The sequence below is a fragment of the Alcanivorax sp. DG881 genome (genome assembly GCF_000155615.1).
Lineage (GTDB): Bacteria > Pseudomonadota > Gammaproteobacteria > Pseudomonadales > Alcanivoracaceae > Alcanivorax.
In genome coordinates this window covers 3,613,796-3,656,906 of sequence record NZ_DS989915.1, presented here as the reverse complement: position 1 = coordinate 3,656,906, position 43,111 = coordinate 3,613,796, and the positions used below count along the sequence as shown (strand labels likewise).

The following is a 43,111-nucleotide window of genomic DNA, read 5'->3' as shown; positions in this document are numbered from 1 at the left end:
ATGCGGGCACCAAGCAGGCGGTCATGCCGGTCCAGCATCAAGGTGGCGTAAGGGGTGTTCGTGAGCCGATCCGGCAGCGGCCAGAACTGCAGTGCGGCGACGATCGGCACGGCGGTGATTAGCGGGATCAGGAAGACGTAGCGCAGGTTCATTGTCGGTGAGAGCCCGGAACAAGTCCCATTGTCGGGTTACGGCTGCGCCTAACACGACCTACGACCGAGCTCCTGCATGTAGGTCGAATTAGCCTAAAGGCGTAATCCGACACAAGGGTTAGATGTGGCCGTACCCTGGGCTGTCGGATTACGGCCTTCGGCCTAATTCGACCTACACGGAGGGCTGCACGGTGGGCATAACGCCGACAATGGGTTGCGCGAATGTCCTCTCGTTTTCTCGCGTATTGGGTCGTAATCTGATATTCCAAAACAAACAATGAGGCCCCATGCACTACCGGCGCAATTATCTCTCCGGCGGCTGCTATTTTTTCACCTTGGTCACACATCAACGCAAACCGATTCTGACCAATGAACCGACGATTAACGCACTTCGCCACGCTTTCAAAACCGTACAAAAACGTCACCCTTTGCGCATCGACGCCATCGTCATCCTTCCGGACCATCTCCACTGCATTTGGACCTTGCCGGAAGAAGATCATGATTTCTCAACCCGTTGGCGTTTACTCAAAGGAATGGTCACAAAAAATCGCCAAATAGACACCCCGATCTGGCAAAACCGCTTCTGGGAACACACCCTTCGAGATGAAAGCGATCTGTATAATCACACCGACTACATTTACTTCAACCCAGTAAAGCATGGTTACGTCCACCAACCCGCCGCTTGGCCCTACAGCAGCTTCCACCGCGACGTGGCCCGTGGCCTGTATCCGGCTGATTGGGGCGGCAATCCGCTGCTTCCGGACGACATTGGTAACGAATAACCCCTGCGTCGGCTTAGCCTGCAAGACGTAATCCGACATTGGGCATGTGCTGCAAGCAACGAGGCAGGGTGTCGGGTTACGGCTACGCCTAACACGACCTACACGCCGAGCACCAAAATATCGCGTGGGCACTCCCCGTAGGTCGGCTTAGCCTGAAGGCGTAAGCCGACATTGAGCATTTGGGTCTAATCGCGTTTCACCTCAATCCATTGCCCTTTACTGCGGGCCTGGCGGGTGCCGTCGTACATGGCTTCCACGTTCCAGGCGGGCAGGTAGAAACGCCCGGCAAAGGACGCGTTGAGGGCCACGCGCACGGTGAGACTGTGCTTGCTGCCGGGCTTCAGGTCGAAGTAATGCATGACACGATCGTCGCGCAGATCCTGGTACGTGACGCGCTCCTGATCGTCGGCGCTACCATCCAGCCGGCTGCTGGTAATTTGCCAGCCAGACGGCAGGATCTGGGTGAGCGCCAGGTTCTCCAGGCTGCTGTTCCCGGTGTTGGTCACGGTGACTTCGACAACAAAATCCTGCCCCTGGGGCAAGCTGGCCGGGTTCACCGGTTTGCCCTCTGCCAGGAAGCGGGTGGTCAGGCTGAGCCCGTCACTGCTGGCCTGTTCGTTCCCCGGCAACGGCGTGCCGGTGTTGCTCAGGGTGACAAACAGTTTGCGTTCGCTGTCGTTGCGGACACTAAAGGCCCGGGCGGTTTCGCTATCGGTCAGTGCCTGGCGGTAAACCGGTGAGGTGGCCGCGATGTCCTGCCAGCCCTGCTTGCCTTCACGCATCGCAAATTGATAGCCCTGCTCATCGCTCTGGCTACCCGCATAACGGGCCATGGCCATCAGCGACCAGGCCGTGGTCTGGGTGCTGTACCAGTGATCGGCAGAAAGCTGGCTGGCGATGTCCTGCGCCAGAGGCCAGGCCTCGGCGGTATCGCCACGGGCATCGGCCACGGTGAGGCGGATAGCCTGATCGCGCAGCAAGGAACCATAGGTGTAACTGGCGCCATCGTATTCCAGATCGGCAGCAGCGTTGGCGGTGAGTTCCGCCGCCACATCGCTAAGGCCCATTTGCAGGTAGGCCGCTGCCAGCAACCAGCGGCCACTGTGATAACTTGCACTGCGTGAGTAATCCGGCTTGGCCATTTGCAGCCGCTCGCGCAGCCGGTTCATGGCGCCGACCTGCGGTTTGCCCGCCAGGGCCAGGGTGTACTGGCGATAGGCTTCCGCGCTCCACTGCCAGGGGCGATCGCCCTGGCTCTGGCTGCGGCGAACCTGATAGGCCGTCCAGTTATCCAGCATGGTGGCCGGCACCGCGTAGCCAAGCCGTTTGGCTTCCAGCAGGAAGTGGCCGGCATAGCTGGTGCCCCAGTCGCTGGCATTGGCCAGGCCGGGCCAGTAGCTGAAACCGCCATCGGCCAGCTGGAAGCGCTTGAGGCGCTCGATGCCCGCGGTAACGTTGTCCTGAACCTCCTGCTTTTGCTGCTCGTCCAGTTGCAGTAGCTGATTCAGGTATAGCTGCGGCAACACCGATGAGGTGGTCTGCTCGATGCAGCCATGCGGGTAGCGCAGCAGGTAGTCCAACCGGCGCTCCAGACCCATGGCGGGCAAAGCACTGACCACCACGGTGCTGCTATTGGTCCCGGCCATGCCATGGGGCTGCGATTCCAGCGCCCAGATTTCACCGGGCGCCAGCACCTTGCGGGTATCGCGGGTGGTGGGCGGGTTAGCCGCGCGCACCGGCAGGTGCACGGTTTCCGAGGCACGGTGTTTGCCGCCTTTTGCGGTGACGGTGATGTCGCCAGTGCCCACCTGCTGTTTGGCGGTGATTTTCAGCATGGCAATCTGATCGGACGGGCCGGTGAAGGTCAGTGTGGCTTTGCCCTGCTCCACCTCGAACAGGTCTTCATCGGCGTCCACGGTCAGGGTGACTGTTTTCAGGCTGTCGTCGGTGACAAACACGGTAACCGGCAGCGACACGCTTTCGCCCGGCCCCAGCACCCGTGGCAAGGTGCTCAGCACCGTCAGCGGCTGGGTGACGGTAATGTCCTGTTCGGCCTTGCCGTAGGCGCCGTTGTCACCGGCCACCACCATGGCCCGCACCTGGCCCATGTACGGCGGCAAGGTAATCTCGTGATTGGCGGTTTCATTGGCATCCAGCGTGAACGGGCCCAGGAACTTCACCACCGGCGGGAAGCGGCGACGCTGCTTTTCCCGGCCATCGTCAGCCCCGTCGGAGCCGCCCAGTGCCAGCAGCTGATCCAGCTCTGCCCCGTAGGCCCCCACCACCATGTCGAACAGATCCCAGGTCAGCACGCCAAGGGCTTCGCGACGGTAGAAACTGTCGTGAGGGTTCGGGGTCTGGTAGTTGGTCAGGCCAAGCAGGCCCTCATCCACCAGCGCCAGGGTGTAGGTCATCGGCTTGCCCTGCTTTTCACTGACCTTCACGGTAAAGGTGTCTTCCGGTTTCACCTTGTCGGGGGCGCTCACTTGCGGGGCAAGACGGGTATTCGGGTCATCCACCAATAGCGGCACCAACCCATAAAGTCGGATGGGCCGGTCGTTGTTGCGGCCGCTGTGCGGCTGCAGCAGCGCCACGTGAACGTACACGTTGGGCGCCATGTTGGCGGTGATGGGGATATCCAGGGTTTGCGCTTCACCGTTGGCGGGCAGCCAGTAGTGATCCAGTACCCGTGAACCGGTTTCCAGACTCACCAGCAGGCGGCCCTTGGCCACAGCGGGCAATTGAATATGGGCCGTGTCGCCAACGGCGTAACGGTCCTGATCCGCTGACAGGGACAGCCGTGTGGCTGCATCCTGGCTGCCACTGGCTTGCTCCCAGCTCCAGCCCAGGTACACGGTTTGTGCGGTGCAGTGATCGCTTTGCCGGTCACAAATGCGGATCAGATGGCGACCCCAATCGTAGTCTTCGCCGTTCAGGTTCCACTGGGCGCGGCCTTCTGCGTCGGTGGTGATCTGTGCATCGGCTACGCGTTTGGTGTTGGGGTCACTAATGTAGTTACTCAGGTCGTCACCGGCCCGGTCCCACCACCATCGCCAATCAATCTGATAGACGCTGATATCCAAAGGCCGGCTGGCGTCGGGCTTGCCGTCGCTGTCCAGGCTAATCAGGTCGATGGCGTGCAGGCCCTCACGGGACAGTGCCCCGCCCCAGCCACTGCCTTCGGGAACACGCATGCCGACCCAATGCTTGAACGGGTACACCGGCACGCTGCGAATCTGGGTGCTGTAATCGCCACTGTTTTCAAACACGCGCGTGGTCAGGGTGGCGCGCAACATGCCCGGGGTCTGCTCCACATTCACGGTGAGCGGCACGGTGGCGTTGCCCTTCGCATCCACATTGCCATCGAAGGCAGTGAAGGGTTCGCTGCTGAGCTTTCGGGTGGGGTCGTCGAAGTGATAAGCGTCGTAACCACTGAAACGGGTGGTGCGCGCACTCACCCGCACTTTCATGTCGGCGTTCAAATTGGCGGCGGTGGCGCCGTTAAGCCATTGGGTGAATAGCCCGATGTCGGTGGCTTCGTTAGTGTAGAGCGTCTCCGGCAGATCCAGCTCGATTTTCAGCCGATTGGGTTTGATCGCTTCCACCCGGATCGGGGTATCGAAATAGCGTTGCCCCAACCGAGCCACCGCGCGCCAGTTCCCGGTGGGCGCGTCCTCATCTGTCTGTAGTGTAAAGGCATAAAAATCGCCCACCGGCTTGTCCAGCGTATAGCTTTTCACCTTGTTACCACGGGGATCAAACCAGTCCAGCGTCAGTGGGTGGCCAGCGGGAATCGTGTTGTCCTGGTCTTCCAGAATAAAGGTCAGGTGAATGTCATCACCGGGGCGCCACACATCCCGCTCGCCGTAGAAGAACCCTTTCAGACCATCGCGTACTTGCTGGCCACCGGTGTTGAACTGGTTGGTGGGCAGGGCCCGGTTGCGAGCCAGTTTCAGGTAACCGTTGTCCCGGTCCTTGACCGCTTCCAGATAATAGGCGGAACCATCCAGTGTCAGGCTGGCCATGCCCTCGGCATCGGTGAGCCCCATGCCCACTTGTTGCAATTGGTAGTTGTAGGCCTTGAGCACCACGTCTTCGGCGGGGGTGTTACTGTCCAGCTCGGTGGCCACCACCAGCAGGGTATCGTTCTGGCCGCGTTTGGCGATCAGGCCCAGATTGGAGGCCAGAAAGGCGCGGGTGCTGCTGGCCAGATCGTTGTATTGGTAGTAGCTGTCGGAACAGGGATTATCCTTCTCGTACCAGCTCAGGTAGCCCGCGTCGGCATAGTAGTTCTCGTAGAGGTCAGAGCGGTCCTCATCCTGCCCGGGGCCTTCATAGCTGTCCGGCAAAGTGGTTTTTTTCTTGAGGGCACCATCCGGGCAGCTGTAGCTGATGTCGTCACCATCAATCGCCAGCGTCAGGTGCACCAGGCCGTTGGGGTGTTTGGCCATGAGCTCGGTGAGATCCAGCTGATAACGTTGCCAGCCATCGCCATTGCCCGGCAGGGTCAACGTTTTCTGCCACAGGTAGCGACCGCTGCGAGAGTCCATGTCGGCTTCATTCAGCTCGCTGCCCTGCAGATAGCGGCCGATGTTGTCATCGAAAACCCGGAACGCCTGGACTTTCACCGAGCGCACCCCCACCGCTTCAAACGGCACGCTGAGCTGTTTGCCGTCGGGCAGGATGGTACCATCACCCACAAAGCGCACACCGGGCTTATTGGTCATCAGGGTGACGGTTTTTTCCAGTTTGTCCGTCAGACGACCCTGGCTGGCGGAGCGCAGACTGCCGTCGATCACCAGCTTCACATCGTCTTCCAGCTCATCCTGCGGATAAATACGCAGGGTACTGCCATCCACTTCCACGCGGGGCGCCTTGCCATTCAACGTGACCAGCCCTTTCAGGTTCTGGGTCGCTTTCAGGGCTTCGGAAAAATTCACCTGGACGTGGGGTTTGGGGTAACTGACCGCCCGCACATTGGTTACCGCGAAGTTTTTCAGTGCCGGCACCGTGTAATGACGGTTGCCCTCGTTGTTCACGCCAAGGGGCGCCGCATCCCAGCGCAGTGATACATCACTGGCCTGCTGTTCGCGCACAATCCCGGTCACCGAAAAATCATGGCGCAGGCCGGCGCTGTCATGCTGCCAGTTAATGGCCAGAGTCTTGTCGTTCTGGCGGGCATCCAGTACCGCCTCTACGTGAGCCTGGTCCGCCAGATCGCGAGTCTCCAGACTGCCGCGCAGTACCATTTCGCCGCCATCGTCCGTGGGCAACAGGGACTCCACCGTCAGGCTCAGCTGCTGACGCAGCACCTGCAGGGAGAACTCAGCGGGACTCAAGGCGTCATCCACATTGCCCAGCCCCTGGGCGTACAGCACCAGGGTCAACGACTCCCCGCCGGGTAACGGCTCGGCGGGGCGAATTTCCAGCCGGTCTTCGGCGGTAAACACCGCCGTGACAGCCCGCTCCGGCAATAGCCGCGCGACCCCGGATTGAGGTTTGTCGAGTTGATCAGGAGTCACCACCGGGTGATTAAAGCGCACAACCAGTGGCGCCCGGGCACTGATGGTACCGGCCGGCAGGGCTGCCAGATGGGTTTGCCAGCGGTCATCCAGAGGGGAGACGGCTGGGTCGGTCTCACCCTGCTCTGCAACAGCGCCGTTACTTTCCCCCTTTCCGGTGGTGTCACTCTTATCATCACAGGCCGCAATCAGCAGCACAGCCCACAACATCAAGAGACGAAAAACAGACAAACCCCGACTTGGCATAACACCCTTCCCTGGCAAAATGGTTAACGTGGGAAACATACCACAGACATGGGACTTCCGTTCGACGATAGTCGCAACTATCACATCAAGAAATCGCGCAGAAACAAGGCCGCACATTCGGAAACAAAATACGGTACAAGTGGCTAAGCAGGCGGCGCACAGCAGTAAGTAACGGCATCCAGGGGATGGATTTGGCAGCAAGGATAAAAACGGGTTTCCTGATCATTGCGGCGGTTTTTCTGGTGGCATTCACCTTGTGGTGGCTAATGCCCGGCAACGGCAGCGAGGCCCGCTGGGAGGATTATCTCTCACGCCTGGCGCGGCTTTCACAACAGGCCGTTCCCGAACGGGCACCCCTGCCGATAGTGCCCTACCCCGGCAACCGGGAACTGCACCAACCGATCCCCGAGCACCGGGTCGACATGCTCGATTATCTGGAACTGCGCCACTGCAACTTGATGTCGCTGATCAGCGAACGCAATAGCGTGCTCGGCAAGCTGCAGGCCGACTCCTTGCGATTCAAACATGAAGTGACCTTTATTCGCCGTGCCCGCCAGTGCCTGGCCAGTGACAAACTGGACAATCAGGCACTGATCACCCTGCTTGAACAGGTGGTCACCGAGAAGCAGGCGGCGCTACCCGCCCTGTACTGGAATGCGCTGGTGGCCAGCGCGGAATTTCGTCAGTTTTTCAGCCAGTCGCCCTCTGCCATGGCCGGCGACAGCCAGGCAGCGCTGTTAAGCCTGGAGCAACTGGCCCAGTCTCCATTTCAGGGCGAGACCCTGCCAAGCCCGGAGCAATTGTTCGGGCTGGAAGCCCGCTTGCAGCAAATCGCGCACAGCCAGGCCGGCGGGCAACTGCTGCGGCGGCTGGCGCTGGCGCTGCGAGAGCTGGAACGAGGCAACACCCTGCTCGAAAACATTGACCCGGTAGCGCTCTGCCCCAAAGGGCGACCCACGCCTCGAGCCCGAAAACTGCGCAATGTGCTGGACAATATCTGGGGCAGCCAGGTGCAACAGGCCCTGGCAGACGCACAGCGCCAGCGCAAGCAACTGGCCAACGCGCTGGCGAAGATAGAAGCATTGCTGGCCCCCACACCCCCTGCTTTTGCACAGTGGCAGGACCATTATTTTTCCAATACAGGCCTGCAAAGCCAGTTAAACCGGGCGCTCAAGCACCATGTCTCGCTCTGGCAGGAGCGCCTGCGGCAATGCAATCTGATGCCTGATGGCGGGCAAAAACTGAACGACAGTGCAAATATTGACCTAGAAGGCTAAACAAAAAGTCTACAAAGCGAATGCTTGTGAGAACAGTTGTCCACATACTTCCGGGTGTCGGTGAGTCCCATTCACCGGCTCCGGAGTTTTACTCCGTGATAGCTCTCCCGAGCCAAACTATTCACGGCGCCTTTTGGCGCCGTTTTTTTTTGCCGCTCTGCGGCCGCAACACGCCTCACGCAGCATGCTTGACGCTTTCCATAAACCCGCTGCAGGCGTACATCTTGAGATTCGCCCCCAAAAACCGGGGCCTGGCAGGCTGTCAATTAAGCATAAAGGTGGAATATTCCAGTTCTGCCATTTTGCGACTCACCAGCCACAGGCCAAGCAGCACACACACGGCCAACGCCAGCAGGAAACCGAAGCCAAAGAACTGGGGCCCCAGGTACAGGCTTATGCCGGTAAAGATCACGTTGAGCACAAAGAATAACCCGGTCAGCAACACCAGCATGCGGCGCTGATCCAGATAACAGAACACGTTGATGATGGCCAGGAAGACCACCTGCAACGCGGTGGCGATTAGCTGCACCTTGAGCAGCGGCAAGTACAGCTCCGAAATGCCCAAAGCGTTAAAGATCTGCGCGCCGGCCACCATGATCACCAGCGCCGAGATCGCCTGAATCTTGAGAATCTGAAAGATGCCCTGGCGAATGACGAACACCATCTGGTTGCGCATGTCTTCGATATAGGACAACGATCCACCTTCACGGACCGCGTCATAAAAGTTGGAATAATACTCCACGAAGTCCGTTTCCATACGCACCAGAAACACGGCCATGCCCGGGATCAGTGACAGATAGGACAGGAATACCGGAATGTCATAGATCAACGAGGCCCGCAGCGGCCCGATCACATCGCTACCGGTGCCGTCGTAAAACCAGAACATGGCCTTGTCCGCCCACACCCCGGCATTATAGAAAAAGCCCACCAACATCAGGCTGGGGTACAGGTATTTTTTGCCGAACATGTCGAACGAGACGATGCTCTCCGCCGGGTAGCCTCGCACAATCAGTACCAGCATCCCCGCCAGCAGGGTCACCTGCCCCAGCAGAAACCCCAGCAGCAGGCCATCCAGGTCCAGAAACCGCAGCATCAGGGCACCCACCACCGTAATGGTGTAGCCCAGGGCATAGAGCAACAGAATGGCCTTGTACTGCTTCATACCTGACAGAAAGACCGTGGCAATCCAGATATTGCTCAGCACCACAAAACAGGCGATCAGCAACACCCGGAACAGCACGCTCTGCCCGGGAAACAGGAACATGGCCGCCGGCAACGCCAGCACGCCGGAGATAACCGTCACCAACACCGTAACGCCACCAAAATTGGGCAGAATCAGGTCTTCACGGTTTTCAAACGAGCGATCCGCGCAGAAGCGGGTAAAGGCCAGCTGCACAATGCCGGTCAGGATCAGACTGATGGCGATAAGGTAGGTCACCGTGACCTGAAACTGTGTCACCGAGGCATCCGGCACCACCATACCCAAACTGAAGATACCGATAATCAGAATACCGATGATCGACAACACCCAGGGGCCGGAGCTGATTACACCGGCATAGGCATAGGCCCGTATCAGGCCAAGCAGGGTGTCCTTGCGCAGCAATCGACGCAGTTCAAAACCAATGCCGGCCATTAGTGGCGTCCCTCCCGGCGACGATTGTTGCTTTCTTGCGGGCTGGCTGCGTCCGTGTCCTCCACCAGCGACTGGTACAGGTCACGGTAGGCGCCAAACATCATTTCCTGGGTGTAAAGGTTCTCCACCCGGCGAATGCCTGCCTGCTGCGCCTGGTGCCAGGCGTCCTTGTCTTTCAATAGCGCGGCCACCGCATTGCCCAGCGCTTCCGGATCGGCAATGCCCACCACTTCGCCCGCTTTTCCATAGGCACGGTCGGCTTCACCCAGGCCTTCAATCAGCTGACGGCAGGAACCCACATCCGTGGAAACCGCTGGCACCCCGGCGGCAAAGCCTTCCAGCAACACCAGCGGTAACGCCTCACTGATGGAGCTGAGCACGATCACGCCCACTTTCGGTAACAGCTCATCAATTTTCTGGAAACCCAGAAACTTCACATTCTTTTCCAGCCCCAGGCTGGTTACCAGACCGTGACACTCCTTGGCGTATTCCTTGTCCTCATCTTCCGGGCCGGCAATCCAGCCTTCGGCATCTGGCAATACATTGACCAGAGTACGCATGGCGCGCAGGAAGGTTTTCACATCCTTGATGGGCACCACACGACCAATCAGGCAAGCCACCGGGGGAATGTTGTCACCCCGGGCGGCACGCACTTTCTGCATGCGGGGCAGATCAATGCCATTGGGGATATTCAGGGTGCGCTCTGGCGGCGCGCCATCTTCCATTTGCCGCTCACGGTTGCGCTCATAAAGCGCCACAATGCGGTCCGATGCCTGGTAGCACTCGCGCCCCAGCTCGGTGAAAAAATTCACCCATTTTTCGCGAAAATAGGCCATCTCCGCATTGTTCTTTTCTACCAGGCCGCGGTTATCGCTGATCCATTCGCTCTGGAACAGGTCGATCTTGCGCTCCTTGGTATAAATACCATGCTCGGACAGCAGCAACGGCTTGCCGGTGCGGCGTTTGAGCATGGCACCAAGAAAGCCCGCATAACCGGTAGAAATGGTGTGGTACATCTTTGCCGGCAACAAGTTGTCGGCAATATCGTTAAGCACCCAGATGGGCGAATGCATGATGCGGATGGTCCAGAAATAATCCACAAAGGACGGGTCACGGCTGAACTCGCGGTACGATTCAGCAATGTAATCCCAGCTGGCCCGGCTGTGCAGGAAAGATTCCTCGGAATAATCCTCGCCTTCCCCCAGGTGCGTGACAATGCGACTGAACAGCTCGCTACGCTCCCGGGAATGAATGCCATCTTTCACCATTTCATGGAAACGCCGCAGATCGGCATAGGCCTTACGATTGCCCTTGAGGGAACGCTTTTGCGCCCCCCGCTGAAAATTGTGCAGGTAGTGCACTTCCAAATGCACCACGTTATCCGGCAGCTCATATTTCATGTCGCCGTAGTCTTCCGGGCGACTGCCCACAAAACAGCAGGCAAAGGTATATTCGGGAAAACCACGAATAATCTGATTTACCCAACTGGACACGCCGCCACTCACATAGGGGAAAGTGCCTTCCAGTAATAAACAGATATCGGCGCTATCCGCCCGTGGCAGGCTCATGGGCCCTCCAGAATTCAACGGATTTATTGAGTTGGGTGAATTGGCTGTCATCGGTAATTTCACGCATCAGCAGCCGCACCAGCGGTATTTGCCGACGTTGCAGCGCGATCTCGGCCAGCCAGGGGTTCACTTTCGCTGCGGACAATCCCAGGCGACGGGCGAAGGTCATGGACTGGTGTGCTTCACCGATTTCCCCCTGGCTTAACTGAATACGCCCGCGCAGCAACCACAAGCCGGCGTCTTCCGGCGCTTCCATCAAGCCCATGTCGGCATAGAATGCTGCCCGTTCCAACGTCAGGGTACGGATATCCCCGCGCACCAGGTCCTGATAATTCAGCTCCCAATACAGCTCGGACAGGCGACGGGCCAAACGGTAGCGGCGTGACTCCTTGGCCCGCTCCAACAGGTGCAGGGCGCGCTCGATATCCCGGGTAATTTCCTTTTCTTTCTGATCAAGAATCCCGTAGGCCAGTAGCCGCAAATCTTCAAAGGAATCCCCCAGGGTATGGCGTAACAAATTGCCGGTTACCTTGGCGGGCATGTCCTTGAGCACCAACATGCCCTGCACCCGCAGGGCATTGGGCGCCCTTGATGTGGTCAGCAGGCTTTTCAGATCGATTTGCCGAAAACCGGCCGCGCTGTTGACCTGTACCGGGGAAAAATAAGGCTGCGCCACCAATCCGAAGGGTTTGTCCCGAAACAGCGCCGGCAGCCAGATACCCAATGCCACCCCACCCAGGATGGTGACCAGCCCCACCGCCGGAATAAAAAACGCAAAGGAAAAAATCAGCACCCAGGAAAGAATCTTTGGCGTTCTGAAACGTGCCGGCAACAGTCCCCAGGCCACAACTGACAGCAATGCCGATGCCAAACCGTGAGAGAAAAGGTACAGCACGAACAGGGACAGGTCTGCCTGTCTGCTCAACAGCAACAGCAGGGAAGCGATCTCCGCACTGATCGCATAGATAAGCAGCTTGAGACTAGACACCCGCCGCCTCCAGTAGCTCGGCCACCTGCTCCATTGCCTCACGCTGATCCAGGTGACGGTAATAGAACTGCACCCCGGCCTGACGCAGGCTCATAAAGGCATACTCATCGGCCAGCCATTTCTCGGTACGTAACACAAAGCCTTCCAGACTGGATTCCCCGGTCATCGGCATCATGATCATCAAGACGCTGTCATTTACCCACCAGGCAAGATCCAGGCTGCGCAGGCCGCGGGCCAGGTCATCAAGAATCAATCCAGCCTGCTCGCTCTCGTCAGCGACAAACAAGGTGAGGGAGGTATCCACCCGGCCACCCTCGCGCAGGCGCACCAGCGCGGCCAACTCACTGGCAATCCGGAACGGCATGGTGGGCCAGCGATCCAGCATGTCATCGACTTCATCGCCGGCATGCACGATATCGGCATAGAAGTTAAGCAGCACAGACAACAGCTGCAGGTTTTCATAATTGATGGACAGGAACGGCAAACGCTCAATCACCATCACCCCGATCAAGGCACCACCGCTGTTGATAATAGGGGCCACAACCAGATACTGGCCATGATAATTACTGTCGTGGTCATGCTGCTGCACATGGGCAAGCAGCTGGTTTTCCAGTGCATGCTGGAGCAAGGCGTTGTTGCGCTCCAGTGGACGCATTTCACCCAGTTGGGAAGCGGGCTCATCATCGATTTCGCCATCCACCACCCGGTAAAGCGCGGCACGTTGCAGCTGGCAATATTCTGCCAACATGTGGATCAGGTCATCCGCCGCCGGAAGGCGCACCTTGTCACTTTCATCCAGGGTCAGATCACGTAACCGCACCAGCGCATCGCGCACGGTATACGGCTTAATCAGCAGGTTTTCTTCCAACCGGTCGTGGGAGAGGCGCAACAGCACATACCGCTGGGTCAGGTTCTGCAAGCGCTCCAGTGCATAGCTGGCGGCACTGTCTGCGCGCATCAGCTTGACGCGCCACATATCCGCAAACTCACCGCAGATAAGGGTAATCACGAAACCACCAAGCATGGTGGATTCCGGAAACTCCATCCCTGGATAGAAGCCCAGGGCAGTCAGCACAAACCAGCTGGCCACCAGGCACAGCATGCCGAATACCCCAAGCAAACTGCCATAACGCAGCGCCAGCAATATCGGTACCAGCAACACCCAACGGAAGGTCCCGATAAGTGTCAGCGGATCCTCCTCACGCAGCCACAACCCCATGGCAACCGCCAGCGCCATCAGAATCACTGCTTCGCACAGCGACCACAGCACTCTTGGCTCGGGCATGAACAGCCCCGCCAGTTTGCCGTTGCTGATGCGCTCAAGCATTACTGCACCACCGGGGCGAGCAATTTATCGATGACCTTCTGCCCGGTTTCACTGAGCGACTGGCGTGCCCAGCCGGCCCGTGAGCCGGTACCGCTGTAGACGATACGGCCTGCCGGCAACTCACGAATTTCGATCATCACCCCCACCGCAGGTTCACCATCAACGCCGGTTTTATAGCGCCATTCGTGCACTACCCCGCTCACCACATACTGGGCCGATTGCGAGGCAACCCACTGATTCATTTTCTTGCGGTTGGCCGCCGAGGTGCCTTCAAACAACACCCCTTCATTATCGCTTTCCGGGTAGCGGGTTACGTTATTCACGCCATGGCGGTACAGCACGGATTCGACAATGGACGCCGCCCGTAAGCCCGCCTGGGGCGTCGCGGTACGGTTAACCATCGGCAGAACCAGCCAGTTGCCCTCGCCGGACAGTTCCACATCCTGGCTGCTGCGAACATGGGTACACCCGGCCAGCACGGTGGCTAACAGCAAGGTTCCCAGTAGCGGAATGCTCAGTCTCATTGGATTCACTCCTAGTAATAAACTCTATATTGCAGCCCGAAGCGGTAGCTGTCTTCACCACTGCCCCCACTATTGAGCTGTTGTTCTGCATACAGCTTCCATTCATCCCGGCCGATCAGCGGCCCTTCCACACCGAAGCGGCCGGTAAAACCCGCTCCCGAAAGACTGTTATGGCTGTAACCTATTTCTGCCCAGCCCTGCAAACGGTGCGGACGAATATGCACATCCGGCTGGCCCAGCAGGAGCACCACTTCCGACTCGTGATAGTCCTGCGGCAGCGGTAACGTCTGGGCACCCGGCGGCAGCAAGGCACGCACTTCTGCCATGCTGTCTTCACCGGCGGTAAAGTCAGCCCGGGTATGCCTCACCCGTACCCCGGGAGAGAAGCGCGACAACCAGGGGCGCCAGGTACTCTGGGCATTGATAATGCTGCCACTGCCCAGATCACTATCATTGAGATCCTGATAGTCATAGTTGGCCCAATCCACACTGCTTTGCCAGGTAGAGGATGGCGTCCAGTTCAGCAACCACTGGCTACCCGTGCGCGACGCACCGAGAATCAGCAGGGACGACTCATCTGCGGGCATGCGCCATTGGTAATTCAGGCTACCGGACCAGTACCGGGTCCAGTTGGCGCCCAGCTCCAGGTCCGCCATGGTTTCGCTGTTGCCCAACAGGTTGCGCTGGCCCAGCTCCAGGCGGCTGCGGAACCGTTCGCGCTGGTAAGCCAGCGCCATCGACAGCCGCTGCTCGTCATCACTGATTTGCAGCAGTTCATCATCATTGCTGCTGAAATTGCGCTGGCGGGCTTCCACAGACAGCTGGGTGAAATCACTGAGCGGCTGGTACTGCACAAACTGCAGATCCTGAATATCCAGCGCCCCCAAACGGCGCTGTTCAATATGAAACTGTGACGAGCGGGCCGTGGGCAATAGCAGGCTTTCCTGCAGGTTATTGCTGCCGGCCAGTTCCGGCGACCCGGCCTGAATGGCCATAAAGGTACTGGCAGCACGGCGCGGTTCATCCAGCCGCACCTGGGCTTCCAGCTGCTCGGACAGGGTAAGCTGGCCCTGATACTGCTCACGGATCTGCGCCACCGCGTCCAGATCATCCTGCACCAGTGCAAAAGCCAGTGCCGAGCCGGCTTTGAGCGCCCCTTGCGCCTGCTGTTTACGCAAATACCAACTCTGGGCCAGCAAGGGCTCTGACTGCCCGATCGCCCATTGCGCCAACCACTCGGCCCGGGCCACCGGATCACTGTCCATGCCTTGCGTTTGCGCCCGAGCCAGCTTCAGCGAGGTATCGCCATCGTCAAACAACAGACTCAGCGTCAATTGCATATCCCGGTAAATGGCCTGCTTTTGCGGCTCGACCGTCAAGGGCAATTGTTCCTTGAGGTGCCGCAGCACCGGCCAGGCCTGCCCGTTTCGACCGGTGGCAATCAACGCCTGGGCGTAATACCACTGGCGCTCCCAGTTCTGGCGTGCGGTTTTCAGTAATTCGGTTTCATAGCGCAGGGCCTGTTCCGCATTGCCCAATGCCATGTGTGACGCCGACAGCACCTCCCAGTAGCGCCGATCACTTCGGGCCGCGCCTTCCCAGGTGACCAGGGCCTGGCGAAGCTCCCGGTCCTGGCCGGTGGCAATCAGCAGCCACATCCAGCTGACCCGGGTTTCCCGGTCAGCCGGATTCAGGGCCAGTGCTTTCTGCAACCAGCGCTGCGCGGCTTGCGGGTCCCCGCGACGCAATTGCAGATTGGCATAGAAGCGCAGAAATTCCGGAGTCTGTATCAGTGTTTGCCACTGCTCTTCACTCAACCCTGACAGGAAAGCATCAATGGCCTCATCATCACGGCGATCGTTCAGCTGATAGAGCGCCCCCAGGGCAAATTGCGGATTGCGGTTCTTCTGCCAGGCCCGATCCATCAGTGATGCCACACGATCCGGGCGGTAATAACGGGCCAGCGTGATGTAATGGTACAAATCGGTAATCTGGTCGTCGTCGTTATCCACCAATTGCTGGTAACGATCCAGCGCCAGATCCCACTCGCCCAACTCTCCGGCCATCACCGCAATACGCCGGGACAGTGCCGGCGAATAGGCTAAATCACTGGCGTCACGGTCCAGGTCCTGCAGGGCTTTTTCGCGCTGACCATTAAGCCAGAACAAGTCTGCCGCCTGGGCAGCCATGGCCTCTTCCGGGCCAAAGCGGTCCATATATTCCCGTGAATAGCGCGCAGCCAAGACATCCTCACCCTGATTCAAGGCGAGCCGCTGCATTTCCCGTAATGCCGCTTTACTGGGGTAACGCCGACGCCAGTCTGCGAAGAAACGCAGGCCCTCATCCGGTTGCCCCAGCAGCTCATACTGCTGACTGATGGTGGCAATGATGTCGGCATCGTAGGGAGAGGCGCTTAACAGCGCCTTGTTGGCCCGCAGCGCGAGGCGGTTGCTGTAAGTCAGCGGTGCCAACACCAGCACCTGCTTCCAGGCCTCCGGATCATTACTGCGCAAGGCCACCTGCCGCCAGGCTTTCAGTGAGGTTTCCGGATCCCCCTGCCAACGGGATATCTCCGCCAGCCGGCGCCACCAGCGTTCATCATCCGGGCGCCAGTAAAGCGCATTCTCAGCCACCTGCCGGGCCCGAACCAGGTTCCCCGACCCCACGAACACCTGGTAGCTGCGGTCGTAGTAGCGCTCCACATAAGGCGCCGGCGTGTCCGCATGGGCAAGCGGTACGGTAGACAGCGCCAAGGGGAAAATGGCCGCATGGAGCCATCGTCGTATCAGCGGGCGGCGGGTCATCGGCTGCCCTCCTCGGACGGCAGACCCAGTAACAACACCGCATAGTGCTCGGCCAGGGGCATGTTGCCGCCGGCCTGGGCTAGGGTCATCAAGCGATACAACACCGCCTTGTCGTTATAAAAAGCACGCTCCCGCGCCTGAGCCAGGCGCAGCGCCTTGTCATGCAGGCTACCCGACTGCAGTGCGCTGAGTGCGGCGAGGAAATAGCGTTTACGCACCGTGTAATTGCCACGCGCATCCATGGCTGCAATGTAGGCATCCGCAGACTCGGAATAGCGCCCGTGGGCAAGCAGTACTTTCGCCGCCTTGACGTACCACTGGCTGGGGTTGGCCGCGCTGTCAGCCAACCGGCGGTAGGCCTGCACCGCCAGGTCCACGCTGCCCATGGCCAGGGCCATCTCGGCGAAACGAATGCGTTTTTCACTGTTCAGGGCCGCCCAGTCAATCGCGCGCAAACGGGTCAGGGTTTCATGCTCAAGCATGGTGCCACGACGGTTGTCGGCGTCTATGGCCATCAAACGGGTAAAATCCCGGCGCAGTTCCAGCCAGGCAATCTGGGTGTCATAGCGCCCATTACTGTCCGCGGTCACGACTTGCAGCTGCTCATCCGCCGCCACGAAATCACCTTGCAGAATCAATTCCCGGGCCATCAACAGGCGCAATTCGTGGTCATCCGGCTTGGCTTTCAGCCAGGCTTGCATATAGCTGAACGTCACCGCGTCCAGCCGCGCACTACGCAGGGACGAAGACAGGTCCCGCGGGAACACCATCCAGCACACCACCCCGATAAGAATCAGAAAGGCAAATAATTCCGGTAGACCAAGAACCCGCAGCCGTTCAGTGCGGACATTGTAGCCGTAGCTCATTGAGCTCACGCGCCGCACTCCTGTAGTGGTAGAGCCGGCCTTCCCTGCCGGCAGGTTTCAGTGTTTTTCCCTGATGAGACAACGTGCAGCCCCGGGCATTGCCCAGGGAAAACGCCAGCGACGTCATGGCTTCCAGAGAGAAGCGCAGGTTTCGCCCGTCGCGGGAAAAAGTCGTCAGCCGGCCATTCGCCTGCTGCAAATACGGCACCCGGCTGCCGTTCTCGCTGGATGCCTGGCCTCGCCAATGTGCCTGCTCACCGCTCAAATGCACATAACGTCCGGGCTTGTCCTCGCGGTAGCCGGCCACACCACTGCTTTGTGCCAAGGCGGGAAGCGCCAGCCCGTCCGGCAATCGTAACGTACGTAGCTGGCCGTTGCCCTGAATCCACCATTGATCGCCCCGGCGGCCGATCACCATGTCGTTGAAATCCAGCACTTTGCGGCTGTAGTCCGATGCGAACAGCGGAAAATACGGCTGATCGCTGGCCCATTGGTACACCCGCCGCAGGGACTCCAGTGACGCATTCTTGCTGGCAATATAGGTGTGGTAGTAAATATCCACCGGCTTGAAGCGATGAGGCGTTTCGGTCAGTTTGAAGGTTTCAATAACCCGCTCAAAGCCGTAGAAAGGCCCGGTCCAGTTATTGGTATAAATATTTTCGTTCTGGTTGGGCGCGTAGACCTGATACTCATCCCCTTTCGGGATACCAATGCCCTTCACCAGTGTCCAGGTGGGCGCGCTGTTGGTAATGGTCGTGTCGCTGCCGTTCATGTTCAACAGCCCACCTTCACGGGCCGCTTTCAGCGCTTCCGGTGTGGGAATGGTGTCACCGCTCCACAGCACCATGCGGGTCTTCTTGCCGGGAGGTAACAGCTCGCGCTCGATATAATTGGCCGAGCCCACCACTTCGCGCACCGGGTCCATGCGGTAGTCCGGCAGCGGTAGCCGCAGCTGCCCTTCCGGCCCGTACAGCTCCCCGGGGTTTGCCTGGGCGTCGTACCAGAAAAAGGGATGCGAGTAAGTGTGCGTTGCCGCTTCCACATGGGGCAGGGCAAACACGGCACGGGCAATACGCTGCAGTTCGGGGGCCATTTTGGGGTACAGCCCATCGCTGGACACTTCCCCTTCAATCACGGAGATGGTGGTGGGAATATCAAATTTCTCGAGAATTTCATCCAGCAGCACCAGGGCATCCGCCCGCCCGCGGTACCCTTCCACTTCTGCCAGGCTGGGGAAACCATCGCCGTCCATGTGCGCAAACAACAGTCGCCGCCCGTTTTCGGTGGTCACGTCCGGAATAGGCATGTCGGGCAATTGCAGGGCTTCGCGGGTAAAACTGAGCGGGTTCAACACCCAGCGATCCATGCCGTCGCCTTGCACGCCGGGCAAAATGGAACGAATCAGAAAGGGCTGGAAGGCGTAACCGCCCCAGGGGGTTGTCGCTGCGGGGGTAAACGTCTGGTTCTCGCTGCGTAATTTTAACCAGGGAGTGGCGTTGTCGTTGTCCACCGGCGCAGACAGCTCCAGCAGTTTCGGCAACGGAATCTCAAAGCCCATGTCCGGGTGCTGAGAGACAATCTGTGGCGGACTTGCCGGTGTGTTGCGCGACTCAAAACCGAAGTCCCGAGCATGGGGGCCCTGCGGGTCAATGGCAGGATACCCCAGCATAAGGATGGGCACACCGGCCTCTTTCTGTTGCGCCAGCCAGTCTTCAAAGCCATCACTGGCGACTTCCGAATCTTCCAGCCAGATAACAATGCCCGCGTAGCGGCCGGCCAGTGTGCCCGCCGGCATGGGCGCATCCACCGCACGAATATCCGGCACCAAGCCCTGAAACTGCAGGGGCATCAGCCCGTAGCGCACCGCATCGGTCAACTCCCAGGTGCGCTCCGAGCTGCCGCCGTACACCAGCAGCACCTGGCGGGGCAGGATTTCCAGCTCCCCCACGCCCATCATGTCCAGCGCCGGGTTAGTGACCCAGGGGATGACGTTGTGTTGGGCAATGTCGCTGGCGATCTTGCGCGCCTGGTCACGGGACGCAGGAGGCGCATAATCAATGGCGATAGTGCTGACGCCATAACGCTCACGGACCTGTTCAAACTGGCCCAGCAGCCAGGCCCTGTCTTCCTCCGGGACAGCAGTAAACTGATCCTTGTCCGGCAACCACCGCTGGTAGAGGGACTCGGCCGCCACCGCATCCACCCGGGCCTGCACCAGCGGCATCAGTTCGAAACCACGGTTAAAAATAAAACCCGCCTGGGGATGGCGCTCGGCGATGGCATTAATCAGCGCTGCCAGCCCCTGCCGCTGGCGTTCACGCTCGGCCTCGTCTTTGGCAACCAGCTGGTAACTGTCCAGGGTATCGAGGAAAAAGCCACGGTAGCCTTGGGCCCAGAGCGGCTCGATCACCGCATCGATAAAATAACGGCGTAGCGCCGGAGAAGATTGATCAAGAATGAACGAGCCCCAGTCCGGGTTCTCTCCCAGCAACCAGGCCTTGTCCAGCCCGGCAAAATAATGCCGTTGGGCCAGCACCTCACCCAGGCTCACGTAGGCATAGAAGTCATCGTCCCGATACGCCTGCGGCACGCTGTCGGCCTGGTCCGGCTCCACCACAGGAAAGTCATACGCGGCCAATGAAGGCCATGGAATATCCGGGCCGTAATAAAAAGCCGCCGTTTTGGAATCAGTCCCGCTCTCTACCGCGCTGGCGGCAACAGCAATCAAGCAGCAGAAAGAGAAAATAACGTGGCGAATGGATTATCCCCTGGGCAATAAAATGCGAACGCGATTTCAGTGTAACTGAATTGCCATCAAGACAAAGTGAAATATGGTAAGTGGAACAGTGGCGGGATAAATAAAAACGCAGCGGCCTCTGCATTTTTTACATTTTGTTTTATAACAACCGGCTTTCTTTACCAAACTGACTGCGCAGAAACTCCATTTGATCGCCGCGAATACGGTGGCTGTTAATCAATGCCAGGTATTCCGCCATATTCGGCACATAGGGCAATGCCAGTAATTCCATTTCGATTTCGTCAAGCCGATGACTGCCCTTGCGCTGGTTACAACGCCGACAGGCTGATACCACATTCAGCCAGCGGTCCCTGCCCCCCCGCGAAGTGGGCACGATATGATCACGGGTGAGCACGTTTTCAGGAAACGGTTTGCCACAATAAAGGCACAGATGCTGGTCGCGACGGAACAACGCCCGGTTGGTCAAAGGCGGTGCTGGGCGCTTGTGATTATGGGTCACGCCATCGCAGGCGATGATCGAATGCAGCGACAGGCAGGAGCGGGTACCCGTAAGGCGACTGGTGCCGCCGTGCAGCTGGAAGATCACATCCCCCAGCGTCCAGGTCACCAAGCCGCGCGCATACAGGGTGGCGGCCATTTGCCAGTCGAGCCACTCGACCGGTGTACCGGCTTTATCCAGACGCAGAATCCGTTCACTCATGGGCAACCTCAGCAATGTGATCAGGCACGGCTGTGTCAGATATAAACGTAAAGTAATGACGATTCTGCGACACAAGGGGCGGCAGCAAGGGACAGGGAGAGGCAGGGGCACCGTCCGGCACGGACCGGCGGAGGAAAGTGAATTGCCTGTGGCTGTGTATGAACACGATGGCAGCGCCTTTACCCGGTTATCTCTGATTAATCTGCCTCGACAGGCTAATCACAAACACCGGATTGAATAAATAATAAACAGCTCGCGGTGATGGCCGCAACTTTCTTTATCCTCCCTTATCCCTCGCTTATCCGTTTCTTCACTCTCGTTCATCCTGTGCAGCAGCACGAAACACCGGCAAACGGTAACAGCTCATTACCCGCGTGCCGGTATTATCGCCATCCGTCATGATCGCCACGGCATCCACCACATCCACCTCCATGCCATGAAAGCGCTTGAAATCAGCCTGCACATTGCGCGAGAACCGGTGCCAGGGGCCAGCACCACCCGGCCCCTGCACCACGACCATCTCTGCCTGGCTGGCAAACGGGTTGGGCCAATGGGCGCCAGGCTCAGCGTCACGGGACCAGACATAGTTGATGGCGCGCGTCTGCCAGGGCAACCAGCCTTTTTTCACCACGTACACGCGAGCCTGAAAGTCATCCCCCGCCTTGGTTTTCTCCAGCGTGTCAGGCCAGGGCGGGATGACTTCACCCTGCCACTGCCAGATCAGCCAGGGTGTCTGGTTGAGATCCACCTCCTGCTCCCTCACCAGGCCCGAGGCCGTTCCTTTCGCAAGAGCTTGCCAGCAACCGTTCACTTGCCGGTACTCCGTATGCCCCGCGAACTCCACTTCCCTCCAGCCCTGCGGCGCGCCCGAAACCGCCAGAACAGGCATTAGGGCCAAAGACAGCGCCACCCAGCGTGGTATACATTGGACTTGCCGGTCACAAACAAACCTCGTTTTCATGGGCCAAATTCCTAGAATGCTCTGTTTACTGTGCCATTAGCCGAAGGCAGACACCATGCAGTTTGATTACATCATTGTCGGCGCCGGTTCTGCCGGCTGCGTACTCGCCAACCGCCTTTCCGAAAATCCGAATAATCGCGTATGCCTGCTCGAAGCCGGCCCCGCCGATAACAGCCTGTTCATTCGCATACCGGCAGGCATCATTTTGATGATGCGCTCCAACGCGCGGAACTGGCGTTACTACACCGTACCGCAGAAGGCCCTCAACAACCGTCAGCTTTATATTCCCCGCGGGAAGACCCTGGGCGGCTCCTCCGCCGTTAATGCCATGTGCTACACCCGGGGCCACCAATCGGACTACGACCACTGGGCGGCCCTGGGTAACAAGGGCTGGGGCTTTGACGACGTGCTCCCTGTTTTCAAACGCTCTGAGCATTATGAAGGCGGTGAAGGCCCCTTCCATGGCACCGGCGGCAAGTTGAACATCGCCGACCTGCGTTTCACCCACCCGGTGAGCAGTGCCTTTATCAAGGCCGGCGTGGAAGCCGGCCACCCCGCCACCGACGACTTCAACAATGATGTCCAGGAAGGCGTGGGCATGTATAAGGTCAACCAGAAGGATGGGGAGCGCTGCGGCGTGTCCAAGGCCTACCTGCACCCGGTCATGGATCGCCCCAACCTGACCGTGCTCACCAGTGCACTGGTAAACCGCATCCTGTTCGAAGGCAAGCGCGCCATTGGTGTGGAAGTGGAACACAACGGGCAGATTCGTACCCTGAAAGCAGACAACGAAGTCATCCTGTCCGGCGGTGCGATCAACTCTCCCCAGGTACTGAAATTGTCCGGGGTGGGCCCGGCTGCCGAGCTGGCCGAGCACAACATCCCGCTGGTTCATGAGCTACCCGGTGTCGGCGAAAACCTGCAGGATCACCCGGATGCTCTGGTGGTGCACAAGAGTCTGCGCAAGGACACCCTGAGCCTGGCCCCCGGCGCGCTGCTCACCACTGGCCTGAAAGGCATCTTCAATTTCTTCTACCGCCGTAATGGGCAGCTTACCTCCAACGTGGCGGAAGCCGGCGGGTTCATTAAATCCCGCCCGGAAGAGACAATCCCGGACCTGCAGCTGCACCTGACCGCGGCCAAGCTGGACAATCACGGCCTCAACACCCTGTTCAGCATGGGCTACGGCTATTCCGGCCATGTCTGCATCCTGCGCCCGAAAAGCCGTGGCAACATCACCCTGCGTGATGCCAACCCGCGCTCACCAGCGCTGATCGATCCGCGCTTCCTGGAGCACCCGGACGACATGGAAGGCATGGTTCGCGGCGTTAAGGCCCTGCGCAAGATCATGGCCCAACAGGCGCTGAATGACTGGCGCGGCGAAGAGCTCTTCCCGGGCAAGGACACGCAGAGTGATGAAGAGATCCGCGAGTTCTTGCGCCAGAAGTGCGACAACATCTATCACCCCGTGGGCACCTGCAAAATGGGCAGTGATGACATGGCAGTGGTGGACGCGGAACTGCGCGTACACGGCCTGGAAGGCCTGCGCGTGGTAGATGCTTCCATCATGCCGACACTGATTGGCGGTAACACCAATGCCCCGACCGTGATGATTGCCGAAAAAGCGGCTGACGCCATTCTCGGCAAGTAACAAAGCAACAAGCAGCAACGCTGGTTGAGAGCGGGGGGACGGACGCCACACGGCAACCGCCCCGCCTGCGAAGAATGGGTAGGAGTTCCCTTCCAGGGGACGAACCGTGCGCAGCGAGGCAACAGAGGCACCGGGTTCCCCTTTTTGCTGACCTGTCGAACCCGGATGCCTGACCGGCCCTAGCTCGGATTCATCCCTCAAGAGGAACGCCTACAGCGGCTTCGTAGAAAACCCGAAAGCTGGAGCACGTTTCCAGCCTTTACTATCTATCATGCTGTAGCTCGCAACTCGTCGCTTGTTTCACCCTACTGTCATATTTATTTTACACACTGCCCCCCTTCTGGTGATTGCGTGATATCCGTTTGGGGGGATGTATGGTCGATGCAGTTTCATCACCGCGTGCACAATTGGTCGAGTTGCTGTGGCAGCTTAAACAGAATTTTGATCAGGAAAATGACAGCAGCTTGCGGTTTGTTCATTTCAACACGCTGCTGAACGACCCGGTCTACCGAGCGGAAATCATTACCCGCGCCATTCAAAGTGACAACCGAAAAATCCGGGCATTGGGGCTGAAGCTGCAGGAAGCCAATCGGGACGGCGTGTTGCTCCACAAACGCCCTTCCGCCAGCCTGCCGACCACACTGACCAACCCGGATATCGCGGAAACCCTGGGCCGCCGACAGACAACCACCGGCAAACCGTCAGGCATGTATGCCTGGCTGGCCCTTGCCCTCGTGGTGCTGTGTATAACGGGGTACTTCGCCTATAACCCGGTACGGCAAATGATCGCCGGACAGCAAACCATAAAAGGCTCCCTGTTCGGGCAGAACACCTGGCATGCCGGCACCACCTGGGTACTGGATGGCATTGTCTATGTGGAAGCGGGCGGCAGCCTGACCATCGAGCCGGGCACACGCATTGAAGGCAAACCCGGCTCCGCCCTGGTGATTACCCGGGACGCCACCCTGTTTTCCCGTGGTCAGGAAAACGCACCCATCGTATTCACCAGCACCCAACCGGAAGGCACCCGTACCGCCGGTGACTGGGGCGGTGTAGTCATGCTCGGCAGCGCGCCGGTGAACGTGGCCAACGCGCATATTGAAGGCATTCCCGACGGCGATACCCGGGGAGCCTTTGGCGGCAGCGATGCGGACAGTTCCTGCGGTGTGATGGAATACACTCGCGTGGAGTTCGCCGGCTTCGAGGTCTACGCCAACAATGAATTGAATGGCCTGACCCTGGGTGGCTGCGGCAGCAGCACCATTGTTCGCAATGTGCAGGTCCATCGCGCGCTGGACGATGGTATCGAAGTGTTCGGTGGCACAGTGGACCTCAAGCACATCATTATTACCGGCGCCGCGGATGATTCACTGGACTGGGATATGGGCTGGCGTGGCCGGGTGCAGTTTCTGGTGGCGCAGCAGCATGCCAATGTGGGCGACAATGCCTTTGAAGGCGATAACCTCAAGGCGAATCCGGATGCCACGCCCATTTCCGCCCCGGTCATGTATAACGTGACCCTGATCAGCCCGCGCAGCCATGAAAAATACCACCGTGCGATGACCCTCAAAGTGGGCACCGGCGGGCATTTCAATAACATGATTATTGACGGCTTCTCCGGGGAAACCATCGACCTGAAAGGCGGCGAGACCGTGCGCCGGATTCAGGAAGGCGAGCTCACGTTCAACAGCATGATGGTTCATAAGGTCGGCAACCGGGGCCTGACGTTCTTCGACGCAGAAAGCATGGACAATGATGACGACAACGGTTTTGACGAGCGCCGTTATTTCCAGAGCCGTACCGTGGGCGCCCAGTTTGGCACCGACCCGCTGCTGACCCGTGATGCGACCAGCACGTCCCACCCGGATTTTGCCCCCACCTCACGCTCTCCTGCACGCAATGGCGCCACGGCGATTCCGCAGGGAGAGTTCTGGGATGAAGCAGCGGATTATCTCGGTGCCATGCGCCCGGGCAGCGCGCAGACGTGGGCAGACAACTGGACAGCGTTCCCGTTGAATTAGGGAGCCTCTGAATGTCGGCTTACGGCTACGCCTAAGCCGACCTACGGGGCTGTCCGCGATACATCGAAAGTGCAAAGTGAAAAAGCTGAAAAGGAAACCGGGAGCCGACACCTGCGCTCCTTCGCTGGCGCTACTGTAGGAGCCCAACTTGAGGGGCGAACCGAGCGTAGCAAGGCGACAAAAATCCGAGCCTACCCGCAACGTTTCATGAAACCTGCCAAGCTCGAACACCCCGATCTTTCTGCGCTAGCGTCATCCCAGGGAAAGAAGTTTTCAGGTTTTCCTGTCTATGTTCCGTAGCGTGTAGCGGATTAAACTCTCACCTCGGTCTGCACTTTTTTCGCAGCGCGACCCATCATCTCGATGACTTTTTCACGGTCACGTTTTCTCATGATGTCGCTCTGCACGTGCAGACTGAAGCCTTCCGCTTCATAGTCCACGGCCACCGTTTTGTCCTGTTTCAGGTCCGTGGCGGAACGGGCCAGGGTGCGTAAAATCGTGTTCTTGTCGAAATTACGGATGCGCTCCAGATCGATGTGGATGCCAAACCCATCGGTTTGCGCAGACACATAACGGTTCTTTGCCCCCGCATCCCGTTTGGCACCCAACGCCTCGAACACCGGTATCGGCCGGTTAAACCCCTTCACCTGAATGTCGCCCATGCTGCGGCACTGAATCCGGTTATTCACCAGCGCCTGGGTCTCCTCCGAGATCAACACGCCACCTGGCCGGCAGGCCGATTCCAGGCGGCTGGCCAGGTTCACATCCGTGCCCAGAATGGTGTAATCCATGCGCGAATCGGTACCAAAGTTGCCCACCGTGGCGTAACCGGTATTGATGCCAATACGGATTTCCAGCTTGTGGTCGATGCCTTCGCGCTGCCAGCGCTGGCGCAGCAGCTTCATTTGTTCCTGCATCTCGATGGCCATCAATACACACCGATACGCATCTTCCTGGGCGCCTTCGCTTTTCGGATCGCCAAAAAAGATCATGACCGCGTCACCAATGAATTTATCGATGGTGCCACCGTGACGCAGGGCAATACGCGTCATCTCGCTCAGGTAGGTGTTGAGCATTTTGGTAAGCGTGGTCAGCGGCAGCTCTTCGGAGATGGCACTGAATCCCTTGATGTCGGAAAAGAACACGGTCAGGCGCTTGCGTCGGGTTTCCAGCTTGGCGTCACGTTTGCCGGAAAAAATCGATCCCCATACCTGGGGCGGCAGGTACTTGGCCAGCTTGCGGGACATATCCACCGCCTGCTTCTGCTGGCGTCCCACCAACTCCTGTGCCTGCTTCAGGTAACGGGCCTGCAGGTGGGCAAACGCGGAGGAGGCGCCCACATAGATACCCAGGCCAAGCATGGAAATAACCGACAACAACACCGGCGTCTGTTCCGGCGACAGCACCTGAAAGCCCAGCATCCAGCCCATCAGCAGGGCGCCGACCCCGGTCATCAACACATTCAGCAACCAGGGCTTGAGACCACCACTGCTGACGGAGTTGGCATGCACAATAATCAACAACACCATGGCCGGCACCAGCGCAAAGTGCAGCAAGGCACAGACCAGCCCAATCACCATGGCATCAGCCTGCATTAACAACTGGTGAACGGTTTTGGTGGGCCGGTCCTGCTTGTCGAACAGGAACAACAACCCCTGGGCGGACATGGGATAGATGAGCAGCCCGGCCACCCCCAGCATGTACAGCTCGGGGAACAGGTTCAGCTTCAGGCCCGCCATCAGAATCATGGCGGCCACCAGAAAAGCCAATAGCCGGATGTAGTTTGCCTGACGGCGCGCCCGCTCCATGGGGCCCAGCTGGGGGCGGCGAGCTTTCTTTTTCGTCATGGAGGTCATGTGAACGGTTTCACGCGATTTCTGCGAAGCTTAGCGGTTTCCCTTCTAAGAAAAAAGACTGGGATGACTAAAGGTCTGCTATTCCCTGCCACCGGAAAACCGGCACACCCTGCAACTGGGACTCATCTGCAATTCGGGCTACCATGGCGCCGTTGTAATAGGAGCCCTGAATGGACACCCTCACCGCCCTGACCACCCGTGTATCCGCCCCGCGCCTGGAAGCCCCCGGCCCCAGCGATGAGCAACTGGACATGTTGCTGCGTGCCGCCATCCGCGCCCCGGATCATGGCCTGCTGCGCCCCTGGCGCTTCATCGTTCTACAGGGCCGCCAGCGCGAGCGCCTGGGCGACATCATGGTCGCCCACCTGCTTGAGGAACAACCCGACGCCGATAACCGCGCCCGGGACATCGCCCGCAACAAGGCCCTGCGTGCCCCTACCATTATCGTCGCCGTGGCCGAAGTGACCGAAGGCCACAAGATTCCGGTCTGGGAACAGGTGCTGGCGGTGGGTGCGTCAGTGCAGAACATGATGCTCGCCGCCTACGAACAGGGTATTGGCGCCATGTGGCGCACCGGAGCCATGGCCAATTCCACCCTGGCCAAGGAAAAGCTCGGCTTCGCGGCCAAGGATCAGGTCGTCGCCTACCTGTACCTGGGCAAACCCGTGGGCAGCCTGAAATCCCTGCCCAACGACAGCCCCGCTGATTTCATCCGCGAACTGCCATGATGGATCTGGCGAAGTTGGCAGAACAGGTGCGCGATGCCATTCCGCTTACCCGGCATCTGGATTTTCAGCTTGAGACCTTCGATGGCCAGTCGCTGACCCTTACCGCGCCACTGGCACCCAACCACAACGACAAAGGCACCTTCTTCGCTGGCAGCCAGTCGGCCCTGCTGACCCTGGCGGGCTGGAGCCTGACGACCCTGTTAGCCCGGCAAGCGGGGGCAACAGCGGATGTGGTTGCCGTTGAAACCGGGCTGAAGTACCTGCTGCCGCTGGACAGCGACATGCATATCACTGCCTCAGCCAGCGCCGACGACATCCACCGCTTCGAGCAGCGGCTGCAACGCCGCGGGAAAGCCACACTGTCAATTTTGGCGCAGGGTACCAGTGCCAACGGTACACAGGTCTGCGAATATCAGGGTCTTTATCTTGCGAGGATCGGATTGCCATGACTGCTGACATCACCATTCTTACCACTCACCTTTATTTGCTTGCGTATGCGGGCTGGGCACTGTTTCTGCTTATCCTGCTGATCACCGCCCGCTCCCTGGCCGTGTTGAGCGGCAAGAGCAAAGCGGACGGGTTTCCGCCCTACCACTACAACCCGGCCTGCCCGCTCAACCGGCTGCATCGCGCTTACCAGAACACACTGGAATTGCTCGGCGTTCTCATCGTTGTCGTAGCCACCGCATTGTGGCTCGGCAACACTGCACTGAGTGACACCCTCCTGCCCTGGATCGTTGCCGCCCGTGTGGCCCAGAGCACGATCCATCTGGTTGGCGTCAATCACTGGCTGGTACAGATTCGCTTTGGCTTCTTCCTGGTGCAGGTCGCCCTGGTCAGCTGGCTGGCCGTGGATCAAGCCTGCTCTTTGTTGTCACTGCTCAAACCCTGAGCAACCGGCGGCGGGACGCTTGCCTCCCGCCGCGCCCTCCGGTACTCTACGCGCCCTCAAGAGTTGCCCAGTGCGCTGTTGACGACAATCTGGTGAGGTGTCCGAGTGGCCGAAGGAGCACGCCTGGAAAGTGTGTATACCGCAAGGTATCGAGGGTTCGAATCCCTCCCTCACCGCCAAACATGAAAAGCCCCGCAAACGCGGGGCTTTTTTTATGCTGCTTTCGCGGCCGCAACACGTCCGGCTCCGCCGGATGGTTTCGATCGCATCAGGTTATCCTGCCCCTCCTATTACCGTTACTTGCCCGGGATTCCCCCCAGTCGCTAAAGTAGAGAGTTCATTTTCAGGGGAAACCTTCATGACCCGCACCCATGGCTGGCTGGCTCGGCTGGAGCAACTGGGCAACCGACTGCCCCACCCCACCTTGCTGTTTGTCTGGCTGTGCCTGCTGCTGCTTCCCCTTACCGCATTGCTGGGCGCACTGGATATCACCGCCGTCCACCCCCTGACCGACGACACCATTACCGCCCGCTCGCTGCTCGACGGTGACGGCCTGCGCTACCTGTTCACCACCCTGGTGGGCAACTTCACCAGCTTTGCTCCATTGGGCGTGGTGCTCGTCGCCATGCTGGGCTTGGGGGTGGCAGAACAATCAGGCCTGCTTTCCGTGAGCCTGGCCAGCCTGGTAAGGCGCGCCTCCGGCAGCACCCTGGTGTTCACCGTTGCGTTTGCCGGCGTGCTCTCCAGCCTGACCGTGGACGCCGGCTATGTGGTACTCATTCCCCTGGCCGGGCTGGTATTCCAGCTGGCTGGACGCTCTCCCATCGCCGGTATCGCCACCGCCTTTGCCGCCGTTTCCGGCGGCTTCAGCGCCAACCTGCTAGTGGGGCCGGTGGACGCGACCCTGGCCGGGCTGTCCACAGAAGCGGCGCATATTATTGCCCCGGAACGCACCGTGGATGCCACCGGCAATTACTGGTTCATCATCGCCTCCACCTTTCTTGTGACCGGGCTGGTGACACTGGTCACAAGGAAGCTGACCGAACCCCGGCTGATGCATTCCGCTGCAGCGACGGCCGCCTCCCCGGAGGTGCCACATACTCATCCCCGCGCCATGCGGTGGACGGGTTTAACCCTGGTGGTGCTGCTCGCCGGGCTGGCGTTACTGGTACTGCCAAGTGACGCGCCACTGCGCCACCCGGAGACCGGCGGAGTGCTGGGCTCGCCATTCATTCATGGCCTGGTGGTCATCGTGGCATTGATTGCGGGGATCTGCGGAGCAGTGTACGGCCGGGTCAGTGGGCAATTTCGCAGCAGTGGTGACATTATTACCGCCATGGAAACCACCATGGCCTCCATGGCCGGGTATCTGGTGCTGATGTTCTTTGCAGCGCAGTTCGTGGCCTGGTTTAACTACAGCCAGCTGGGCCTGCTACTGGCAGTGAAAGGCGCCGCCTGGCTTGGCGCACTGACCATGCCCAAAGTGGTTCTGCTATTGCTGTTTGTCATGCTCACTGCGCTGACCAACCTGATGATCGGCAGCGCCTCAGCCAAATGGTCCATTCTCGCCCCGGTCTTCATTCCCATGCTGATGCTGCTGGGCATTTCCCCCGAAGCCAGCCAGGCGGCCTACCGGGTTGGCGATTCCAGTACCAATATCATCACCCCGCTAATGCCCTACTTCGTGCTGGTCCTGGGCTTCGCCAGGCGCTATCAACCGGACACCGGCATCGGCACCTTGATTGCCCTGATGCTGCCCTACAGCCTGACATTGCTGCTGGGGTGGTCGGTGCTGTTGGGCGTGTGGATCGGGTTTGGCTGGCCGCTGGGGCCGTAGCAACTCACCTCGGCGCAGGAGCGTCGCTCGCGGCGCGATCACCAAACTCAATTCCGAGAGACGAGAGACGAGAGACGAGAAGCGAGAAGCGAGAAGCGAAAACCTGACTTTCCCAACGTCCAGATTTGGATTTTCGGAACTCGCTTCTCGCAACTCGTCACTATTGATCTATCGCGCCGCAAGCGACGCTCCTACGATGAGGATGGAGGCTATTTGATCAACCGAATCGTCAGCGGATAACGGTAGTGCTCTCCACCATTGGCCTTTACGGCAGCCACGATGGTCATCACCAACCAGAAGATACCAATAATCGGCAGCAGGATGGCGCCAATAACCACGAAGGTGAGCAGGAAGGCGACAAAACCTGCGATGGAAATAGTGATATTGAAATTCAACGCTTCCTTGCCCTGATCGTCCACGAAGGCACTATCGTCTTTTTTAACCAGCCAGATCACCAGTGGCCCCAGAATATTGCCGAACGGAAATACCATACCGACAAAGGCCAACAGGTGGCATGCCAGACCGAGGCTCCGCTCTTCCTGCTTCGCCAGACCATTGCTGTTATTTTCTTCGCTCATTCAAAGGCTCCTTGTTGAAAAATAAAACCCGCCACCATCCTTGCTACTGACGAATGGTGCGACGGTTGGGGAGGGGTTGTTCGCTGTTGGAGCGGAACGGGTTGATATCAATGCCGCCCCGGCGAGTAAAGCGGCCGTACACGGTCAGGTGACGGGGCGAACACTGGGCCATCAGATCCACGAAGATCTGTTCGATAATCTGTTCGTGAAACCCCTGGTGATTACGCAGTGACACCACATAACGCAAGAAGCTGGCCGGGCTGATGGCACGGCCGGTATAGCGGATCACCACGGTAGCCCAGTCTGGCTGATCGGTGACCGGACAATGACTGCGCAGCAAGTGCGAATAGAGCTGGCCAGTCTGCTCGGAGCCCTGATCGCAGAGCAACAGATCAGGACGGTACTCATAATGCTCAAAGGACAGATCGATATTGTCCACACAGTCACCACGGTCTTCCCAGACGGGGAAACCGGCAGACTCTTGCAACGAATACAGCAGCACCTCGATATCGCCACCCACGGTGTGAGCCACATCTTTTTCGATGGCTGCACGCACTGCATCGCGGCTTTCAAAGCGGGTATTGGCAAACGAGTTCAGGTACAGCTTGAGCGACTTGGACTCGACAATATTGGGGGTGGTGCAGGGCACACGCAGCTCGCACATGGCCACCAGGGGCTTGCCCTTCTCGTTGAGCCAGGACAATTCGTACGCATTCCAGATATCGGTACCGTGGAACGGCAGTGTGGTGTCTTCCAGCTCCAGAGACTCGCGGGCATCCCAGCGCGGCACCGGACACAACAGCGAAGGCATGTACTCGTCAACATACTCGCTGGAGCGACCCAGCGGCGTTTCCTTCAGATAGCTCATGATAACCTCTTGGCACTCCCGTCCATGGGACTGACTTTAATCATAGCCGGATTTAACCGGTTTCGTTAGTGCCGAATACCGGTACCACGATGCAGCAACCACAGCGCGAATAAGTAGAAAGCGATCACAAACGCCAGAATGACGCCCAGCGAGGCATAAACATTCACGTCACTCACGCCCAGCACCCCGTACCGGAAGGCGTTCACCATATACACGATGGGGTTTGCCAGGCTCACGGTGCGCCAGAACTCCGGCAGCAGATCAATGGAATAAAACACCCCGCCCAGATACGTCAGCGGCGTCAGGATAAACGTGGGCACGATGGCGATATCATCAAATTTGGTGGCGAAGGTGGCATTGATGAAACCGCCCAATGCAAACAACGCTGCGGTGAGCACCACCACCGTGATGGTGATAAAGACATGCTGCATGGACAGGTGAGTAAAGAACAGGCTGAGCAGGCTGACAATCAGCCCCACCAGCATGCCACGCACCATGCCGCCAACCACATAGCCATTGAGAATCACATGGGACGGCATCGGCGAGACCAGCATTTCCTCAATGGAATGCTGGAACTTGGTGGAAAAGAATGAGCTCACCACGTTGCCGTAACTGTTCTGGATTACGCTCATCATGATCAGCCCGGGCACGATGTACTGCATGTAATCGAACCCGCCCATATCCCCGATACGACTGCCAATCAGGTTGCCGAAAATCACGAAATACAACGTCATGGTGATTGCCGGTGGCAGCAGGGTCTGCGGCCAGATACGGGTGAAACGGCGAATTTCCTTGGTCACCAGGGTCAGGAACGCCACCCATTGCTCGCGTGCACTCATGAGGCTTGCTCTCCTGGCAGATTTTGCTCGACCAACCGCACAAACAATTCTTCCAGCCGGTTTGCCTTGTTACGCATGCTCATGACCTCAAAATTGAGTCGGGCCAGCTCCACAAACAGGGTATTGAGGCTTTCGCTTTTCGGCACCGCCACTTCCAGGGTCTTGGCATCGCGCAGCCATACCTCAAAACCTTCCAGCTGCGGAGCCTCGGTCACCGGCCGGGCCAGGTCCAGAACAAAGGTCTCCACCTGCAGCTGTTCCAGCAGGGATTTCATGTCCGTATTTTCCGCGATCATGCCATGATCAATAATGGCGATATGCCGACACAGCGACTCGGCTTCTTCCAGGTAGTGCGTGGTCAAAATGATGGTTTTGCCTTGCTCATTCAGGCGGGTAAGAAAATCCCACATGGAGCGACGCAGCTCGATATCCACGCCAGCGGTAGGCTCATCCAGAATCAGCAGTTCCGGCTCATGAACCAGGGCACGGGCAATCATCAAGCGCCGCTTCATGCCCCCGGACAAGGTCCGCGACTGTTTGTCGCGTTTGTCCCACAGGCCCAGTTGGCGCAGGTATTTTTCTGCCCGCTCACGGGCCAGAGGCGCCGGAATGCCGTAAAACCCGGCCTGGGTCACCACAATATCGAACACTTTTTCGAACTGATTGAAATTGAATTCCTGGGGCACCACACCAATCTGCTTCTTGGCCAGGGACCGCTGGGTATCCAGAGAGTAACCGAAGATACTGACGTCCCCGCCGGTTTTGTTCACCAGCGAGCTAATCACACCAATGGTGGTGGATTTGCCAGCGCCGTTGGGGCCCAGCAAGGCAAAAAAGTCGCCCTTCTTCACCTCCAGATCAATGCCTTTAAGCGCTTGCACGCCATTGGCATAGGTTTTGGTCAAATTGCGAATTGTCAGCGCGGACAAGGCACACCTCGTCAGAAGTCGGTAAACGGAGAGATCGGTTTAGAAATGTGGTTACAACGCACGGTGGCCGTGATCACCACGCCATATCCAGTGAAGCTGGCCGCCACTGAACCACAGCCACAGCCCTTCCATCATCCAGGGCCAGTCATCCTCGGTAATACGCCGATGCCCGTGAAGCTCGGCCACCAGCACGGCAAGAATGGTGTCGTGGGTCACGTGCACATTCAGGTGCCCCGGGGCCGGTTCGCGCTCACTCAGGTAGCGCGCCAGCTTGGCGCGGCCTTCCGCCGGCGACAGCATGCCCTCAAAGGGTTGCTGCAAGTGCTGATTAAGGAATTTGAACGCCCCCATTTTCAGGAACGTGGGGCCAACCTGGTTCAGGTCTTCCACGTAACAGCCTGGCTCTACCAGGGTGGTGTCGGTCGTAATCTCGGGAATCGTCTCAAGCAGCCCTGCCTTGCGGGCCCCTTCAGCCATGGCCTTGGCGGTGTTCACACAACGCCCCACCGGGCTGGAAAAGAACGCATCCACCGGACGCGCCAACTGGCTACCCCACTCCCGGGCCATATCGATGCCTTCCGGCGTCAGGGGCAGGCGGTAATCCGCAAAACCGTTCTTGGCCAGTTCACGCACAGAGTGCCGCGTCAGCAAATGAACGGGTTTGTCCTGCGGTAACAGGTTAAGGGCTTCCAGCAATCGCGGGTGTAGGCGCGCCATAGTCTCTTCACTTTGGGTCAGGCCTTAGTGTACGGAGCGCCATAGCGAAAGCAAACCATGAGAGGGGGATTAGGTGTGGGTCACGTGTATGCGTGTTGCGTGAAGCGCGTTGCAGCCGCAGAGCGGCACAAAAAAAAGGGACCCGATTGGGTCCCTTTCTTGTTTGGAGCGGGAAACGAGATTCGAACTCGCGACCCCGACCTTGGCAAGGTCGTGCTCTACCAGCTGAGCTATTCCCGCTAAACTTGCTGCCAGCTAATCACTAGCGAATTAGTGGCGTCCCCTAGGGGAGTCGAACCCCTGTTACCGCCGTGAAAGGGCGGTGTCCTGGGCCACTAGACGAAGGGGACCCGGGCTTGACTTGGTACGTCAAAGCGGCGCGTAGAATAGGTATCTGCCGGGCAATCGTCAAGGAAAAATTTTGTCGCAGACCATCATTGACCCGAAAAAGTCATGCTGCTCTAGTAATGACGCGCTATAACCCTGCCGATTCCATCAAATTGGCGAAAAAACATTCACTTATCGGGAGAGAAACATGTCCATCAAGCTGTACGGGGCCGCCCTGTCACCTTTCGTCCGCAAGACCCGGGTTGCTCTGGCACTGAAAGGGATCGAATTCGAATCCGTCCACATTGACCCTAACAACACCCCGGAGGGCTATGAAAAGATCAGCCCCATGAAACGGATTCCTGCGCTGGAAGTGGATGGCCAGTTCCTGGCTGACTCCGCTGCCATTTGTGCCTGGATGGAAAAGACACACCCGCAACCGGCGCTCTACCCCAGCGACGCCATGGAAATGGGCCAGACCATCTGGTTTGAGCGTTTCATCGATTACGACCTTGCCATGCGCTGCACCTTTGCGGTGTTCCGTAACCGCGTGGTGATGCGGCTGCTCGGCAAGGAATGCGATGAAGAACAAGTCCAGCATGCCCTGACCACCACTATCCCGCCGCTATTCGCTTATCTGGAAAAGACCCTGGACGGCCGCGAGTTCCTGGTGGGCGACAACATGACCATCGCCGATATTGCCCTAGCCAGCCAGATGGTGAACTTCCGCCATGGCGGCGAAGTGATCGACCCGGCCAGCTACCCGAACCTGGCTGCACACATTGAGCGCATGCACGCCCTGGCGCCCTTCGCACAAACCATCGAGAAGGAATCCGGCTTTATCCAGAAAGTCATGGGGTGAAGCAATTAATAATTAATAGTGAATAATTAATAACGACGCGTGAAAGCGCGTATAAACCTGAAACGCAAGAGGCCGCGCCCAAGCCATGGAAGCGGCCTCTTGCGTTTCAAAAGCAGGAAACCTGGATCGCGCGTTATTAATTATTAATTGCCTTTGCCTCCACTGTCACCAGCGCGGCTTTGCCGTTAGGTGCCACACGTACCACCGCCACCGCGCTATCGCGCAGCTGTCTCTCCAGCGCCAGTGCTTTTTCCTTGGGGGCGAACAACGCCTCAATGCCATACTTCACGGTATTGCCTGCGCTCCAGGGCTGGCCGGCCACGCGACCCCGAAGGTACAACCCGGTTTCCGGCTCAGCAGCCTGGGGCTCACCGCCGCGCCACAGCGCTTCATTCGGCTGTTTTTCCAGAGGCAAATACACCACATCGCCCGGCCGCAAATCTGACGCTTCCACGGTGCTGAAGTCATAACCCAGGCGGGCATAATTGCCGCGGAACAGATCTCGCGGGTCCACCGGCCGGGTTTCCAGGCGGATTTCCTCACCGACCCACAATGGATAAACCCCACCGAGGAACACCCCGGCCATCACCACGACCTGTAACCCAAGGGCCACCATCAATCCCATCACATGACAGCGCTTCATGATTGCCCCTCCCCGGCGGCGACGGCCTTGCCTGCCGCCTCCTGACTGTGTTGTCGCCGCCAGAAGCGGGCAGCGCCGTATAGCACCGCGGCGGCCACCAGGAACATGGCCGCCGCCCCCAGATAGTCCCCGAACAGATCCAGATAACGCATCAACGCCAGCAGCAGTATCAACACAATGCCGCTATAGAAGTATTGGGTCAGCCCGCGCTTGAGACCTTCCTGAATCAACACAATGGCAGACAGCAGCGCCAGCAGATTCACCGCCACCACAAACAGCCATGCCGCATCCCCACGCGCCATTTCAGTACCCCCAAAGGCATGAATACCCAGCAACAAAAAGGGCAACAGCATCACCAGCAGGCGGGGGCCACTGGATCCCAAACGACGAACGACCACCCACACAGACGCCAACAGCGCCGCCAGCAACCCGGCCCACAACCCCGGATCGGCCAGCCCGACCAGCTCATGCAGATACCCTTCGGAAAACTCCCTGAATGAGAACATCAGCAGCAACAGTAAATAGCCACGCAGTGACCACAGCCCCACCAGGCTGCCTGAGCGTCGCAGATAATGAGCCTCGCTTTGCGCCGCCCAGTGGCTGAATGCATACAGTAACGCCAGCAAGCCCATATTCAGGGACAGGTGGCCGGCTTCAAAATCCGGCCCCCAGCCGTCACCGTACACCCAACCGAGTAGCAGGTTCAGCCAGCTCACCAATACCGCAATGACAACCAGCAACAGGCCTCCGGAATGCGCCCGCAGGGCAATGGCACCCGCCACGCCCAGAAACAGCACCATGGCCCAGGGCGGCGTGTATTGACCTTGCGCCCCCATCCACAGAAACGCCACGGCCAACATCAACAGCGCCAACAACCGGCTGCGTACCAGCCAGGCCATGGGCGCTACCCCCAACGCCCAGTAGAACAGGCCATCGGGAAAGTGTTCGCCCAGGTGATAAATCTGTGCGATCAACATGATGGAGGCGCCGTAGCTGATCCCGCCCAGAAACAACCAGCCGCTGCCCTCCCCCTGCTTCAGATAACCCCGGATGCCGATCAGGTTCAGCGTAATGGTGGTGGCGATCAGCCCCAGCATGCGCACCGCACGGGGAATCTCTTCCCAATTGGCGGACACCAACAACAGTATCGCCAGACCCACGAACAACATCGCCACGGTGACCAGCACCTTGTAGGCCAACGAGCTGTCAGCATCGTCGTCCAGCCGGGTGCCATAGCGGGCCAGGATCCGGTTACCCTGGTCTTCGCTGATATCCCCGTCGGCCACCCACTGGCGGCATTCGCTACGCAGCTCGCGCCGCAATAAACCAAGCAGTTGCATGCAGAATCCCTGTGCTTTTTTCCGATCAGACAGCAAGGAAGACGCAAAGGCAATCCATGTGGGTAACCGGGGATGTCACGGGGTGTTCAACAGGAAAGGGACGGCGAGTAACGAAAACCGGTAACCGAACGGGCTTTTCGCGACTCGTAGCCCGCTTCTCGTCACTCACCTTTATACCGGCAGGCCGATGCGCTTGGCCTCCAGACGTCGCAGGAATTCCAGCATCACCTGCCGATACAGGTCTTCACCCAGCCAGGCATCCTCCACCCCGGCATCGATATTGGGATTGTCGTTCACCTCGATGACGACCACATCATCGCCGGATTGCTTCAGGTCCACCCCATACAAGCCATTCCCCATTAACCGGGCGGCCTTTAAGGCGGCTTTGAGCACCCTGGGCGGCACTTCCTGCACCGGCAAGGTTCGGCTGTTGCCGGTCTCGGTTTTACCGCCACTCTGGTGATGGTAAATCTGCCAGTGCCCCTTGCTCATGAAATACTGACAGGCAAACAACGGGCGATGGTTCAGCACCCCGATGCGCCAGTCGTAATCGGTGTACATGAACGCCTGCGCCAGCACCACGGAGGACTGTTTCAGGTAACCACGCAACGCCTCTGCCAGCGCTTCACGGGTGGCCACCTTGCTGATCCCCCGGGAAAAACTGCCATCCGGAATTTTCAGCACCATGGGCAGTTTCAGTTCTTCAACCAGCTGGTCGATCTGGGCGTCATCGTCGCTGAACACAAACGCGGTTGGCGGCACAGGAACGTTATTGGCGTGCATCAACTCCGCCAGATATATCTTGTTGGTGCAGCGCAGAATGGAGCCCGGATCGTCGATCACCACCATGCCTTCCTGCTCCGCCTTGCGGGCAAACTGGTAGGTGTGGTGATCCAGCGCGGTGGTCTCACGGATAAACAGGCCATCGTATTCGCCAAGGCGCGTATAGGCATCGCGACCCACCAGGTCGACCTTGATACCCAATTGCCGGCCCGCACGAACAAACCGCTTCAGGGCCGTCTTGTTGCTGGGCGGCAACGTCTCTTCCTCATTGACCAGCATGGCCAGCTCGTAGCGGTCGCCACGACGCCGGCGCGGGTTGCGCCACACTCGGGCATTGAACTGCTCCAACGCCCGGGCAAACGCATCCTCCTCGGCCCCTTTCAGCTGTTTCAGGGTCAGCGGTTTTAGCGCCTCGATGCCCCACTGCTCTCGGCGGCGAAAATCCACCTTCAACAACGGGCACGGCAGCTGGTCGAAAATCTGTCGGCCCAGGTCAGCCAGGCCTTCCTGCTCGGTATGCCCGAAGAACAACAGCAGACTGAAATGATCCCCACTGCCGCCCTTGCGTTTCATGGCCTTGTCCAGGACCGCTTCAAACTGACCAAAATGCAGGCCATAAAGCGCCTTGCGACTCAGGTCATTCACCGTGCGTACAGACGGCAGCACCCGCTGCCCCCGAGCTTCCGCCAGCAACGAGCAGTAATAACCCGGGCTCAGGTATTTATAGCTGCGGCACAGGTTGATTACCTGCACTTTCTTGTCGGTGCAGACCGGCTGCTGCGCTTGCAGGTAGTCCTTGGCAGACAGGAGATGGCGGGCGGGATAGTAGGCGGCCCAGTCGGCGGGATCGTCTACCAGAATGATGACCTGACTCATGAAAAGCCCTGACAAAAAGGGGGGCACCGCGACGGGGTGCCGATAGTGGCGAATTTAGGGCTTGTGGGAGGGTGAGAGCAAGGAAAATTAATAGTTAATAATGAATAATTAATAACGACGCGAACCGGCTCCTCCGGCCTCTAAACACAGAAGCCGCGTCCATGGTTTGGACGCGGCTTCTGCGGGAGGGAAACACCGCGCTATCACGCGACGTTATTCATTATTAATTATATTCGCCTGCCTTCTTCGCACCAGGATGCCCTGCCTTCTCCAGAGCCTCCTGCACTTCCGGTGGCATGTAGGTTTCATCATGCTTGGCCAGCACTTCCTCGGCTTCAAAGCGAGTTCGGCTCACCAGCGTGCCATTGGCCACAATGCCCTGCCCTTCGCGGAACAGGTCCGGCAGGATGCCCTGATAATGCACGGTGAAGCGCCCCTTGCCATCGGTGAGCCCGAAGGTAACGTCCAGGGTATCCGGGTTGCGGATTACCGTGCCGGGCTCTACCAGGCCGCCCACGCGCATCTGTGCATCCAGCGGCGCTTCCCCTGAAGCAATCTGCTGCGGGGTGTAGAACAGGTTGATGTTCTGACGCAGCGCATAAAACATCAAGCCACAGGCAATGCCCAGCCCGATCAGAACGGCGAGTACCACCAAAAGACGCTGCTTACGTACCGGATTCATCATCTACCTCAGGTTTTTGCTCAGTGTGTTGCTGGCGGCGCTGCGTTTCTTGAGCCTGCTCCTTGGCCAGGGCCTCAAGTCGCCACTGCCGCGCCAGCGTTTGGCGCACCTGTCCCTGCCCGCGCATCGCCAGCACCATGCTGGCAATAATCAGGAACGCGCTGATTCCGTAGGCGCTCCAGACATAAAAACCGTGTTTCCCCATGGCCAGGAAATCGGCAAGGCTATCGAAATACATACTATTGCCCCCCGCCCTTCACCAGCTTGCGCACCCACTTGCTGCGCCGCTCGCGCCACACCACTTCGGTGCGGGCTCGCACCAGTACATTGACCGCATACAGCAGCCAGGTTCCCAACATGCTGATCAGCAGTGGGTATTTCATGGCCGGGTTGATGGTGGATTCACCCACCAGTTTCAGGGTGGAGCCCTGGTGCAGGGTCTGCACCCATTCCACCGAATATTTCACGATGATCACATTGATCACCCCCACCATGGCCAACAAACCGGCGGCACGGGCGGCCTGGCGCGGGTCACGGATCACGTTCTGCAGGGCAATCACACCCACGTACATGAACAACAGAATCAGCATGGAGGTCATGCGGGCATCCCACTGCCAGTAGGTGCCCCAGGTGGGCTTGCCCCACAGCGCGCCAGTGGCCAGGGAAATGGCCGCCAGTGCCGCGCCGAAAGGGGCAATGGCCTTCATCATCACTTCCGCCATTTTCATGCGCCAGACCACGGCCACCAGGCCCGCCACGCCCATGGCCATGTAGCCCATCAGCGCACCGCTGGACGCAGGCACATGGATGAAGATGATCCGGTAGCTGTTGCCCTGCTGATAATCACTGGGGGCAAACGCCAGCCCCCAAACGATGCCCACCGTGAACACCAGTAGCGCAATGGGCGTCAGCCACGGCAGTAACGCAGAACTGAACGTATAGAAGTAACGCGGCGAACCGAGCATGTGGTACCAGCGTTTTATCGTTTGCCAAACCATTCAGACACCTACCTTCACCTACGTACTTTCAATACCGCCCGCTTTCCCGTCGGATAGCCACGCGTTTAATTCCCGGAACTGATTTTCAGGCCAGCGGCCACCGCCAGCGGCCCCAGGCTCACCGTCAGCGCCAGCAAGGCGCCAAGAATGGCCAGGATGCCATTCACCGCACCGCCGTCGACTGCGGCACTCACCGCTCCAGCGCCAAAAATCAGCACCGGAATGTACAGCGGCAGCACCAGCACCGCCAACAGAATACCACCCCGGTTCAGGCCCACGGTGAGCGCCGCGCCGATGGCGCCGATGATGGTCAGCGCCGGGGTACCCAGCAACAAACTCAGCATCACCGTGCCCAGCACCGCATCGGGCAGCTGCAGCATATGCGCCAGCACCGGGGAGATCAGCACCAGCGGCAAACCGGTCAGCAGCCAGTGCGCCAGCAGCTTGGCGCTCACCGGCACCACCGCCATCACCGGCGCGGTGAGCAACAATTCCAGCACGCCACTTTCCTGGTCGCGCCGGAACAGGCCATCCAGCGACAGCATCACCGCCAGCAGCGCTGCCACCCAGAGTACGCCAGGGGCCACCAGCGCCAGCAGTTCCGGTTTCGGCGATATGGCCAACGGAAACAGGCTGATCACCATGACAAAGAAAAACAGCGGATTAATGATTTCTGCCGGGCTGCGCCACAGCACCAATAACTCCCGGGAGAGGGCCGCACGGAACACGCTCATGCCAGCCCCCCTGACGTCACTTCTGCCTGCCCGTGGGCCAGATGCAGCCGCCGCACGCCATCGCCCACCTGGTGATGGGAGGTGTAGATCACCAACGCGCCAGCCTGAGCCGCCTGCTGGATCCGCTGGTCCAGCGCCGCCACGCCATCCTGATCGATGGCGGTATAGGGCTCATCCAGCACCCACACAGCCTTGTGCTCCAACCACAGACGCGCCAGGGCAATACGGCGTTTTTGCCCGGCGGACAAGTGCGCCGCCGGCACGTCTTCAAAACCTTGCAGCCCCACCGCTGCCAGCGCCGCCATGGGGTCGCCCCCCTGCTCGCTCAGCGCGCAGGCGTAACGCAAATTTTCCAGTGGGTTGAGCTCTTCACGTACTCCTGGCTGGTGGCCCAGGTAGAGTAATTCCTGTTGCCATTGAGGCTGCCACCACTGGCATACGCCCTCGTAGAAGCCGTGCAGCCCTACCAGAATGCGTAACAACGTGGTTTTGCCAGCGCCGTTGGCACCGGTGATCTGCCAGATTTCACCGGCCGATGCGGTCAGGCTCAAACCACTGAACAACAGCCGATCATCGCGCTCACAGCTGAGCTGCTCCAGCACAAGCCGGGGGGCGGTTTCGGCATCGGAATGGGTGGATGGCTGGCTCAAATCGGGCTCCCTAAAACAGCGCCGAAGTATAGCACGACAGTTCAAAACGGGCTTGATCGCCAGCAAGAAGCCGATAGCCTGTAGCTAGGGAGCCTCTGAATAACTCCTTGCATGCTCAGTCTTTCAGGATGGATCGCAATCTAGGCGCGTTTTTGAAGGTGTATGTCCATCCATCGAAAAAACGCAACAACG

The 43,111-nt window shown here is 59.0% G+C and carries 34 protein-coding genes and 3 tRNA genes; 11 read left to right on the top strand and 26 right to left on the bottom strand.

All coding sequences use genetic code 11. From position 1 onward, the window contains the following. Positions 1-439 precede the first annotated feature (439 nt). On the top strand, positions 440-934 hold the full coding sequence (locus tag ADG881_RS16530) for a transposase (RefSeq protein ID WP_007150187.1): 495 nt from the start codon (positions 440-442) through the stop codon (positions 932-934). A gap of 185 nt (positions 935-1,119) precedes the next feature. Here ADG881_RS16530 and ADG881_RS16525 read toward each other — a convergent pair whose 3' ends face one another. Next, positions 1,120-6,702 (bottom strand): alpha-2-macroglobulin, encoded by a 5,583-nt coding sequence (locus ADG881_RS16525; protein ID WP_039927000.1) that lies wholly within the window; start codon positions 6,700-6,702, stop codon positions 1,120-1,122. Positions 6,703-6,893: 191 nt separating this feature from the next. Here ADG881_RS16525 and ADG881_RS17290 point away from each other — a divergent pair, with 191 nt between their 5' ends. Further along, a complete protein-coding gene (locus tag ADG881_RS17290; protein WP_198005021.1) occupies positions 6,894-7,979 on the top strand; it encodes a DUF3080 family protein in 1,086 nt (361 codons plus the stop codon). A gap of 262 nt (positions 7,980-8,241) precedes the next feature. On the opposite strand, the gene pelG is transcribed toward ADG881_RS17290, so the two are convergent. From pelG to ADG881_RS16490, 6 genes are read right to left on the bottom strand one after another with little or no spacing between them, the layout of a single operon-like run. Further along, complete coding sequence (pelG, locus tag ADG881_RS16515; protein WP_007150866.1) at positions 8,242-9,612, bottom strand: exopolysaccharide Pel transporter PelG; 1,371 nt, start codon at positions 9,610-9,612, stop codon at positions 8,242-8,244. Further along, positions 9,612-11,180 carry a GT4 family glycosyltransferase PelF gene (gene pelF, locus ADG881_RS16510; RefSeq protein WP_007151043.1) on the bottom strand — a complete coding sequence of 523 codons (1,569 nt, stop codon included), beginning with the start codon at positions 11,178-11,180 and terminating at the stop codon, positions 9,612-9,614. The genes pelG and pelF overlap by 1 nt, the downstream gene beginning before the upstream one ends. Beyond that, on the bottom strand, positions 11,158-12,168 hold the full coding sequence (locus ADG881_RS16505; RefSeq protein WP_007149159.1) for a hypothetical protein: 1,011 nt from the start codon (positions 12,166-12,168) through the stop codon (positions 11,158-11,160). The genes pelF and ADG881_RS16505 overlap by 23 nt, the downstream gene beginning before the upstream one ends. Then, positions 12,161-13,495 carry a PelD GGDEF domain-containing protein gene (locus tag ADG881_RS16500; protein WP_007148428.1) on the bottom strand — a complete coding sequence of 445 codons (1,335 nt, stop codon included), beginning with the start codon at positions 13,493-13,495 and terminating at the stop codon, positions 12,161-12,163. Before ADG881_RS16500 ends, ADG881_RS16505 begins: the two co-directional genes overlap by 8 nt. Further along, positions 13,495-14,019, bottom strand: a complete 525-nt coding sequence (locus ADG881_RS16495) for a hypothetical protein (RefSeq protein ID WP_007150665.1) — start codon at positions 14,017-14,019, stop codon at positions 13,495-13,497. The genes ADG881_RS16500 and ADG881_RS16495 overlap by 1 nt, the downstream gene beginning before the upstream one ends. An 11-nt stretch (positions 14,020-14,030) precedes the next feature. After that, the gene (locus ADG881_RS16490; protein ID WP_007150448.1) at positions 14,031-16,823 is read right to left on the bottom strand and encodes a tetratricopeptide repeat protein; all 2,793 of its coding nucleotides are present in this window, start codon (positions 16,821-16,823) and stop codon (positions 14,031-14,033) included. A 161-nt stretch (positions 16,824-16,984) separates the two neighbouring features. Between ADG881_RS16490 and ADG881_RS17900 the strand changes: the two genes are divergently transcribed. Then, on the top strand, positions 16,985-17,632 hold the full coding sequence (locus ADG881_RS17900; RefSeq protein ID WP_156790500.1) for a carboxyltransferase domain-containing protein: 648 nt from the start codon (positions 16,985-16,987) through the stop codon (positions 17,630-17,632). A gap of 28 nt (positions 17,633-17,660) precedes the next feature. On the opposite strand, the gene ADG881_RS16480 is transcribed toward ADG881_RS17900, so the two are convergent. The 3 genes from ADG881_RS16480 to ADG881_RS16470 all read right to left on the bottom strand — a co-directional run bounded on the left by ADG881_RS16480 (position 17,661) and on the right by ADG881_RS16470 (position 22,036). Beyond that, positions 17,661-20,327 (bottom strand): bifunctional glycoside hydrolase 114/ polysaccharide deacetylase family protein, encoded by a 2,667-nt coding sequence (locus ADG881_RS16480; protein WP_232211743.1) that lies wholly within the window; start codon positions 20,325-20,327, stop codon positions 17,661-17,663. 259 nt (positions 20,328-20,586) lie between these two features. Then, entirely contained in the window at positions 20,587-21,147 is a 561-nt protein-coding gene (locus tag ADG881_RS16475) for an HNH endonuclease (RefSeq protein WP_007150416.1), read from the bottom strand. Between the two features lie 310 nt (positions 21,148-21,457). Next, positions 21,458-22,036, bottom strand: a complete 579-nt coding sequence (locus ADG881_RS16470) for a DUF3047 domain-containing protein (protein WP_007150016.1) — start codon at positions 22,034-22,036, stop codon at positions 21,458-21,460. A 127-nt stretch (positions 22,037-22,163) separates the two neighbouring features. Here ADG881_RS16470 and ADG881_RS16465 point away from each other — a divergent pair, with 127 nt between their 5' ends. Together ADG881_RS16465 and ADG881_RS16460 are read left to right on the top strand one after the other, a co-directional pair. Then, complete coding sequence (locus tag ADG881_RS16465; protein ID WP_007151117.1) at positions 22,164-23,759, top strand: GMC family oxidoreductase; 1,596 nt, start codon at positions 22,164-22,166, stop codon at positions 23,757-23,759. Positions 23,760-24,133: 374 nt separating this feature from the next. After that, entirely contained in the window at positions 24,134-25,780 is a 1,647-nt protein-coding gene (locus tag ADG881_RS16460; RefSeq protein ID WP_007150423.1) for a hypothetical protein, read from the top strand. A gap of 311 nt (positions 25,781-26,091) precedes the next feature. Here ADG881_RS16460 and ADG881_RS16455 read toward each other — a convergent pair whose 3' ends face one another. Beyond that, positions 26,092-27,627: an adenylate/guanylate cyclase domain-containing protein gene (locus tag ADG881_RS16455; protein WP_232211742.1), complete on the bottom strand. Its 1,536-nt coding sequence runs from the start codon at positions 27,625-27,627 to the stop codon at positions 26,092-26,094. A gap of 179 nt (positions 27,628-27,806) precedes the next feature. Here ADG881_RS16455 and ADG881_RS16450 point away from each other — a divergent pair, with 179 nt between their 5' ends. From ADG881_RS16450 to ADG881_RS16430, 5 genes are all read left to right on the top strand, one after another. Continuing rightward, positions 27,807-28,364 (top strand): nitroreductase, encoded by a 558-nt coding sequence (locus ADG881_RS16450; protein ID WP_007149120.1) that lies wholly within the window; start codon positions 27,807-27,809, stop codon positions 28,362-28,364. After that, positions 28,361-28,813 carry a YiiD C-terminal domain-containing protein gene (locus ADG881_RS16445; RefSeq protein ID WP_039926997.1) on the top strand — a complete coding sequence of 151 codons (453 nt, stop codon included), beginning with the start codon at positions 28,361-28,363 and terminating at the stop codon, positions 28,811-28,813. The genes ADG881_RS16450 and ADG881_RS16445 overlap by 4 nt, the downstream gene beginning before the upstream one ends. After that, on the top strand, positions 28,810-29,256 hold the full coding sequence (locus ADG881_RS16440; protein ID WP_007149698.1) for an MAPEG family protein: 447 nt from the start codon (positions 28,810-28,812) through the stop codon (positions 29,254-29,256). The genes ADG881_RS16445 and ADG881_RS16440 overlap by 4 nt, the downstream gene beginning before the upstream one ends. Positions 29,257-29,347: 91 nt before the next feature. Further along, positions 29,348-29,435: transfer RNA gene (locus ADG881_RS16435), tRNA-Ser, on the top strand. 179 nt (positions 29,436-29,614) lie between these two features. After that, the gene (locus ADG881_RS16430) at positions 29,615-31,093 is read left to right on the top strand and encodes an AbgT family transporter (RefSeq protein WP_007149026.1); all 1,479 of its coding nucleotides are present in this window, start codon (positions 29,615-29,617) and stop codon (positions 31,091-31,093) included. Positions 31,094-31,302: 209 nt separating this feature from the next. Here the strand turns inward: ADG881_RS16430 and ADG881_RS16425 are convergent, their stop codons facing one another. From ADG881_RS16425 to ADG881_RS16395, 7 genes are all read right to left on the bottom strand, one after another. Next, on the bottom strand, positions 31,303-31,671 hold the full coding sequence (locus tag ADG881_RS16425) for a DUF4870 domain-containing protein (protein WP_007149348.1): 369 nt from the start codon (positions 31,669-31,671) through the stop codon (positions 31,303-31,305). A 43-nt stretch (positions 31,672-31,714) separates the two neighbouring features. Further along, positions 31,715-32,539, bottom strand: coding sequence for an NADPH-dependent 7-cyano-7-deazaguanine reductase QueF (gene queF / locus ADG881_RS16420; protein ID WP_007151626.1), 825 nt, complete (start codon positions 32,537-32,539; stop codon positions 31,715-31,717). 65 nt (positions 32,540-32,604) lie between these two features. Beyond that, positions 32,605-33,378, bottom strand: coding sequence for an ABC transporter permease (locus ADG881_RS16415; RefSeq protein WP_007150736.1), 774 nt, complete (start codon positions 33,376-33,378; stop codon positions 32,605-32,607). Then, a complete protein-coding gene (locus tag ADG881_RS16410) occupies positions 33,375-34,307 on the bottom strand; it encodes an ABC transporter ATP-binding protein (RefSeq protein ID WP_007150517.1) in 933 nt (310 codons plus the stop codon). The genes ADG881_RS16415 and ADG881_RS16410 overlap by 4 nt, the downstream gene beginning before the upstream one ends. Before the next feature lie 51 nt (positions 34,308-34,358). After that, a complete protein-coding gene (locus ADG881_RS16405) occupies positions 34,359-35,024 on the bottom strand; it encodes a histidine phosphatase family protein (RefSeq protein WP_007148373.1) in 666 nt (221 codons plus the stop codon). A gap of 164 nt (positions 35,025-35,188) precedes the next feature. After that, a tRNA-Gly gene (locus ADG881_RS16400) sits at positions 35,189-35,264 on the bottom strand. A gap of 34 nt (positions 35,265-35,298) precedes the next feature. After that, positions 35,299-35,374 (bottom strand) — tRNA-Glu (locus tag ADG881_RS16395). 185 nt (positions 35,375-35,559) lie between these two features. Between ADG881_RS16395 and ADG881_RS16390 the strand changes: the two genes are divergently transcribed. After that, a complete protein-coding gene (locus ADG881_RS16390) occupies positions 35,560-36,213 on the top strand; it encodes a glutathione S-transferase family protein (RefSeq protein ID WP_007151352.1) in 654 nt (217 codons plus the stop codon). A 136-nt stretch (positions 36,214-36,349) separates the two neighbouring features. On the opposite strand, the gene ADG881_RS16385 is transcribed toward ADG881_RS16390, so the two are convergent. From ADG881_RS16385 to ccmA, 8 genes are all read right to left on the bottom strand, one after another. Continuing rightward, positions 36,350-36,856, bottom strand: a complete 507-nt coding sequence (locus tag ADG881_RS16385; protein WP_007151062.1) for a GDYXXLXY domain-containing protein — start codon at positions 36,854-36,856, stop codon at positions 36,350-36,352. Continuing rightward, on the bottom strand, positions 36,853-38,196 hold the full coding sequence (locus ADG881_RS16380) for a DUF2157 domain-containing protein (protein WP_007148903.1): 1,344 nt from the start codon (positions 38,194-38,196) through the stop codon (positions 36,853-36,855). Before ADG881_RS16380 ends, ADG881_RS16385 begins: the two co-directional genes overlap by 4 nt. Before the next feature lie 171 nt (positions 38,197-38,367). Then, a complete protein-coding gene (locus ADG881_RS16375) occupies positions 38,368-39,855 on the bottom strand; it encodes a RimK family alpha-L-glutamate ligase (RefSeq protein ID WP_007149327.1) in 1,488 nt (495 codons plus the stop codon). Positions 39,856-40,078: 223 nt separating this feature from the next. Beyond that, a complete protein-coding gene (gene ccmE / locus ADG881_RS16370) occupies positions 40,079-40,537 on the bottom strand; it encodes a cytochrome c maturation protein CcmE (RefSeq protein ID WP_039926991.1) in 459 nt (152 codons plus the stop codon). Next, entirely contained in the window at positions 40,521-40,775 is a 255-nt protein-coding gene (ccmD, locus tag ADG881_RS16365; protein WP_007148908.1) for a heme exporter protein CcmD, read from the bottom strand. Before ccmD ends, ccmE begins: the two co-directional genes overlap by 17 nt. A 1-nt stretch (position 40,776) precedes the next feature. After that, positions 40,777-41,535, bottom strand: a complete 759-nt coding sequence (ccmC, locus tag ADG881_RS16360) for a heme ABC transporter permease CcmC (RefSeq protein ID WP_007148604.1) — start codon at positions 41,533-41,535, stop codon at positions 40,777-40,779. Positions 41,536-41,600: 65 nt separating this feature from the next. Further along, positions 41,601-42,269: a heme exporter protein CcmB gene (ccmB, locus tag ADG881_RS16355; protein ID WP_007151004.1), complete on the bottom strand. Its 669-nt coding sequence runs from the start codon at positions 42,267-42,269 to the stop codon at positions 41,601-41,603. Further along, the gene (ccmA, locus tag ADG881_RS16350) at positions 42,266-42,919 is read right to left on the bottom strand and encodes a cytochrome c biogenesis heme-transporting ATPase CcmA (RefSeq protein ID WP_083787493.1); all 654 of its coding nucleotides are present in this window, start codon (positions 42,917-42,919) and stop codon (positions 42,266-42,268) included. Before ccmA ends, ccmB begins: the two co-directional genes overlap by 4 nt. Positions 42,920-43,111: the final 192 nt, after the last annotated feature.

Excerpts from the sequence above, each read along its gene's own strand:
- ADG881_RS16380 (WP_007148903.1), bottom strand. The coding sequence starts at position 38,196 with ATGCAACTGCTTGGTTTATTGCGGCGCGAGCTGCGTAGCGAATGCCGC.
- ADG881_RS16470 (WP_007150016.1), bottom strand. The coding sequence starts at position 22,036 with ATGCCTGTTCTGGCGGTTTCGGGCGCGCCGCAGGGCTGGAGGGAAGTG.
- ADG881_RS16390 (WP_007151352.1), top strand. The coding sequence starts at position 35,560 with ATGTCCATCAAGCTGTACGGGGCCGCCCTGTCACCTTTCGTCCGCAAG.
- ADG881_RS16465 (WP_007151117.1), top strand. The coding sequence starts at position 22,164 with ATGCAGTTTGATTACATCATTGTCGGCGCCGGTTCTGCCGGCTGCGTA.
- ADG881_RS16525 (WP_039927000.1), bottom strand. The coding sequence starts at position 6,702 with ATGCCAAGTCGGGGTTTGTCTGTTTTTCGTCTCTTGATGTTGTGGGCT.
- ADG881_RS16440 (WP_007149698.1), top strand. The coding sequence starts at position 28,810 with ATGACTGCTGACATCACCATTCTTACCACTCACCTTTATTTGCTTGCG.
- ADG881_RS16475 (WP_007150416.1), bottom strand. The coding sequence starts at position 21,147 with ATGAGTGAACGGATTCTGCGTCTGGATAAAGCCGGTACACCGGTCGAG.
- ADG881_RS16450 (WP_007149120.1), top strand. The coding sequence starts at position 27,807 with ATGGACACCCTCACCGCCCTGACCACCCGTGTATCCGCCCCGCGCCTG.
- pelF (WP_007151043.1), bottom strand. The coding sequence starts at position 11,180 with ATGAGCCTGCCACGGGCGGATAGCGCCGATATCTGTTTATTACTGGAA.
- ADG881_RS16500 (WP_007148428.1), bottom strand. The coding sequence starts at position 13,495 with ATGCTTGAGCGCATCAGCAACGGCAAACTGGCGGGGCTGTTCATGCCC.
- ADG881_RS17900 (WP_156790500.1), top strand. The coding sequence starts at position 16,985 with ATGCAGGCTACCCGACTGCAGTGCGCTGAGTGCGGCGAGGAAATAGCG.
- ADG881_RS16385 (WP_007151062.1), bottom strand. The coding sequence starts at position 36,856 with ATGAAGCGCTGTCATGTGATGGGATTGATGGTGGCCCTTGGGTTACAG.
- ccmD (WP_007148908.1), bottom strand. The coding sequence starts at position 40,775 with ATGTATTTCGATAGCCTTGCCGATTTCCTGGCCATGGGGAAACACGGT.
- ADG881_RS16445 (WP_039926997.1), top strand. The coding sequence starts at position 28,361 with ATGATGGATCTGGCGAAGTTGGCAGAACAGGTGCGCGATGCCATTCCG.
- ADG881_RS16425 (WP_007149348.1), bottom strand. The coding sequence starts at position 31,671 with ATGAGCGAAGAAAATAACAGCAATGGTCTGGCGAAGCAGGAAGAGCGG.
- pelG (WP_007150866.1), bottom strand. The coding sequence starts at position 9,612 with ATGGCCGGCATTGGTTTTGAACTGCGTCGATTGCTGCGCAAGGACACC.
- ccmE (WP_039926991.1), bottom strand. The coding sequence starts at position 40,537 with ATGAATCCGGTACGTAAGCAGCGTCTTTTGGTGGTACTCGCCGTTCTG.
- ADG881_RS16430 (WP_007149026.1), top strand. The coding sequence starts at position 29,615 with ATGACCCGCACCCATGGCTGGCTGGCTCGGCTGGAGCAACTGGGCAAC.
- ccmC (WP_007148604.1), bottom strand. The coding sequence starts at position 41,535 with ATGGTTTGGCAAACGATAAAACGCTGGTACCACATGCTCGGTTCGCCG.
- ADG881_RS16460 (WP_007150423.1), top strand. The coding sequence starts at position 24,134 with ATGGTCGATGCAGTTTCATCACCGCGTGCACAATTGGTCGAGTTGCTG.
- ccmB (WP_007151004.1), bottom strand. The coding sequence starts at position 42,269 with ATGAGCGTGTTCCGTGCGGCCCTCTCCCGGGAGTTATTGGTGCTGTGG.
- ADG881_RS16375 (WP_007149327.1), bottom strand. The coding sequence starts at position 39,855 with ATGAGTCAGGTCATCATTCTGGTAGACGATCCCGCCGACTGGGCCGCC.
- queF (WP_007151626.1), bottom strand. The coding sequence starts at position 32,539 with ATGAGCTATCTGAAGGAAACGCCGCTGGGTCGCTCCAGCGAGTATGTT.
- ADG881_RS16405 (WP_007148373.1), bottom strand. The coding sequence starts at position 35,024 with ATGGCGCGCCTACACCCGCGATTGCTGGAAGCCCTTAACCTGTTACCG.
- ADG881_RS16455 (WP_232211742.1), bottom strand. The coding sequence starts at position 27,627 with ATGACGAAAAAGAAAGCTCGCCGCCCCCAGCTGGGCCCCATGGAGCGG.
- ADG881_RS16415 (WP_007150736.1), bottom strand. The coding sequence starts at position 33,378 with ATGAGTGCACGCGAGCAATGGGTGGCGTTCCTGACCCTGGTGACCAAG.
- ADG881_RS16495 (WP_007150665.1), bottom strand. The coding sequence starts at position 14,019 with ATGAGACTGAGCATTCCGCTACTGGGAACCTTGCTGTTAGCCACCGTG.
- ADG881_RS16490 (WP_007150448.1), bottom strand. The coding sequence starts at position 16,823 with ATGACCCGCCGCCCGCTGATACGACGATGGCTCCATGCGGCCATTTTC.
- ADG881_RS16530 (WP_007150187.1), top strand. The coding sequence starts at position 440 with ATGCACTACCGGCGCAATTATCTCTCCGGCGGCTGCTATTTTTTCACC.